The sequence below is a fragment of the Methylobacterium sp. A49B genome (assembly GCF_053346215.1).
This window is the reverse complement of record NZ_JBKFBO010000095.1, coordinates 57,097-113,964: the sequence shown is the minus strand read 5'-3', so window position 1 is coordinate 113,964 and position 56,868 is coordinate 57,097. Positions and strand designations below refer to the sequence as shown.

Below are 56,868 nucleotides of genomic sequence, written 5' to 3'. Positions count from 1 at the left end.
CCGATCAGGCCTCGAAAGTTATATGAAGCGCTTCTTCGGGATCCCGGCGCAAGCCGTAGATTTGGAATTCGCGGAGAAGAGGATGCTTTGGATCAAGGATCATGCTCGACTGGGCAAGTTGTTCCGCTATCTGAGGCCGCATCCGCAATCGGCACCGACCAACCGACAATTGGCGCGTCCGCAGGCAGGCTTCGACGCCTTGTATTCGGTGGCAGCATCAACGCTCCGTGAACGCGGCACGGTTTTCGAGCTTGGTCAGAGGGTAGACCGGATCTGCAAGATCAATAATGGCTTCCTCCTGAAACTCGGCGATCGCGAGGTGATCGCGCGGCGGATAATCTCGACAATACCGATCAATCTGGCACTCGCCGCCTGCGGAATGGAACCGGACCCCGGCCTGTCTTCGGTATCACTGATAAGCCTATACTTCAGCTTCTGCGGAGAACGTGGCTTTGATTGCTCCATACTCTATAATTTTTCGAATGACGGATCTTGGAAGAGGCTGACCGTCTATTCAGATTTCTACGGCAGGGTCAACGGCCGGGAGTATTTTGGTGTCGAAGTGATCGCATCGCACGCCGGCAACAGCATTTCCCTGGCCGAGCAAAACTTCCGCGATCACGTCTCGCACAACAAACTTTTCGCCGGCAATCTGCAGTTCGAGGGCGGGCAGTTTGTGCACTGTGCCTACCCGGTCTACACGGACAACGCGCAGGAGAAGGCCGAGGCGGCCGGCCGGCGACTGCGCAGCTTCGGCGTCGAGTCGTTCGGCCGGCAGGGCGGCTTCGACTATCAGCCGACGGCACGCGTTTCTACGCTGACTGCCGAGGCCAATCTGGAGCGGACGACGGCTCCACGAGCGTCGTGAAAATTTTGGCTCGCTCCATTCGCGGTCCCGCTCGATTCTGAACATGCCGATCAAGGACGTCCACGCTGCCTCATCGCACGATGGGATGGCCGCCGTCGGCACGACCATGACCCACAGATCGTCGCTTGGTATGGGCCTCCGCCCCTTCCCATCCGATGACATCACGTCTCACGCGCGCGTCTGTTCGACCGTGGCATGCCGGATCACCGCGCCGAGCGCCGAGCGTCCCTGAGATGTCGGCCCCCTGCCGCAGGGGCCGCTGTCCTCGTCCTCGAGTGCTGATCCCGCCACAGCGTAGATTGCGGCCCTTGTACAGAGAGGAATTGGCGGCTAGCACCCGCCCGGGTATCCACGGGCGACCGGCAGGTTTAACTTTATTTCGGCATTTCTCGGCAATTTCAGTGGACTCCGCCCCGAGGCAGATCTTTGCGAAACCGTTGCCTGATATGCATAACTTGACGTTAAGCGATAGCATTTCGCTGACGAACCGACTTGCGGCAGTCTGAGCGAACGTGTTGAGCGTCCAATGATGGTGAAAGTTTCCCACAGCACCTGGCCGGTTCAATCGTGGACGGCGGCCGGCCGTCATACGCCAGGACTCGATGGAGAGACGCCTTTCCGGCTTTGCCCCGAACGCGGCGCTTATACAAGATGAGCGTTTATTTCATGGAATTTGTTGTGTGCTGATAGTCCGCAAGACTCTTCTTTGGCGCCATTCCACTCAACCGAACGATACGCGCTGTTGGCAACTGCGCCGGGTACGCCGTTGTCGGAGCTTGCATTCCTCAACGCGGTCCATCGCAACGCGAGTGTTTCGTCGGACAAGCAACGAAGTCAGATTCCGGATGGACGCAATTTAGCATGAGCACGCTCGGATCATTCGGAATCAACGGACGATTTCTGACGCAGCCGATGACCGGCGTCCAGAGATACGCCATGAATGTGAGCCGTGCCATGAGTGCGGTCCTCGTCGCTCGAGGAGAAACGGTCCCCCTCCTCTCACCGCGGGACGCTCAGGATCCTGATCTCGACGGGTTGCCGCTCCTCAGGATCGGCGGTCGGGGCGGTCAACGCTGGGAACAATTCGCCCTGCCGCGCGCATGGCCCGATGCTCTGCTCAACTTCTGCAATACGGCACCGGTTCTGAAGAAAGATCAAGTCGTGTGCATCCACGACGCGAACGTCTTCGTGGCCCCGGAAAGCTACGGTTTCGCGTTCCGCACGTTCTACAAGACCCTTCAGCCGGTGCTCGCCAAGCGCGCGGCTCGGATCGTGACGGTGTCCAGATTTTCGGCGACACAGATCGCTCAGCATCTGGGATTGAAAGTATCGGACATCGTCGTGCTTCCCAACGGGCACGAACATGTCCGGCAGTGGGATCCCGGGCAGGCGACTCGCGCAAGATCGGCGCTGCGCCGCGATCCGGACGGCGTAGCGCGCCCGTTCGTCTTGGCGCTCGGTTCCCGAGCCCGCCACAAGAACTTACGACTGCTGCTCCAGCTTGCTCCTGAACTCGCCGCTCTCGGGATCGATCTCGTCGTCGCCGGTGGTCACGCCGGAATCTACGCCCAGGAGGATTTGCAGCACAGCGATAACGTGCAGAGCATCGGCTTCGTCACCGACCACGACCTCGCCTTCCTCATGGAGCACGCTCTGTGCCTCGCCTTCCCGTCGCTCACCGAAGGTTTCGGCCTACCGGCCCTTGAAGCGATGGCCCTCGGTTGCCCGGTCGTCTCGACCGATCGCGCCAGCTTGCCGGAGATTTGCGGAGACGCAGCGTTGTTCGCGCCGCCGGATCAACCCCACCGCTGGATGGCACATATTCGCGAACTGGCAACGAATCGCAGTCTGCGCGCCGAACTCATCGATCGCGGGCGTGCTCAAGCGTCACTCTTCACCTGGAATGACACTGCGCAAGGATATTTCGACTGCATGCGCAGCCCGAAGCGTCGACCCAGCGCGCCGACCCCGACCGCCAAGCCCCTGCCCAACGTCGCGGTGGTCATCGCGACCCTGGGCCGGCCCGGCATCGTCACGCAGACGCTTCAACGGATCCTTGATCGCCAAACGCACAAGCCCGCCGCGGTGATCGTTTCCTGTACCGCTGTTGCCGATGCGGGCGAGGCGGCCGCCAATCCTGACGTCACCATCGTGACCGGGCGTCCAGGTCTCGCCGCCCAGCGCAACGCTGCACTGGCCGCGCTGCCGGATTCCATCGACGTGGTCGCATTCTTCGACGACGACTTCGTGCCCGCAGCCGATTGGTTGTCGATCGCGACGCGGCAGTTTCGAGATGAGCCCGATCTCGTCGGCTTCACAGGCCAGGTCATCGCCGATGGGATCAAGGGCCCGGGGCTTCAGTTCGACGAAGTCGACCGCCTGCTCAACGCCTTGCAGGCGGTCGAGCCGACGGCCCTGATCGACGGTTACAGTCCCTATGGCTGCAACATGGCGTTTCGCCGCTCGGCGATCGGCACGCTGCGCTTTGACGAACGTCTGGTCCTGTACGGTTGGCTTGAGGATCGCGACTTCGGAGCCGCGCTCGCGGCCAAGGGAGGCAGGCTCGTGCAATGCATGGAAGCCCGCGGCGTCCATCTCGGTGTGAAAAGCGGCCGGGTTTCCGGTGATCGGCTCGGCTACTCGCAGGTCGTCAACCCTTTGTATATGCTGCGAAAGGGCACGATGACGTTCTCTCAGGTCACTGGCCAAATATTCCGCAACGTTGTCAGCAATTTAGCCCGATGGCCTGTCCCGGAATCATTCATCGATCGGCGCGGACGTCTGCGCGGCAATGTGAAGGGCGCCATGGACGCTTTACGGGGCCGCGTCGAGCCGGAGCGGGCGCTGCAGATCAGACACAAGGCTTGAGGTGAGCGTGAACACTCATAATCGGATCCCGCCTGATCGCCTTCAGCCCATCCGTCCCCTCCCGGGTGTTCCCTCCGCCGAACTGCCAGATGGCCCTCTGGCTGTCCTCTCCGCTGCCCTGAAAGCGGCGATACGCCAGAAATACGTGGTGCTCTCCTGGGTCGTGATCTGTGTCGGCTTGGCGGCGTTCTACGCGATAACGGCCAAACCCACCTACACGGCGACCGCGACCCTTCTGCTCGATCCTCGCCGGCCAGTCGGTTCGGCCAACTCCGACTCGTCAAGCGCGAACAGCCTTGACACCAGCAGAGCCGAGAGTGAGCTTCAAGTCCTGCGATCGGAGCGGCTGTTGGCGAATGTCTTCAACAGTCTTGATCTCGCGAACAATCCGGCATTTGCCTTCGAAGCGCCCGACAAGCGCGGATCCTCGGGCTTCAGCCTCAGAGGAATGCTCGGCCTGTCCAATGCGCCGCCCAGCCCTGACACGGTGCTTCAGATCAAGTTCGAGAATTTCGTACAACAATTCAGCGTTCGACGCGTCGGCCAGTCCTACGTCGTCGAGGTCTCCTACACGTCGGGAGATCCGACCCTGGCACGGCGTATCGCCAATGCGGCCGCATCCGCCTACCTATGGCAATCGATTGCGGCGAAGGCCGACGCGGCGAAGAACGGCGCCGAGTTTCTGCAGGGCCGAGTGAATGCGCTGAACTCTCAGGCGCGCTCGGCGGCCACGGCCGTGTCCAACGGCAGCCTGCCTGACGCGCCGACTCCCGATGCCGATGCCCGGATCATCGGCGCGGCACTCCAGCCGCTCAAACCGTCGGCCCCACGCAAGCCGCTCATTCTCGGTCTCGGCGCGACCGTGGGAATCGTCGGAGGCTTGCTCGTCGTCGCCATTCGCCAGGCGCTCGATCGCCGGATCCGCACGCCCCAGGACCTCGCTCAGCGCGTCGGCCTGTCCTGCCTCGCGACGCTCCCCTCCGTTCCTCGCCCGAACGCACGGGGGCGACGCGACGCGTTCGATCTTCGTCGGACAAGTGCCCAATGGCTCAACGACACGAAGACCGTGCTTGGGATTCGCAATCTCAGGACGTCGATCATGATGGAGTTGTCGACGCGTGGCCTCGACGAGGCGGGCATCGTGGCGTTCGTGAGCTGTGGCACGCGATCAGCCTCACCGCTGATCGGGCTGAGCCTGGTCAAGATCATCCGCGAGAGCGGCGAACTGGCAGTCCTGATAGACGCCGATATCTACGGAACCAAGCCCGAGTATCTCGGGCTGGATTCGGAGGTCGAAGATTATGACACTTTAGCCGGGCTTCTCCTCGAGCCCGAAAAAGTGTCGTCGGCGAAGCTGTTGGAATTCCAGGGCGCTTCGATACTTCCGGCACGGATGCCGTCCCGCGAGATCGGCACCGGCATCTATCTCGGCTCGCCGGCATTTCAAAAGGTCGTCAACCGGTGGCGAGCGACGAGCCATGTTGTCCTCGATCTACCATCGCTGTCTGACTCTGCAGACACTCTGGCGGCCGCGCGGCAAGCGGATGCGGTCGTTATAATCGTCGAGGCGACACGCACCACCGCCGACGAAGTCTTGGAGGCCGTGAAAACCTTGAGGAATGCGGGCGCGGCCGTCACCGGCGCCGTTCTTCACAACGTGTAGACCCTTGCGTGTAGACCCTTGCGCCGATTGGACGCCACGCCCTCATGAGGATCCGCATTGTCGGGAAATTGACAGAAGTCCATGCCGACGCGATGCGCCAGGGTTCACACTGAGCCGCATCTGTCGTGGAAACAGCGGCGGGCTTCGCAGACGCGGTGCCCCTCTTTTCCCGATCCGCCCGATCGTCATCAATGATCGTCGCGGCTGACGGGTGATGCGCGTCGCTGTACGTCATCGGCGCGTGCCGACCGCCGGAATCGCCTCAACGCAGAATCGCTGACGCCGCGAACCCGACATCGCGGCACGGCTTTTCCAGAACGTCATCCAAGCCGGGGCAGCCGATTCCGCCCGAAGGCTCAAGCCGCGCGAGCGGCATCCGGGGATCCAGGATGGTCTCTCGCGCCCCACGCGATCGGCCGAAGACGGGCCGCCTCAGGCCACCACCTCCACGTTTCGCTGCGTGATCCAGCGCGTCGCGTCGGCCCGCGGGGCGACCACGTCGGTGTCGGTCCGCAGCTGCGGGCTGAAGGCGGGATCCTCCGCCAGCACGTCGTGCCATCGGCGCAGGAAGCGCGCGGTCTGCGAGCCGGGGGCGAAGCTGGTCTGCCGCGACGCGCTCTCGTGGTGCGCCAGCTCGGCGAACGGCGTGTACACGATGCGGTAGCCGAGCTGGCGCATCTTCAGGCACAGGTCGACATCGTTGAAGTCCAGGGCGAAGCTCTCGTCGAAGCCGTTCACGGCTGCCAGCACCGCCTTGCGGGTAGCGAAGAGTGCGCCGGTCACCGCCGAGCAGTCGCGCTGCGTCAGTGCCCAGTCGCCGTAGGTCGGCTCGGCCGCATCGCGGTTGTACCAGGGATGGGCAAAGACATCGAAGATCCCGCCGGTCATGCCGGCATGCTGGATCTTGCCCGTCGGGAACAGCAGCCGGCCGCCGACACCGCCCACGCCGCGGTCGAGCGCGAAGGTGAGCAGCGCCTCGATCCAGCCGGGTCGGCGCACCACGAGGTCGTCGTTCATCAGGATGACGAGGTCGGTCTCGGCGGAGCGCCAGAGGGTGTTCATCTTGGCCGCGTAGTTGAACCGCTCACCCGGCGCCCGGGACGTCAGCAGGCGGGTCACGGTGAAGCGGTCGGAGCGGCCGCGGTAGATTGCATCGTCGGCCACGTCGTCGCCGATCAGCACGCGGATCCTGTCGGCCGGGTAGGTGCTGCGGCCGAGGCTGTCGAGGAGGTTGATCACGTGCGGCTTCGCGCCGTCGACGGCGCGGCCCTCATCATCCTTCGGGCGGCTCTGGTTGGTCGGAATGACAAGCGTGACGGGCGGGCGCGGGTCGAGGCTGCGGCGGATCTCGAGCGTGTCGGGCGTCAGGCCCGAGCCCGTGCGCAGGGGGACGCCCGTGGTTTCGAACCAGCGGTCGAGGACGGGGGCGCGGGCCGCCCGCTTGGCCTTCGGGCGCTCCAGGGGCGAGGCGATCAGGGTCTGCGGGATCCGGTCGATGCCGATGCCCGCGGAAAGCGCGCCGAGGAGGAACCGGAACCAGACCGCATTGCCGTGACGCATCCCGAAATCCGGGCTCAGGCCCGTGAGGGCGGAGACTCGGACGAGGAGCGGAAAGCCTATGTAGTCGTCGGCCATCAGCAGGCCGAGGTTGAAAGCCGGCTTGCAATGGACGCTCCGGACTTGGCCGGCGGCGTCCACCACGGCGTCGTCGCCGTAGAAGATGCCGATATCGGGCCGCTCGGCCATGGCGCGCGTCAGCTGCGCCACGAGGTCGGGACGCAGCTCCGAGGCCGCCGGGGCCACGAACAGAGCCCGGCAGGCCGGCAGCTGGCCGGCCGCGACCTGCCCGAGCCGGCGCTCATCCACGGGGCGGAACTGCAGGTCGAGGGGCAGCGGTAGGATCGCGTCCGGCCACGCGAGCGTCCCCCAGGAGGCCGACGGGACCGGAACCGGCTTCTTCTTCAACACGGGGGCGTCTCCGGGGCGTCAGGATCGTTCGGCGGCGAGGAGACGCGTCAGGCTCGCCTCCATGGCCGCTGCCACCGCGCCGATGGACAGGCGCTCGCGGATGCGCGCCCGGGCCGCGGCACCGATCCGGGCCGCATCGCCGCCCGTCACCGCCCGGGCCGCGTCCTTCAGGGCACGGGCCAGGTCGTCCTCGTCCACCTGCCCCCATTCGGCGCCGCGCAGGTACGGGCCGTAGGTCCGGTCGAGGGCGGTGACCTCGGCCTTCACGGGGAAGCCGCAGGTCGCGTCGAGGAAATCGCGGCAGCCGCCGTAATCGGTGGCGACCACGACCTTACCCATCTCCATCGCCTCGGCGATCGTCAGGCCGAAGCCTTCCGACGAGTGCGACGAGGCGTAGACCGCGCAGAGGTCGAAGAGGGCGCCGAGCTCGTTCTGCGAGAGCGGCTGGTCGATCACCACCACGTCGCCCGACGTGCCCACGAGGTCGAGGAGTTTCTTGCCCTCCTCGGGCAGGTCGAAGACGTGCTTGGTCTTGAGCACGAGCTGCCAGCCGGACTGCCCCAGGCCGGCGGTTCGGAACGCCCGGATCAGCGCGTGCGGGTTCTTGCGGGCGAGATAGCTCGAACCGTCGAAGGCGTAGAGGATCACCCGCCTGGACGGGTCGATCGCGAAGGCCTTGCGCAGGTTGGCCTTCGCGGCGGCGCTCACGGGTTCGCCCACCTCGTTCTCGACCACGTAGGGCACGACGTCGACCGGGATGTCGGTGATCTGCCGGAAGATCGCCGCACAGAACTCGGTGGGCGCCCAGATCGCGTCGAGGCCGTCGACGGTGGGGAGCCAGCCGCCGGGCACGTGGGACGTCTCCCAGACGAACAGCCCGATCTTCAACCGGGCCTGCGCGGCGATGGCCTGCTGATGCTCGCTCATCAGCGAGTGCCAGCTGTCGCCGTTGAAATGCACCAGGGCGACGTCCGCCGGGCCCGAGAAGGTCCGGGCCTGCCAGGACGGCGCCACCCGGGCGTGGACGTGGAACGGACGCTCCATCGGGTGGATGTTCAGCGCGACGGGTGCCCGGTGGAGGGCGCGGGCGTAGCTGCGGGCGGCGACGCCGAGGCCGTTGGCGTAGTTCATCGGCGAGACGTAGGCGACGCGCAGCGGCCGCTCCGGCGCCTGCGGAGCGCGCAGGTCCGCCCAGATCCTGTCGCCCGGATACGTGTAGGTCACGTCGAGGCGGGACATGTCGAAGCCGCGCTCGGCGATCGCCTCGCGCACCGCCTCCCCGCCGATCGCGGCATGCTCGCCGAGCAGGGAGCGCTTCACGAACGGGAAGCCCTGGCTGAGCATGTTCTCCCAGTCGAACAGGGTGCGGTTGTTGCGCGGGTCGTTGACCAGCGACATGTGCTTGTTCTGCGCCGAGAACAGGCTGCGCATCCCGAGGCCGGCCGCCCGCATCCGTCCCGAGAATGTCAGTTCGTACTCGGTGATCACCGCATTCTTGTCCGGCCAGTTCGCCACCGACTGGAGGAACCCGCTGAAGGCGTAGGACGACAGGCACCGCCGCTTCAGGGCCAGGAAGAAGCTCTGCAGATGGTGACTGTAGTAGAAGTTGTCGGCGAGCCCGATCACCGCCTCGGGAAACGCGTCGATCTTGGCGAGCAGGCCGGAAAAGTCGTCGCGGTCGAGGGGACCGACGAGGCTGTCGTTGGCGAGGTAGAGCGTCTCGGAATCGAGGAGGTCGGTGTCCTCCAGGAGGACATGCGCCCAGGCGGCGAAGTCGAAGCCGCTGTTCTCGCGCAGGTAGACGGACGCGCAGAGATCCAGGATCGCCTGCGGCACCGCGTTCTTGTGCTGGTCGGCCGCGATGATGAGGACGATGTCGGCCCCGTTCTCCGCAAACGCCCTCAGGTAGGGCTCGACATGGCCGCGGATCCGGCCCTCGGGACAGTGGGTGATGAACAGGGCCGTGCGGCCGTGCCGGCGGGCCGTCCGCTTCAGGCAGGAGAGGCGGGCGTCGGAGGCTTCCGGCACCGCGGCACCGGGGACGCGGCGGGTCAGGCGGCCCGCCTCCAGGCCGGCGGTGACGTAGTCGACCAGCGGGTTGAGGCCCAGCGCGGCGACCTTGGGGTAGCGGGCGAGATGCCAGGGCGCGTCGAAGCGCGGCGACGGGCTGGTGGCGCGCCCGCCATCCGCCAGGAAGTGCGCCAGCGGGTTCGGCGCGACCGCCGCGTCGTCGGCGAGATACGTCTTGGTGTACCAGCGGGTGTCGAACCACGGCCCCGGATCGAGGCCCTCTTCGGCGCCGTGCTCCAGGTAGTGAACGAGCGGGTTGAGGCTGTCGGCCCGGACCGCGGCGGATTGCGCGGCGTACCAGTCGGGGTCGAACAGCGGATGGGGTGCGTAGCGGCGGTAGCCGCCGGCCATCACGTAGTGCTCCAGCGGCTCGAGCCCGCTGGTCTCGGCCTCCGGGCAGCGGCTCCGGTAGAACGCGGCGTCGAACAGGCCCGACCGGCGGATGAGGTCGACGTGGCGCGACAGGCCGGCGAACTCCTCCGGGTTGCGCAGATAGCCCTGCTTCCGGCCGGTCTCGTAGAAGTGACTGAGGGCGTTGACGCCGGCCGCGCGGGCATCCGGGTAGCGGGACAGGTACCAGGCCGTGTCGAAGAGTGCCGACGGGTCGGTGTCGGCCTGGGCCAGGAAATGGAAGAACGCCCGGTCCCGGTGCTCCGCGCCGCCGAGATAGCGCGCCGCGTACCAGTCCGGATCGAACAGCGGGTTCGGGCGGACCCCCGCGGCGGCACCGCGGTCGACATAGTGGAGCAGCGGGTTGATGCCCTCGGCGCGCAGCCCGGGCACGGAATCGAGGTAGAGGTCGCCGTGGAACAGAGGATGCGGCCAGCGCCCCTCGCGACCGCCATGGACCGCGTAGTGGAGGGCCGGATCGAGGCCCTCCCCGACCACGTCGGGATAGCGCCGCGCGTACCAGGCCGGATCGAACAGGCCCGATTCCTTGACCGCCCGGATGAGATCGGCCTGCCGCGGCTCCGTGCGACGGCGGCGCTTGAGCCGCCGGGTCAGCGGGCGCGCGAGGGATTGCGCCGCCCCGGCGAGACCGGCTTTGTCCGACGATCCGGCGACGAACACATCTCGAAGGCGCATGGCTTGGTCCGGATACGCGGGAAGCCCGCAAAGCTGCCCACGCCGCGATCCGCGAGAGACATCAGGGGGTTCGGCCGGCCGACGGGTCGCGGGTGGAACCGTCCCGGCTTGGGCGCCTTCCTAATGGTCCGGGTCGCCGACGCCAAGAGCCGGGCCGCACCGGCGGAGGAATGAGGCGGCGCAGCGATGCTCGGCGGCGCCCGGTTGATCCGCCGTCGCGAAATCTGCGGACCGCCTGTCCGACGGCCGTCCCGTTCGTCTACGAGGCGCGGTGGCGAGCGCCCGGACGGCGGGCGGCCCGGTCCATCCCCGGGGAGCTCCAGGGTGCAGATCGGGCGCGACGCCCCGGTCCCGCCGGTACCACGGGCGCGGACCACGACACAGTTTCACCTGCCGTAAGCTATGGAGACGACCCTCATGAGTGAACGCATCATCCTCCGCGCCGGCGAGGCGCTCGTGGCGGGCGGCCCGCCCAACACGGCCTCCGAGCCCGAGGTCATCATCGGCGAGCTCGACGGGCCGGTCGGGACGGCGCTGGCGACGCTCACGGGCGACCAGGTGGTCGGCCACAGCCGCGTCTTCGCCCTGCTCAACACCGACATCATGGTCCGCCCGGTCACGCTGTGCGTGTCGAAGGTCAGCGTGACCGAGAGCAAGTACACGTCGATCCTGATGGGTACGGTGCAGTTCGCCATCGCCAACGGCGTGCTCGACGCCGTGCGGGCGGGCTACATCCCGAAGGAGAAGGCCAACGACCTCGGCATCATCTGCTCGGTCTGGCTGAGCCCCGGCGTGATCCAGGCCGAGACGGTCGACCACAAGGCGCTCTTCGAGATCCAGCGGAAGGGCATGACCGAGGCGATCCGCAAGGCCATGACCAACGAGCCCTCGATCGACTGGCTCCTGGAGAACCAGGACAAGATCGTACACAAGTATTACACGATGGGTCTCGAAGGTAAGATCTGATCCGGATTGCCCGGACCGACCCCTGATCCTGTCGCAAGGCGCGACGCGCGCTTGCGGCCCCGGTGCGCACCTCCGCGCCCATTTGGGAGCGGGGCGGGATTGGGGGTCGGACGGCTTTCAGTCGAAGCCCGTGAACGACGTGATGGCTCCGTCATCACGAGCGAAGCGAAGTGACCCAGGGAAGCGCGATATCAGCCTTCGTCGCACCGTCTGGATTGCTTCGCTCCGCTCGCAAGAACGTTGATCCGTTTTTGGGGATCCGAGCGGGCCGGCACACGGACCGTTCAGGACCGCAGATCGGCGTGCGGCGATCCCGACCTTGCCAGCCACGTGTCATAAGCCCCACACTCCGGGGATGACCGACGGGGTCTCCAACCCCGGGCAGGAGATGGACATCGGCATGACGCAGGGGATCAACCCGGCCACGACCCTCGATGACGGCATCGTGGCGACCGCGGAGAGCTGCCTCGCCGCCGTCGGCGGCGCGCGCGAGGCGATCCACGGGGTGATCTTCGGGCAGGAGAAGGTCGTCGATCTCGCCCTCGTGACCATCCTGTCGGGCGGCCACGGCCTGCTGGTCGGCCTTCCAGGCCTCGCCAAGACCAAGCTGGTGGAGACGCTGGGCACGGTGCTGGGCCTCGACGCGCGCCGCGTGCAGTTCACCCCGGACCTGATGCCCTCCGACATCCTCGGCACCGAGATCCTGGAGGAGGATGCCGAGCGCCGCCGGGCCTTCCGGTTCGTGCAGGGACCGGTCTTCACCCAGCTCCTGATGGCCGACGAGATCAACCGCGCGAGCCCGCGCACGCAGTCGGCCCTGCTCCAGGCGATGCAGGAGGGCCACGTCTCGGTGGCCGGCGCCCGCCACGACCTGCCGCGCCCGTTCCACGTGCTGGCGACCCAGAACCCGATCGAGCAGGAGGGCACCTATCCCCTGCCCGAGGCCCAGCTCGACCGCTTCCTCCTGGAAATCGACGTCGGCTATCCCGACCGCGCCGCCGAGCGCCGGATCCTGATCGAGACCACAGGCGTCGAGGAGGCGCGGCCGCGCGCGGTGATGACCACCGAGCAGCTGCTCACCGCCCAGCGCCTCGTGCGCCGGCTGCCGGTGGGCGAGGCCGTGGTCGAGGCGATCCTCGACCTCGTGCGCGCCGCCCGGCCCGACGGCGGCGACGCGATCGTGAAGGACAAGCTCCTCTGGGGTCCCGGCCCCCGCGCCAGCCAGGCGCTGACGCTCGCCGCCCGCGCCCGGGCGCTGATCGAGGGCCGGGTCGCGCCCTCCGTGGCCGACGTGAAGGCGCTGGCCGAGCCGGTACTCAAGCACCGCATGGCGCTGAGCTATACCGCCCGCGCCGACGGCGAGACCATCGAGGGCCTGATCGCCAAGCTCGCGGAGAAGATCTGACTTTGGTTGGAACCCACGCCCTCGACTCGGGCAGGCGCACCCCCGGCCGGCGCGAGAGCGAGGGCGCGACCGCCCTCTCCGACAAGATGCCCCGCCTCGTCCTGGAGGCGCGGCGCGTGTCGAGCCTGCTGGCCCACGGCCTCCACGGCCGGCGTCGGGCCGGGCCGGGCGAGAGTTTCTGGCAGTTCCGCCCCTTCGTCACCGGCGAGGCCGCGGCGCGCGTGGACTGGCGCCGCTCGGCCCGGGACGACCGGCTCTACGTGCGCGAGCGTGAATGGGAGGCGGCCCACAACATCTGGCTCTGGATCGACCGCTCGGCCTCCATGGGCTTCTCATCGGATCTGGCCTCGGCGCCCAAGATCGAGCGCGCGCTGATCCTCGGGCTCGCCCTGGCCGATGCCTTCGTGGAGGGCGGCGAGCGGGTCGGCCTGCTCGGCCTCACCCGCGCGACGGCCTCCCGCGGCATCGTCGAGCGGCTCGCGCAGGCCCTCGTCGCCGACAAGGCGGGCCTCGCGCAGGATCTGCCGCCGCGGGCGAGCCCGGCCCGGTTCGACGAGGTGGTGCTGATCGGCGATTTCCTCGCCGAGCCGGACCGGATCGCCGCCTCCGTGCAGAGCCTCGCCGGCCGCGGCAGCCGCGGCCACCTGCTGATGATCGTCGATCCGATCGAGGAGACCTTCCCGTTCACCGGGCAGGCCGTGCTGCACGATCTCGAAGGCAACCTCAGTCTCGACATCGGCGACGCCGATGCCTGGGGCGCCCGCTACCGCGCCCGGATCGCCGAGCACCGCGGCGCGCTGGCGTCCATCGCCCGCGGCCAGGGCTGGACGCTCACGATCCACCGCACGGACCGGCCGGCGAGCGAGGCGGCCCTGCGGCTCGCCACGCTGATCGCCGCCCGCGGCACGGAGTGAGGCCGCCATGCTGGGTCTGACCTTCGCCGCGCCGCTGGCGCTCGCCGCCCTGATCGGCCTGCCGGCCCTGTGGCTCCTGCTGCGGGTGACCCCGCCGCGCCCGCGGCGGATCAACTTCCCGCCGCTCAAACTCGTGGCCGACCTGATCCCGCAGCGGCAGACACCCGCGCGCACGCCGCCCTGGCTGCTGATCCTGCGGCTGCTGATCGCCGCCGCCCTGATCCTGGCCGTGGCGGGTCCCGTGTGGAACGCCGGGGGCGTCGGGGCCGGCGGCGGGCGCAGCGCTCTCCTCGTGCTGCTCGACAACGGCTTCCCGGCCGCCCACGACTGGCGCGACCGGGTGCGGGTCGCCACCGACGCCGTCGAGGGTGCGGCCCGCGACGGCCGGCCGGTAGCGGTGATCGGTCTTGCCGACACCCCCGCGGCCTTCGAGGCGAAGACGCCCGCCGCCGCCCTGGAGCGCCTGCGCGCCATCGCGCCGCGCCCGATCCTGCCGGCGCGCGACGCCCATCTCGGGTCGATCGAGACCTTCCTCGACAAGAACCGGGGTGCCGGCCTCGTCTGGATCAGCGACGGGGTCGCCGGCGCCAACGACGATCGCTTCGCGAAGGGCCTCGCCGACCTCGTCGGCGACAAGGGCGCCGCGCTCACGGTGCTGCGCGCCGAGAGCCCGCCCGCGCTGGCCCTCACCGCCACCGAGAATGCCGGCAAGCTCGTCACCCATGCCCTGCGGGCGGCTCCGAACGGGCGCAACGTCGGCGTCATCCGGGCGCTCGACCAGAAGGGCCTGCCGCTGGCCGAGCGCGACTTCGCCTTCGCGGCGGACGCCACGGAGGCGGACGCGACCTTCGAGATGCCCGTGGAATTGCGCAACAGCATCAGCCGCCTGGAGATCGCGGGCGAGCGCTCGGCCGGCGCCGTGGTGCTGCAGGACGAGCGCGGCAAGCGGCGCCGGGTCGGCCTCGTCTTCGGCGGCACCCTCGATCAGGCCCAGCCGCTGCTGGCGCCGACCTACTACCTGTCGCGGGCGCTCCAGCCCTTCGCGGACGTGCAGGAGGCAAGGGGCGCCAAGGGCACGGCGGAGTCGATCAACCAGCTCCTCGACAATCAGGTCTCGGTCCTCGTGCTCGCCGATGTCGGCGCGCTGGACGAGAAGACCACCGCCCGGATCGAGGCCTTCGTGAAGGAGGGCGGGATGCTGCTGCGCTTCGCCGGGCCCCGTCTCGCCGCCGGAAATGATCCGCTGGTGCCGGTCCGCCTGCGGCGGGGCGGCCGGACGCTCGGCGGCACGCTCTCCTGGGACAGCCCGAAGACGCTGGCGCCGTTCCCGCCCGAGAGCCCGTTCGCGGGGCTGAAGCCCCCGGCCGATATCGGCGTCCGCCGCCAGATCCTGGCCGAACCGGACGGCGACCTGCCGAACCGGACCTGGGCGTCGCTGCAGGACGGCACCCCAATCGTCACCGCGCAGAAGCGCGGCCAGGGCACGATCGTGCTGTTCCACGTCACTGCCGACACGACGTGGTCGAACCTGCCGCTCTCCGGGTTGTTCATCGACATGCTCCGGCGCGTCGTGGCGCTGGCCGGCGCCTCGGCCCCGGTGCAGGGCGAGACGCCGCGAGCCGCCGCCCCGGTGCTCGCCCCGCGGGTGACCCTGGACGGGTTCGGGGCGCTCGGCTCGCCCCCGGCCTCGGCCACCGCGGTGGCGGCCGACTACGCCGACCGGGCCAACTCGGACCATCCGCCGGGCTTCTACGGCCCGCCGGACGGAGGCATCAGCGTGAATGCCCTGAAATCGGACGACCGGTTGAAGCCCCTCGACGCCGCGGCGCTCGACGGCGCCCGGTTCGGCTCGCTCGCCGGCGCCGAGACCGTGGACCTGCGCCCGAGCCTGTTCACCCTGGCGCTGCTTCTGCTCGCCCTCGACACCCTGGCGGGCCTGTGGCTCGGCGGCTTCCTGCGCCGCGGCGGGCTCGTGGGCCGCCTGCGCGGGCGCCCGGCGGCCCTGGCACTCGCGGGCTTGATCCTGTTCGCCAGCCTGCCTGCGTCACCGCTTCGCGCCGAGGAGCCTCCAGCCAACCGGCCGAACGGCATCGAATCGGCGCTGGTCACGCGCCTCGCCTACGTGATCACGGGCGATGCCGCCATCGACGAGGCAAGCCGCACCGGCCTGACCGGCCTGACTCAGATGCTGTCGTCGCGCACCGCCCTGGAGCCCGGCGAGCCCGCCGGCATCGATCCGGCCAAGGACGAATTGGCCTTCTACCCGCTGATCTACTGGCCGATCGCACCCGCGCGGCCGCAGCCCTCCGAGACCGCGATCCGCAAGATCGACGCGTTCATGCGCAACGGCGGCACCGTCCTGTTCGATACCCGTGACGCCCTCACCGCTCGACCCGGCGGGCCGCCTTCGCCGGAGGCCGCCTACCTGCGCACGATGCTGGCGACCCTGGAGGTGCCGGAGCTGGAGCCGGTGCCCCTGGACCACGTGCTGACCAAGGCGTTCTACCTCGTGGACAGCTTCCCCGGCCGCTACGCCACCGGCCAGACCTGGGTCGAGGCGCTGCCGCCGGCCGCCGAGGGCGCCGAGCGCCGACCGGCCCGGGCCGGCGACGGCGTCAGCCCGATCATCATCACCGGCAACGACCTCGCCGCCGCCTGGGCGGTGGGCCGCCGTGGCGAGCCGCTCTACCCGGTGGTGGGCGGCGACCAGCGCCAGCGCGAGATGGCATTCCGCGGCGGCGTCAACATCGTGATGTACACGCTGACCGGCAACTACAAGGCGGATCAGGTGCACGTGCCCGCGCTGCTGGAGCGGCTGGGGCAGTGATTTTTTTGAACGCCACGACACGCGCCGCCGCTCCCCCTCCCCCCTCTGCGGGGGAGGGTACCCTGCGGAGCAGGGGGGGAGAGGGGTGCGACGGTGCCGGACTGAGCGAAGGCCTTCTTGACGGTCGCGTCATGTCCGGAAGCCAGGCTCCCCTCTCCCGACCCGGCCTGACGGCCGGCCCACCCTCCCCCGCAGAGGGGGGAGGGAGACGCCGCATCACGGATCCGGAGCGCTCCGCCCCATGCTGAGCCTCAGCTTCACCCCCCTCCTCCCCTGGCCGGCCATCGCCGTCCTCGGCGTGATCGTCGCGGTCCTGGCGGTGTTCGCCGTGCTGGCCCGGGGCCGGACCGCACTCCTGCGCGTCCTCGTCCTTGCGCTCGTTCTGGCGGCGCTGACCAACCCGGCCCTCGTGCGCGAGGATCGCGAGCCCGTGAAGGATGTGGCGGCCATCGTGGTCGACCGGTCCGGCTCCCAGCAGCTCGGCGACCGGCCTCAGATGACCGACGCGGTCCGCGCCGAGTTGCAGCGTCGCTTCGGGGCGCTGACCAACATCGAGCCGCGCTTCATCGACGTTCCCGACGCCAAGGACGGCGACGACGGCACCAAGCTTTTCACCGCGCTGGGCCAGGCGCTGGCCGACGTGCCGCCGGAGCGCCTCGCCGGCATCGTGATGCTCACCGATGGCGTGGTCCACGACATCCCGGCCTCGCTCGCCCAGCTCGGCATCAAGGCGCCGCTGCACGTCCTCGTCACCGGCCATCCGGACGAGCGCGACCGGCAGATCAAGCTGCTGGAGGCACCCCGCTTCGGCATCGTCGGCAAGGACCTGACGATCCGCGCCGAGGTGATGGAGCGCGGCGGCACCGGCCACGCGGTCGTCACGATCCGCCGCGACGGCGAGGAGATCGGCCGGCGGGACGTGGCCACCGACAAGCCGTTCTCGCTGACCACCCGGATCGAGCACGGCGGCCCGAACGTCGTCGAGATCGAGGTCGAGCCGCTGCCGGGCGAGCTCACCACGGTCAACAATCGCGCGGTCCTGCCGATCGAGGGCATCCGCGAGAAGCTGCGGGTCCTGCTGGTCTCGGGCGAGCCGCACCAGGGCGAGCGGACGTGGCGCAACCTGCTGAAGTCCGACGCCAACGTCGACCTCGTCCACTTCACCATCCTGCGCCCGCCGGAGAAGCAGGACGGCACGCCGATCTCCGAACTCTCCCTGATCGCGTTCCCGACGCGCGAGCTGTTCGTCCAGAAGATCAAGGACTTCGACCTGATCATCTTCGACCGCTACGCCAACCAGAGCGTGCTGCCGCAGGCCTATTTCGACAACATCGTCCGCTACGTCCGCGAGGGCGGCGCCCTGCTGATCGCGGCCGGCCCCGAATTCGCCGGCCCGGCGAGCCTCGCCCGCACCCGGCTCGCCGGCATCCTGCCGGGCGATCCCGACGGACGGGTGGTCGAGAAGCCCTACAAGGCGACGCCGACCCAGACCGGGCAGCGCCACCCGGTCACGCGCGCCCTGCCGGGATCGGACGCGAACCCGCCCGCCTGGGGCGACTGGCTGCGGATCGTCGAGGCGCGCACCCGCGCCGGGATCCAGCCGATCCTGTCGGGCGCCGAGGGGCTGCCGCTGCTGGCGCTCTCGCGCGAGGACAAGGGCCGCGTCGCCCTGCTCCTGTCGGACCACGCCTGGCTCTGGGCGCGGGGCTACCAGGAGGGCGGCCCCTATCTCGACCTGCTGCGCCGCCTCGGCCACTGGCTGATGAAGGAGCCGGCCCTGGAGGAAGAGGCCCTGCGCGCCCAGACCACCGGCCGCGGCCGGGAGGTCCGGGTCGAGCGCCAGACCATGGCGGATCAGGCCGATCCCGTCACCGTCACCGGTCCCACCGGCAAGGTGACGACGCTGACGCTGAAGCCCAGTGAGCCCGGCCTGTTCACCGCCACCTTCGACGCCGAGACGCTGGGGCTTCACACCCTGCGCTCGGGAAACCTCGTGGCCTTCGTCAGCGTCGGCCCGGCCAATCCCCGCGAACTCGCCGACGTGTTCAGCGATACCGGGCACCTGAAGGCGGTGGCCGAGGCCTCGGGCGGCTCGGTCCGGCGGGTCGCCGAGACCGGCGGCGCCGTTCAGGTACCGCGCCTCGCCACGGTGCGCAGCGGGCGCCTCGCGGGCGGCGACTGGATCGGCTTCCGGCCGAGCGACAGCGCCAACATCCGCGGCGTCGAGGTCTACCCGCTGGCGCTGGGCCTCGCGGCACTCGCCGCCCTCGCCGCCGCCGTGCTGGCCATGTGGCTGGTGGAGGGCCGCCGGGGCCGGGCTGCGTGAGGGGTTTTTTCGAACGGTGTCCCCCTCACCTCTCGGCGGGGGAGGGAAGACCTGCGCCTCGGCACGCCGTGCGCCTGCGCGCTCGACGGCTTGGGCTTCCCCGGCCTATGAGCCTCGATGCCCATCCGCGCCCGGCGCGGCCCAAACCAACGGAGACAGCCTGCCCGTGACAGCGCAGACCGTGACCGGACGCCTCCTCGCCGCGACGCTCCTCGTCGCCTGCCTCCAGCTCGCCCCGGCCCGCGCGCAGGAACCGTCCGCGATGCCGTCGACGCCGCCGACGCTGCCAGCCGCCAACGGCCAGTGGACGCACGCGATCACGCTGATGGGCCAGCCGAAATATGGTCCCGACTTCAAGCACTTCGACTACGCCGATCCGGCCGCGCCCAAGGGCGGTGTCGTGCGCCTGGGTGCGCAAGGCGGGTTCGACAACTTCAACATCGTCGTGGCCGGCCTGAAGGGTGATCTCGAAGGCGGCGTCCAGCAGATCTACGACTCGCTGATGACCGAGTCTTCGGACGAGCCGTTCACCTCCTACGGCCTGCTCGCAGAGGCGGTGCGGATCGCCCCCGACCTCGGCTCGGTCTCGTACCGGCTGCGCGAGAACGCTCGCTGGCATGACGGCAAGCCGATCACCCCAGAGGACGTGGTCTGGTCCTTCGACGTGCTGAAGGCCAACAGTCCGTTCTACGCCGCCTACTATCACACCGTCGCCAAGGCCGAGGCGACCGGGCCGCGCGAGGTGACCTTCACCTTCACGGAGACCGGCAACCGCGAGTTGCCGCAGGTGATCGGGCAGCTCCGCATCCTGCCGAAGCATTGGTGGACCGCCAAGGACGCCAACGGCAAGCAGCGCAGCGTCACCGAGACGACCCTGGAGCCGCCGCTGGGCTCCGGTCCCTATCGGCTGGCGAAGTTCGAGCCCGGCCGCACCGCGACCTACACCCGGGTGCCGGATTACTGGGGCAAGGACCTGCCGGTGAATGCCGGCCGCTACAACTTCGACACCGAGCGCTACGAGTATTTCCGCGACGGCACCGTCCTGGTCGAGGCGCTGAAGGGCGACCTCTACGACTTCCGCGTCGAGAACATCGCCCGCAACTGGGCCACGGCCTACGACGATTTCCCGGCCGTGAAGGAGGGGCGCCTCATCAAGGAGGCCTTCCCCGACCGCGGCATGGGCATCATGCAGGCCTTCGCGTTCAACACCCGCAAGGACAAGTTCAAGGATCCGCGGGTGCGCCGGGCCTTCAACCTCGCGATGAACTACGAGGAGATGAACAAGGCCCTGTTCTACGGCCTCTACAACCGGATCAACTCCTACTTCTTCGGCTCGGAGCTGGCGTCCTCGGGGCTGCCGGAGGGCGACGAGAAGGCGATCCTCGAGAGCGTCAAGGACAAGGTCCCGCCCTCCGTGTTCACCACGCCCTACGCGAACCCTGTCAACGACAACCCCGAGGCCGTGCGCAAGAACCTGCGCGAGGCGGTCGGCCTGCTGCGCGAGGCCGGCTACGAGCTGCGCGGCGGCAAGATGGTCAACAAGGCGACGGCTGAGCCGCTCATCGTCGAGTTCCTGGAGTTCCAGAACACCTTCGAGCGCGTGATCCTGCCGTTCTCCGCGCAGCTCAAGCTCATCGGCATCGACGCCACCCTGCGGGTGATCGACCAGGCGCAGTACCAGAACCGCATCCGCAACTTCGATTTCGACGTCACGACGACGTCGTGGGGCGAGTCCCTCTCGCCAGGCAACGAGCAGCGCGAGTACTGGGGGTCGGCGGCGGCCGACAAGCCCGGCTCGCGCAACCTCATCGGCATCAAGGATCCCGGCATCGACGCGCTGGTCGAAAAGGTGATTTTCGCCAAGGACCGCCCCGGCGTGATCGCCGCGACGCGGGCGCTCGACCGGGTGCTGCTGGCCCACGACTACGTCGTCCCGCAATGGTCCTCGAACCAGCAGCGGACCCTGCGCTGGAACCGGTTCGGCCACCCCTCCATCCTGCCGCTCTACGCCAGTTCCGGCTTCCCGACGACGTGGTGGTACGACGAGAAGTTCGCCGCCAAGACCGGGGCACCCCGTTGACGGGCCGCCTCTGGACGCCGACCCGACGGGGGGTTGTCCTCGGCGCCGCCGCCCTGGCGACGGTCCGGCCGGGATGGGCGGATGAGGGGGAGCGTCACGGGCTGTCGAGTTTCGGCGAGCTGAAATATCCGCCCGGCTTCGAGCGCTTCGACTACGTGAATCCGATGGCGCCCCGCGGCGGGCGCTTCTCGGCGCAGCTTTCCGGCACGATCGGCAATCAGGCGTTCAACACCTTCAACACGCTCAACATCTACGTGCTGCGCGGCGAGGGGGCCGCGGGCCTGAACCTGACCTTCGACAGCCTGATGGTCCGCGCCCTCGACGAGCCGGACGCGCTCTACGGGCTGGTGGCGCGGTCGGTCACGGTGAGCCCGGACGGTCTCACCTACACCTTCGCCCTGCGTCCGCAGGCGCGGTTCCACGACGGCTCGCGGCTCACCGCGCGGGACGCGGCCTTCAGCCTCAAGCTCCTGCGCGAGAAGGGACACCCGGAGATCGCCGAGGTGATCCGTGCCATGACCGACGCCCGCGCCGAGGGCGACGAGCGGCTGGTCGTCACCTTCGAAGCCGGCCGCGCCCGGGACCTGCCGCTGTTCGTGGCGCAACTGCCAATCTTCTCGGCGACCTATTACGGCGGCCGCGACTTCGAGGCCTCGACCCTGGAGGCGCCGCTGGGCTCCGGTCCCTACCGGGTCGGCACGGTCGATCCCGGCCGCTCCATCGGTCTGGAGCGCGTGCCGGATTACTGGGCGGCCGACCTGCCGGTGAACGTCGGCCAGAACAACTTCGACACGATCCGCTACGAGTACTTCCGCGACCGGACCGTGGCGTTCGAGGCGTTCAAGAGCGGCGCCTTCACGTTCAGAGAAGAGTTCACCGCCCGGGTCTGGGCCACCGGCTACGACTTCCCGGCCCTGGCCGAGGGGCGCGTCGTCCGCGAGATGGTGCCGGACGCACGTCCGAGCGGCACGCAGGGCTGGTGGATCAACACCCGCCGGGAGGCCTTCCGCGATCCCCGGGTGCGCGAGGCGATCGGCTTGTGCTTCGACTTCGAGTGGTCGAACCGGAACCTGATGTACGGCGCCTACACGCGCACGGCCTCGTTCTTCGAGAACTCGGACCTCAAGGCCACGGGGAAGCCCTCCGCCGAGGAACTCGCCCTGCTTGAGCCGCTGAAGGATTTGCCCCCGGAGGTGTTCGGCGAGGCGTGGTCGCCGCCGGTCTCGGACGGGTCCGGCCAGGATCGGGCCCTGCTCAAGCGCGCCGACGCGCTGCTGCGCGAGGCGGGCTGCACCCGCCAGGGCGGCAACCTCGTGCTGCCGGGCGGGCAGCCGCTGAGCCTGGAGTTCCTCGACGAGGATCCGGTGTTCCAGGCGGTGACCCAGCCCTTCATCCGCAACCTGGGCCTGCTCGGGATCAAGGCGAGCCTGCGCACGGTCGATCCGTCCCAGTACCAATCCCGGCTCAAGGAGTTCGACTTCGACGTCACGCCGCGCCGCTACAGCAGCGGACTGACGCCGGGCGCGGAGCTGCGCGAGACCTACGGCGCGCGGGCGGCCGCCACCGCGGGGTCCAACAACCTGTCGGGGATCGCGAGCCCGGCCATCGACGCCCTGCTCACCGCCATCGCCGACGCGAAGTCGCGCGCCGATCTCACCACCGCCTGCCGGGCCCTCGACCGGGTGCTGCGGGCCGGACGCTACTGGGTGCCGATGTGGTACGCCTCGACCCATCGTCTCGCCCTCTGGGACGTCTACGGCCGCCCGGCGAACCCGCCGAAATACGACCTCGCCGCGCCGGCCACGTGGTGGTTCGACGCCGACAAGGCCAAGCGGATCGGGCGGGACTGACGCGATGCTCGCCTACATCCTGCGCCGCATCGGCCTGATGATCCCGACCCTGTTCGGGATCATGCTGATCACCTTCACCATCGTGCAGTTCGCCCCCGGCGGCCCGGTGGAGCGGGTGCTGTCGCAGCTTCAGGGCCAGCGCGACGGAGCCATGTCCCGCGTCACCGGCGGTTCCGGCGATCTCGGCGGGGCTAGCCGGCCCTCGGGCGGAGGCGGCGAGGCGAGTTCGCGCTATCGCGGCGCGCAAGGGCTGAGCCCGGAATTCATCGCCAAGCTGGAGAAGCAGTTCGGCTTCGACAAGCCGGCGCCGGAACGCTTCGCCAAGATGCTCTGGGACTACGTCCGGTTCGATTTCGGCCGCAGCTACTTCCGCGACGTCACCGTGATCCAGCTCATCAAGGAACGCCTGCCGGTCTCGATCTCGCTCGGCCTGTGGATGACGCTCCTGTCCTACGCGATCTCGATCCCGCTCGGCATCCGCAAGGCCGTGAAGGACGGCGAGCGCTTCGACCGCTGGACCTCCTTCGTGGTGATCATCGGCTACGCGATCCCGGGCTTCATGTTCGGGCTGATGCTGATCATCCTGTTCGCGGGCGGCTCGTTCTACCAGTGGTTCCCGCTCCGGGGCCTGACCAGCGAAGGCTGGGACGGGTTTTCGACTTGGCACAAGGTCACCGACTACGCGTGGCACATGGTGCTGCCGTTGACCGCCCTGGTGATCGGCGCCTTCGCGACCTCGACCCTGCTGACCAAGAACTCGTTCCTCGACGAGATCCGCAAGCAGTACGTGCTGACCGCGCGGATGAAGGGCCTGTCCCAGCGGCGGGTGCTCTACGGCCACGTCTTCCGCAACGCCATGCTGATCGTGATCGCGGGCTTCCCCGGGGCCTTCATCTCGGCCTTCTTCACCGGCTCTCTGCTGATCGAGACGATCTTCTCCCTCGACGGGCTCGGCGAGTTGTCGTTCCGGGCGATCGTCGGACGGGACTACCCGGTGGTGTTCGCGACCCTCTACATCTTCTCCCTGCTCGGGCTCGCGGTGAACCTGCTGTCGGATCTGATCTACGTCTGGATCGACCCGCGGATCGATTTCTCGGCGCGGGCGACCTGAGGCGCGATCTCAGGACAAGGGTAAGCCCGGATCCGGCAGTGCGACGGTCGAGGTCGCCTCGAGGATCTGATCCGGCCCGCCCTTCGGCGGCCAGAGTCCGGAGGCGTAGGCGTTCCCGCGCAGCGTCGCGCGCTCCTCCAGGCTGGAGAAGGCCCAGATGTGCGTGATCCGGGGCGGGCCGTCGAGGGCGTAGAGGTTGGTCACGAGGTGCGACGTGTAGGGACTGGCCGGCCCGATCGCCGCCTCCCAGGCAGCCAGTGTCGGAGGCAAGCCGCCGGGCTTCAGGCGATAGGTGCGAAACTCGTAGACACCGCCGCGGGCTCCGGTGCGCAGCGGCGGCAGAAACGGGAACGGCGCGTAACTGTCCATCGTCAGGGCCGTGAGGAGATCGCCCGCGTTGAACGGCGCGGCGCTCATCAGGGCGCGCCGCCGCTCCGACGTCATGCCCTCGGGCGTCTCGAAGCCGCGCAGGAGGAGCACCCGCCCGAGGGTCCCGATCTCGGTCCGCCAGCAGCCGAGCAGGGTCCCGGTCTCGGCCTCGGCGGCCCAGGCCCGCGCCCGCTCGCAGACCTGACCGACGGCGAGGAGCGGAGAGGACAGTGTCGTGAACTCGTAGAGCATGGCCCATCCGGTATGCGGTTGAACGAAGCGGCCGTCACCGTCTTCACGAGTGGCGCGAAGTGACCCAGGGCAGCGCGCCATCGGCAAGCCTGGCATCCCTGAATGGCTTCGCTCCACGCGCACGGAATATAGGGCCGTGGCCCTCGACCGGCGGCGGCATGACGCCTCCGCCGATCGCGCCATCCCCTTGAAGCTAGATCACTCCGGCTCCCGGGCCAGGATCACGCAGGCGCCTGCCCCGCGACAGCCGGACCCAGCACCCGCGTCACCGTCAGGCGCAGCGCCTGGGCGCTCCGGTAGCCCACCGCCTCCGCCACCGCCCGGGGCGAGCGTCCCTCCGCCGCCAGCGCCAGGGCGCGGATCACCCGGGCCCGAGCCCGCCAGTCGCCGAAGCTCAAGCCCGTCTCCGTGCGGAAGCCCCGGGTCAACGTGCGCCGGCTCGCTCCGGCGCGGTCGGCCCAGACATCGAGATCGGCCTCCGAGGCCGGATCCTCGATCAGCCCGAAACAGACCCGGCGCAGGCGCGGGTCGCGGGGCAGCGGCAGGGCGAGGGGCGTCGCGGGAGCGCGGCCGATCTCGTCGAGCACGAGGGCGGCGAGGTGGCCGCCGCGGCCATCCTGGTCGTACAACACCGGCTCCTCCGCCAGCGCGATCAGAGCCGCGGCGAGGAGGGACGAGACTGCGATCACCCGGCAACTCTCCGGGAAGTCCGCGACGGCGATCGGGTCGAGATAGGCCGAGCACATCGCCACCGCGCCGTGGGTCGCCACCGCGTGGGGCAGACGCGGCGGGATCCAGAGGGCGTGACCCTCGGGCACGACCCAGGTCCCGTCCTCGGCCGACGCCATCATCAGGCCGGCCGTGGCATAGAGGAGTTGCGCCCGCGGGTGAAAATGCCGGTCCAGCACCATCCCGGCCGCGTAGGATTTGGGCATCACCGCGACGGCGCGCGGCACGTCCTGATAGTCGGCTGCGTTCGTGGATCGCGCAGGGCGCGACGCCTCGGGCAGCGAGAATGGCCCGTTCGCATACATACTCGGCCCGACACCTCCATCGGGTCAGGCTATCAGGGAGTCATCCCGGAGGATATGCCGCGATGGAACCGGACACGCTGTCCCGCCGCACCCTGCGCTTCGTGAACGTCGCGCACGCCCTCGATCACTTCGTCCTGCTGATCTACCCGACCGCGGTCATCGCCATCGCGAGCCAGACCGGCCTCGGCTACGGCGAGCTGATCGGGCTGGCCACCGGCGCCTTCGTGGCCTTCGGCCTGTGCTCCCTGCCGATGGGGTCGCTGGCCGACCGGTTCGGGCGCCGCAACATGCTGGCGATCTTCTTCTTCGGCTACGGCCTGTCGTGCCTCGGCGTGGCGAGCGCCTCGACGCCCCTCGCCTTCGCCGTGTGGCTCTGCGTGCTCGGCCTCGCCTCGGCGATCTACCACCCGGTCGGCTCGGCCATGCTGGTGACCCACGCCCGCCGGCTCGGGCGCGACCTCGGCATCAACGGCGTCTGGGGCAATTTCGGCGCGGCCTCGGCCTCCGGCATCACGGCGCTGCTCGCCGCCACTGTGAGCTGGCGCGCGGCCTTCGTGGTGCCGGGCCTCGTCTGCCTCGCCTGCGGGGCCGCCTTCGTGGCGATGGTGCCGGGGGACGGCGAGGCCGCGGGCCGGAAGGCCGGCGGCGCGGCGGTGATCCCGGTGACCCGGCCCTGGGCCCTCATGGCGATGTTCGCCCTGTCGATCTTCGCCGGCGGCCTGACCTTCAACCTCACGACGATCAGCCTGCCCAAGGTGATCGACGAGGGTGTCGGCCACGCGCTGCCCCTGGCGCTCACCGGCTCGCTGGCCACCGGGGTGTTCCTGTTCGGCGCGCTTATGCAGCTCGCCATGGGCCGGCTGATCGACCGCTACAGCCTGCCGTCCCTGTTCGTGGCCCTCTCGGTTCTGCAGCCGCTTGGACTCGGGATCGCGGCGCTCTCGACCGGCGTGCCGCTCCTCCTCGGCCTGGTGCTGGCCATGACGGCGATCTACGGGCAGGTGGTCATCAACGACGCGATGATCGCCCGCTACGTGCCCCCTGCCTACCGGGCCCGGGCCTACAGCGTGCGCTACTTCGTGGGCTTCACGGCGAGCGGCTTCGTGGTGCCGGCGATCGCGCTGCTGCACGACCGCGGCGGCTTCGGGCTGGTGCTGGGCGTCGCCTCCGCCTGCGGCGCGGTGATCTGGCTGTCGGCGTTCGGCTTCCTGAAGCTGACGCAGGGTGGCGCGCGGCCGGGCCTCGCGGCGGCGGAGTAGAAGGGCCGTTTGCGAGCCGGGGCCGACGCTGCTACGCGGCGGCCATCCGACCCGCGCGCTTCCCGTAGCTCCACCGTAATCCTGCCGTGACCCTGCCGTGACTCCCTTGTCCCTCGTCATCCGGCCGGAGCGGCCGGAGGATACCCTCGCCATCGAGCGGCTACAGGCCCGCGCCTTCGGACCCGGCCGGTTCGCCCGCACGGCCTATCGCCTGCGCGAGGGCGCGGCCGAGCGGCTCGACCTCGGCGTCACCGCCTCCGTGGGAAGCTTCCTCGTCGGCTCGGTGCGGATGGGGCCGGTGCGGACCGGATCGACGCCGTTCGTGATGCTCGGTCCGCTGGCAGTGGATCCGAGCTTCGAGGGCCGCGGCATCGGCGGTGCCCTGACCCGCGCGGCGATCGAGGCGGCCCGTCAGGCGGGCGAAGGGCTGGTCATCCTGGTGGGCGACGCGCCCTATTACGGCCGTTTCGGCTTCGTCCCCGTGGCAGCCGGGCGCCTGAGCCTCCCCGGACCAGTCGATCCGGCGCGCCTCCTGTGGCTGGAACTTGCGGCGGGCTTCCAGGATCGCGTCGCCGGTCTCGTCGAAGCCGTGCGATCCGGGCCACCATAGAAGATCGCCCCGCCCGATCGGCCGATCGGGCGGGGCGGAGAACGGCGTGTTAGCGGCGGGTGCCGGAACCGCTGGTGCCGGACGTCCCGGACGTCCCGGTGGCCGAGCCGCCTGTCCGCGACGTCGAGCCGGTCGATTCCGAGGTGCCGGACTTCATCTCGTGGCCGGGGGCGTAGCCGGACGCGCCGGGGCTGCCCGCCTTGCTCCCATGCTCCTGCATTTCATGACCCGGCGTGCGGGACGAGGCGCCCTGCTCGGCCGCGAAGGCGGTACCGCCGAGGGCGAGCGTAGCGAGGACGATGATCGGCAAGCGCTGCATGGCGTGTCTCCAGTGGGTTGGGGCCTCTCAATGCCGTCCCCGCCAAGACCGTTCCGAAATACCCGTCCCGACGCGGGTGCGCCGCGCGTCGCGCCTCACGCCCGCCGCAGCGCCAGACCAGCGATCAGCCCGGCCGCGAGAAGCGCCAGCGCGACCGGCGTCGCCGAGGTCGCGGGCCAGGCCGAGGCGGCGGCCGTGAACACCGCCCCGAAGGTCATCTGGGTGAAACCGTACAGGCTGGAGGCGGAGCCCGCTGCGTGCGGATCGACGTTCATCAGGCCGGCCACCGCGTTGGGGCTGAGCAGGCCGACGCCCACCGCGTAGGCGAAGAGCGGCACGATCAGGCTGACGACGCCGAGCATCCCGGTCCGGTCCACGGCCAGCAGCGCCAGCGCCGCCGCGATGCAGAGGAGGTTGCCGCTCCGGGCGGCCTTCCGGATCGGCACCCGCGCGGCGAGCCGGCTCGCCAGAACGGCGCCGCCGACCATGCCGAAGACCACGATGAGGCAATCGAACCCGACTTCCTGCGAGGAGCGTCCGAGCCGGTCGACGAGGAGGAACGGCGCCACCGCCAGGAAGGCGTAGAGGCTGGTGCCGCCGCAGGCCCCCGCCACGAGGTAGGCGCGGAACACCGGGATCCGCACCAGCCGGAGATAGCCGGCGAGCACCGCGACGAAGCCCGGCAGCGCCACCTTGTGGCGGTTGGTCTCCGGCAGGGTGAACACAACCAGCGATCCCAGCACGGCGACGAGGGCGGCCAGCACCACGAACACGGCGCGCCACCCGAAGGCTTCGTTCACCACACCGCCGATCGCGGGTGCCAGCGCCGGCGTGAGGGTCATGGCGGTGGTGAGAATCGCGAGCTTGCGCGCCGCGTCCTCGCGGGTCGAGACGTCACGCACCATCGCCCGGCCGATCACCAGCGAGCCGCAGGCGCCGAGTGACTGCAGGACGCGGGCGACGAGCAGGACGCCGATGTTCGGCGCGGGGATCGCGAGCAGCAGGCCGGCAAGGTAGAGGCCGAGGCCCCCGATCAGGATCGGCCGCCGCCCGTAGCGATCCGAGAGCGGGCCATAGAGGAGCTGACCGCCCGCGAGCCCGATCAGGTAGACCGTGATGGTGAGCTGCGCGCCGGCCGCGTTGGTTCCCAGATCCGCGGCCGCGGCAGCGAGCGCCGGCACGAAGATGTGCAGGGCGACCGTGCCCGTCATGGTCACGGCAACCAGCAGCGGCAGGGGCGCCCGGCGCTCCTCCGCTTCGGGGCTTCGCTCTGGCAAGGCCGTTCCTTCGCGGTTCATCGACCCGATCGGATCGCCGGGCCGCGGCCGCTCCTAGGCAAAGGCCAGGCCCGGAGCCATGCCCGAGGAACGTGCCAGACGCGAGGCAGGACGCTCCGCTACTGCTTCGGAAGCGGTTGCGGCGTCGGCAGCGGCGCGTTCAGATCCTTGGTCGGGCCGCCGACCTCGAGGTCCTTCGCCCGGTCCACCGCCTCCGGATTGGCCTGTGCGGGCGGCTCCTTGGCGGCCGGGGCCGACGGCGCGGTCGGCTCGGCGGGGATGAGGCTCGACGGCGTGCCCTGCTGGTCGCCATCATGGGCGTTGGCCGGCGGCGACGGCGCGTTCCGGTCGCTTGACTCGCCGGTCGTGCGCGGGCTGCCAGGAGATTTCTCCTCCACGGGCTTGGCGGTGCTGGTATCGGCTGGCTTCGCCGGGCTGTCCTTGCCCTCAGAGGGCTTCGAGGCCGCCGGCTTGTCGGCGGACGGCTTCTCGGGCGATGCCGCGGGCTTGTCCTCGGGCTTTGCCGCCGCGGGCGCGGCCGCAGGCGCCGCATCGCTCTTCTCGACGGCGGGCAGCGGCTTGGGATCGTCCGCATTCTTGCGCAGGTAGGCGATGACGTTGGCGCGCTCCTGCGGCGAGGCGATGCCGGCGAACGCCATCTTGGTGCCCTTCACGTACCCTTTCGGGTTGGTGAGGAACTCGTCGAGGTCGGCATACGTCCAGGCGCCGCCCTTCTCCTTCATGGCCGCCGAGTACTCGAAGCCCGCATGGCCGCCCTTCGGACGCTCCACGACGCCGTAGAGATCCGGCCCGACCTTGTTGGGGCCGCCCTTCTCGAAGGCGTGGCAGGCATGGCAGGCCTTGGTGCCGGCCTCGCCCTTCTCGGCGTTGGCGCTGGCGAGGCGGACCGCGATCGGCTCGACCTTGGCCTCCGGCGCCGCCGCGGCGGCCTCCGGCTCCGGCTCGGGCAGGTCGTAGCCGGCTTTGCCCGCGGGCTTCGGATGATAGATCAGCTCGGCTACGAAACCCGATCCGGCCGCGAACAGCAGGGCACCGAGGACGGCACCCAGGACCTTGTTCACCTCGAACGAGTTCATGCTCTTCTCGCGACTTGGCCGGGCCAGTCGCGCGCCTGAGACGGGCCAGCAGACTCGGACACCGGACATTGGAGGATTTCGAGGTTGCCTTAGCCGTTCCGGACCGTCCCTGACAATGCCGCACGCGCCGTCCGCGTCGCTCAGGCGCAGGATTGTTCCACCGAATTGTTTAGCTTGTCACCGATCAGCATCTTCGCTCCCCCCACATCTGCCGGTCCGGATCGGGGACGACAACCGGGGACAGGCCTGTTAAGCACCCGCCCGCCTCCTGGCGTGGACGCCAGGTTCGAGCGCCCAGGCCTGAACTCCCATGTCCGATCCCCTGGTCCTGATCCCGGCCCGCCTCGCCGCGACGCGCCTGCCGAACAAGCCGCTGGCCGACATCGCCGGCGAGGCCATGATCGTCCATGTCTGGCGCCGGGCCGTGGAGGCCGGCATCGGCCCCGTGGTGGTGGCCACCGACACCGCAGAGATCGCCCGGACCGTCGAGGCAGCGGGCGGGCTCGCCGTGATGACACGCACCGACCATCCCTCCGGCTCCGACCGGCTCGCCGAGGCGCTGGAGATCGTCGATCCGGAAGGCCGGCACGACGTGGTCGTCAACGTGCAGGGCGACCTGCCGACGATCGATCCGGCGATCATCGGCGCGTCCGTCCTGCCGCTCGCCGACCGCACGGTGGACATCGTCACCCTCTGCGCGCCGATCACCGACCCGCACGAGGCCGACAACCCCAACGTGGTCAAGCTCGTGGGCCACACGGTCGGCCCCGGACGGCTGCGCGCGCTCTATTTCACCCGCGGGCGCGCCCCCTGGGGCGAGGGCCCGCTCTGGCACCATATCGGCCTCTACGCCTACAAGCGCACCGCGCTGAGCCGATTCGTCGCCCTGCCGCCGGGGGAGCTGGAGGTCCGCGAGAAGCTGGAGCAGCTCCGCGCGCTGGAGGCCGGCATGCGCATCGACGCGGCCATCGTCGACGACCTGCCGCTGGGCGTCGACACGCCAGCCGACCTGGAGCGCGCCCGAGCCCTGCTCCGGGGCCGCCGGCTGAACTGAACCCGCCAACCGATCCTGACCGAGATGACAGACCGCACCATCGCCTACCAGGGTGAGCCCGGGGCCAACTCGCACATCATCTGCGCGGAGGCCTACCCGGACTGGACGCCGCTGCCCTGCAACACCTTCGAGGACGCCTTCGCGGCCGTCACGGAGGGCCGGGCCCAGCGGGCGATGATCCCGATCGAGAACTCGATCGCGGGCCGGGTCGCCGACATCCACCACCTGATCCCGCTCTCGCCGCTGCACATCGTGGCCGAGCACTTCCTGCCAATTCACTTCCAGCTGATGGTGCTGCCGGGGACGAAGGTCGAGGCGCTGAAGAGCGTCCACAGTCACGTCCACGCGCTCGGCCAGTGCCGTCGGATCATCCGCCGCCTGGGCCTGAAGGCCGTGGTGGCCGGCGACACCGCCGGCGCGGCCCGCGAGATCGCCGAGATCGGCGACTCGACCCGGGCGGCGCTCGCCCCCGCGCTCGCCGCCGAGGTCTACGGCCTCGACATCGTGGAGCGCGACGTCGAGGACGAGGTGCACAACACCACCCGCTTCGTGGTGTTCTCCCCCGAGGCCGAGCCGGTCGCGCCGGGGACGCAGGCCTGCGTGACGAGCTTCGTGTTCCGCGTGCGCAACATCCCCGCCGCCCTCTACAAGGCACTCGGCGGCTTCGCGACCAACGGCGTCAACATGTCGAAGCTCGAGAGCTACATGATGGACGGCGAGTTCACCGCCACGCAGTTCTACGCCGAGGTGGACGGCCACCCTGAGGATCCGGGCCTCGCCCGGGCGCTCGACGAGCTCGGCTTCTTCTCCCGGGAGCTGCGAGTGATCGGCACCTACCCGGCCCACCCGTTCCGGGAGGCCGCGCGGCCGGCGGCGGAGTAGACGCGTCCTCACTCCCGCCGCAGCAGCCGGTCCACCGCCAGATCCGACCAGAAACCCGGCCGGAAGTCGCGCTTGAGCGCCTCCGGGTCGTAGATCGTCTCGACCCAGGTGAGAAAATCGATCCCGTTCGCCTCGCCCTCCACGCGGTACCGGGCGAAGAACGCGTCGAGGATGCCGGTCTTGGCGAAGCGCAGGTGGCCGTACCGCACCGAGAGCTGCCGCGCGGCTTCGGCGACGGGGCGGCCCTCGTGCAGGATCAGGTAGAGCGCCGAGGCGAGGCCGGCCCGGTCGGCGCCCGATTTGCAATGCATCACCGCCGGATACGCGACGCTCGCGAAGAACGCCCTGGCGCCCAGGATGGTCTCCCGGTCCGGCGCCTCCCGGGAGCGCAGCACGAACTCGCGCAGGATCAGGCCGTGGCGCTCGCAGGCCTCCCGCTGGAGCGGCCAGGAGCCGTGCTCGCGCCCGCCCCGCAGGGAGATGATCGTCCGCACGCCCTCGGCGCGGAACCGGGCGAGCTGGTGCGGGCCGGGCTGGGCCGAGCGCCAGAGGCCGCCCGAGCCGACCCGATGGCGGTTCAGGTAGGCGAGGCGGAACACCCCGTGGTCCATCAGCAGCATGTTGGCCCAGGCCTTGAGCCGGTCGCCGGGGCCGGCGATCGGCCGCTCGAAGCGGGCGATCCGCGCCATGCGCCGCGCGTAGCGCGTCTCGGGCTTGAGGAAGCGGTTGAACAAGGCCGTGCTGCCCGTGGGACGAGCGTGGGCTCTATCAGCCGCCCGAGAGCCCGGCAAATCGCTGCGCCGCGCTGTGCCGAGGCATCCGCGCGGCAATCGGCGCCGTTCTTGCCTTCACTCCGCCCGGATCGGGATCGAACCTGGGCGGGCCGCGCGGGTTATCCGCCGGTCGGACGATGGGAGACCCGAAGCCCATGAGCACGCGCACCACGAGCATCCGCCGGGCCCGCGAGGCCGATATCGGCGGCTTGTCCAGGGTGTTCGATGCGTCGTGGCGCGAGGCCTATCGCGGGATCATCCCGGGCGTGGCCCTGGAGCGCCTGATCGCCAGCCGCGACCGGGCGTGGTGGCGCGGCGCCCTGCGCCGCGGGCGGCCCGTGGCGGTGGTGGAGACGGGGGATCTGCTGGTCGGCTACGCCTCCTACGGCCGGACCCGCAGCCGCACCCTCGGCACCGAGGGCGAGATCGACGAACTCTACCTCCTTCCGGAATACCAGGGCGTGGGCCTCGGCCGCCGCCTGTTCCGGGCCGTGCGCAACGACCTCTCGGATCACGGCCTGACCCAGCTCGGCGTCTGGAGCCTGGAGGACAACCACCGCGCCGGAGCCTTCTACGAAGGTCTCGGCGGCCGTCCCGGACCGCGGACCCTCGACCGCATGGCCGGCCTCGCCCTGCCCAAGGTGGGCTACCTCTTCGGCTGACGTTTTCCAGCGCTCGTTGCCGGCGCGCGACGTCGCCAGATTTGCTTTGCCGGGCGGCGCCTCTAAGAGGGCCTGGAAGCGGAGCTGACCGCGTTCCGGGACCAATACGCCATGAAGATCGACGCCATCCCGCTCGGCAAGAAGCCGCCGCACGACGTCAACGTGATCGTGGAGGTGCCGCTCGGCGGCGAACCGATCAAGTACGAGATGGACAAGGAGTCCGGCGCGCTCGTCGTCGACCGGTTTCTCTACACGCCGATGTTCTATCCGGGCAATTACGGCTTCATCCCCCACACCCTGTCGGGCGACGGCGATCCCTGCGACGTGCTGGTGGCCAACACTCGCGCTGTGGTGCCGGGCGCCATCATCAGCGCGCGCCCCGTGGGCGTGATGGTGATGCAGGACGAGGGCGGCGAGGACGAGAAGGTCATCGCGGTGCCCTCCCGCCACCTGACCAAGCGCTACGACCGGGTCGAGAACTACACCGACCTGCCCGAGATCACGATCCAGCAGATCCAGCACTTCTTCGAGCACTACAAGGATCTGGAGCCCGGCAAGTGGGTCAAGTTCGTCCGCTGGGGTGACAAGGAGGAGGCCCACCGGCTGATCGAAGAGGCGATCGAGCGCGGCAAGGCCAAGAAGTAACGGGTGCGGCCGCCCCGACAGGGGCGGCCTCCTCCTTCAGGCGTCGATGCGGCGCAGCCCGGCCCTGTAGCGCCGGGCGTTCTCGACGTAGCGCTGGGCGGCCTGCCGCAGGCCCTCGATATCGGCCTCCTCGAGGATGCGCACGGCCTTGGCGGGCGCCCCCACGATCAGGCTGTGGTCCGGGAAGGTCTTGCCCTCCGTCACCAGCGCGTTGGCGCCGACGAGGCAGCCCCGGCCGATCACCGCGCCGTTGAGCACCGTGGCGCCCATCCCGATCAGGCTGCCGTCGCCGATCGTGCAGCCGTGGACGATCGCCCCATGGCCGACGGTGACGTCCGCCCCGATGGTGAGCGGGAAGCCGGGATCGACGTGCATGATCACGCCCTCCTGTACGTTGGTCCGGTCACCGATGCGGATCGGCTCGTTGTCGCCGCGCAGGGCCGAGCCGAACCAGATGCCCACATCGAGGCCGAGGTGGATCCGGCCGATCACCTGCGCGTCGGGCGCGATCCAGACGCGGTCGGGATCGGCGAGCTGCGGGACGTGTTCGTCGAGGGCGTAGAGCGGCATCGCTGGCTTCCGTAGGCTTGAGCGCGCGGTCATCCGGTCGATCCGGAACCCCGCGGTGCAGGATCGGATCGTGTCGCCGGAATGGCACAGGCGTCGGCAGCCTGCCAATGCTACAGGGATTCGCGTGTCGACCTGAAGGCGGCACGGCCCGTTGCGGCTCCGGAAACCGGGATGAGGCGGATGAGACGGTTCTCGGTACCGGTCGGCCCCCTGACGTTTCTGGGCGTCCTCGGCCTTCTGCTCGCACCGGCGGCGGCGGCCGACCTGGGCAGCGCGCAGCCCCCCCGCGGCGGATTTCGCGCGACCTGCGAGGATCTCGGCACCTTCTGTTTCGCCGAGACCTGCGGGGGTGACCAGATCGACGCCGCCCAGAACTGCCGGGCTCGATGCCCGAGCGCCGCGATCCTCAGCGTCGTGCCGGCAGCCTGTCGCCGACCGGGGCCGGTCGTCCTGCGCAGCCGAGGTTAAGGCTCCCGGCCGTTCCGTATTGGTGAAAAATAGGTTTCGCCTGCGGCAACGAAACGCGGCAGGCGGCATTGAACTCTCTGGACGATGACACACCAGAGACGGGGGCGCGGACGAATGCTCGCGAATGGGCGCGAGGTGCGCGCAGCAACGACATTGACGAGTGACCTCCACCCGCCGCGGGCCGGTCCGGGTTCGGATCCCGTCCTGTACGGCGTGGCGGCGGGGCTGGAGAGCCTGTTCCCGCCCGTGTCCCTGCACGTCCGCGCCCTCCGCGACGCGGATGATGCGGACGATTCCCCGGATCGTCGCGAAGCCGCCGGCTCGGACTGAGACTGGAGTCCGACGTCTCGCGACGCAGGTCCCGGCGTCAGACGGCGAGGCGAACGATCAGGAGCAGCGTCGCTGCTGCCGGAACGGCGGCCGCGAGCCACAGGGCTCCGGGATGGAAGCCCTCCGGCCCGGAAAAGCGGAGGGCCCGCGCGACTCCGGGGCGCACCGTCTGCCTGTGCCCGCTTCCGATCCCGACTGGCATCCGCCGCCTCCTCGCCACGGGACGAGTGAGGCCTGCGGCCCGTCAAGGCTGTCTGAATCGCGGGCTGCCTTCGCGCGGCGTGGTGAACCGGTCCTTAAAGGGCGCGGTCGAACTTGAGTTCGCCGTTCGGGCTCTTCAGGACGAGCTGCGAGCCCACCATGTCCCACACGGCCGAGGTGCGCAGGGCGATGAAGAAGGCCTGCTCGGTCGCGGCCAGCCCCTTGTCGCAGCTCTTCTTGGTCAGGGCGAGCGGGCCCACCGCGATGTGCTGCTCCTTGAGCGGGAACGCAGTCGCCGCAAAGGTGTTGCAGCCGCCGTAGCCGCGGGCCCGGTACTGCTTGTCGATGATGAAGCTGGGGCGGTCGCCGCCGGCGAACGGCTTGCCGTTGAGGCTGACGGCTGTCCAGGTCGAATCCAGCGGGAAGATCTTCTCGCTGGCCTTGGCACCCGGCACGTACTGGGGCTTCTTCTCGTCCTCGCCGCCGGGACGGCGGTTGCCGCGGCCGAAGCCCGTCGGGGCTCCGCCCATCTGCGCTTGCGCCTGCGTTGCCGCGGAAAGGTCTGCGGCCAGCACGGCACAGGCCACGGTCGCGATCAGCACCCCTCTCATCGTTCCGTCCTCATCTCGCGCTCAGTGCTCACGTCGTCCCGGGTCGGGAAATGCAGCGCCCGCGGCGCGTGCCGGCCCTGCGCGGAGGCCGCCCCGAATCCATGCGCCTCAGCGGATGGAACAGGATTTCAGCACAATTATGGTCACGCCTCACCATGACGGGCGCGGAAACGATCCGGGACCCGAGCCGTTGTTGATGATCACAGCTCGGGAGGGTGATGTTGGCCGGGTCTGACGAAGGAGCGCAGAGCGGGGCGAGCGCACGGGCGATGAGCCCGGCACAGTCGCGGGCGGCCCGCGGTCTGCTCGGGTGGTCCGAGGCGGAACTTGCCGCCAAGGTCGGATGCGACGAGAAACTCGTGCGCGATTTCGAGGGTGGCTATGGCGACCCGCCGAGCGGTCAGATCGAGGCGATTCGGAGCGCGCTGAGCGTGGCCGGAGCCGTGTTCACCGACGCGCCGACGCCGGGCGTCCACCTGAGGGAACGGCGCGGCGCCGACGAGGGGACCCGCCTCGACGCGCTGACCACGGAGAACGACCGGTAACGGCCATGAACGGCTGACCGCGCCGCTCATGGCGCGTTCAGCCGTCCGCGCCGATAGCTCGGGGATCGACCCGCCGTCGTTCCAGGAGCGATCCGTGCCCGATCTTTTCAACCGCAGGTCCTGTTCCGGGACGCGCCCCGCGGGTGCCCCGGGCCCGGCAGCACGCTGATGCGCGCCGACGCCTTCCTGACAGCCGCCGACGCGCTGCCGCTCGCGAGTCTCGACGAACTCGCGGGCCCCGGCGGCCTCGTGGTCGTAGCGCCCCACCCCGACGACGAGAGCCTGGGCTGCGGCGGCCTGATCGCCGCCGCGTGCGCGGCCGGGCGGCCCGTGCGTCTCGTGGTCGTCAGCGACGGCTGCGGGTCGCACACCCAGTCCCGGCTCTATCCGCCGGACACGCTGCGCACCTTGCGCGAGGCGGAGACCCTGCGGGCGGTGGCGGTTCTCGGCCTAGCGGCGGAGGACGTCACCTTCCTGCGCCTGCCCGACGCGCATGTGCCGAGCGACGGCCCGGCCGCCGAAGCGGCGGCCGCGGCGGTGGCGCGTGCGGCTTCCGCCTGCGGCGCCGGCGCGGTGTTCGTGACGTGGCGGCATGACCCTCATTGCGATCACAGGGCCGCCGCCCTCATCGTCGCGCTGGCGCGTCCGCGTCTGCCCGGGGTGCGAATCTACGAGTATCCGGTCTGGGGCTGGACGTTGCCGCCCGAGACCGAGGTCGGGCCGGCCCCGACCGGCCTGCGCCTCGACGTGTCCGCCCACCGGGAGGCCAAAGCTCATGCGGTCGCCGCGCACGAGTCCCAGACCACCGACCTGATCTCGGACGATCCCCAGGGTTTCCGGCTGGAGCCCGCGATGATCGACCGGCTCTGCGGTCCCTACGAGCGCTTCGTGGCGGTGCCGGCATGAGCCGACGCACCGAGACCCTGCCGGACGATTATTTCGCCGGCATCTACGCGAGCGACCCCGATCCCTGGCGGTTCACGAGCTCGCCCTACGAGCGCGACAAGTACGCGGCGACCCTGGCCGCCCTGCCGCAGGCGCGGTATCGGTCCGCCTTCGAGCCGGCCTGCTCCATCGGCGTCTTCACCCGCGCCCTGTCCGAGCGGTGCGAGCGCCTGCTCGCCACCGATCTGGTCCCGGCAGCCGTGCAGGCCGCGCAGGCCCGTTGCGCCGACCGGCCCCACGTCGAGATCCGCCAGGGCGCGGTGCCGGCCGATTGGCCGCCGGGCCGGTTCGATCTGATCGTGCTGTCCGAGTTCCTGTACTTCCTGGCACCCCGTGACCTGACCGAGCTGGTCCGCCTGGTCGGCGAGGCCGTCGAGCCCGACGGCGACATAGTGCTGGTGCACTGGCTCGGGGAGACCGACTATCCGCAATCGGGCGACGGCGCCGCCGAGGGTTTCATCGGGTTGGCCGCGCCGTTTGCCCGGGTCGTGCACCAGTCGCGGACGCCCGAGTACCGGATCGACGTCCTGCGCGCCGGGACGGCGTCGTGAGCACGGCGGTCATCACCCTCAACAAGGGCCGCCGCGCGCACCTGATCCGCCTGCTCGAAGGGCTGGGTCGCGGCGCGCTGCCGGATGCCTGCATCGTCGTGGAGATGGGCGGAGACGACGCGCCCCTGCCCGCCCTGCCCTTCCCGTTGGAGCGGGTGCCGTTTCCGCATGACGGCCTGCCGCTGGCGGCGGCGCGCAACGCCGGCCGCCGGGCAGCCGGGGCCGACACGCTGATCTTCCTCGACGTGGACTGCATCCCCGCGGCGGGCCTCGTCTCCGGCCTCTCGCGGGCGGTGGCCGAGCAGGACGGCCTGATCTGCTGCGAGATCGGCTACCTGCCCTCCGGAGCGGTCACGGACGGCTGGCGCGAGGCCGATCTGGACCGACTGGGACACCCGCACCCTGTGAGAAGCTTCCCGCAGCCGGGAGTGGTGATTCCGGCACCGCAGCCGGGCCTGTTCTGGTCGCTCGCCTTCGCGGTGCGCGCCGCGACCTACGACCGGCTCGGCGGGTTCGACGAAGGCTTCTCGGGCTACGGGGCGGAGGACACCGACCTCGCCTTCCGGGCGGACAAGGCCGGCGTGCCGATCCTGTTCCTCGGCGGTCCGAAGGCCTACCACCAGCACCATCCGGGTTTCGACCCGCCGCTCCAGCACTTCCGCGACATCGTCACCAACGCGTCGCGCTTCTACGACCGGCACGGGATCTGGCCGATGGACGGCTGGCTCGACGGCTTCGCCCGGCTCGGGCTGATCGCTGCCGACCGGCGGGAGGGGATCGTGGTTCAGCGCGATCCGACGCCGGCGGAGATGGCCGCCGCGCGGCTGCCGGACGCGCGGCCGTTCTGAGGTTGCAGCCCCCCTGGCCGGCGCCGTCTTCGCGAGTGGAGCGAAGCAAGCCAGGGCAGCGCCCGATATCCGTACGTGGCGGTTTCCTGGCTTGCTTCGCTGCGCTTGCAAAGACGAGAAGCTCGAAGGCGAAGGGCAGAGCCCGGCTCTGCCCTTCGCCTGATAGGCCTCAGCCCTTCATGGCATCCGCCTTCTCGATCAGCGCCTCGGCCATGCGGATGGAGGCGATGTCGATCAGGCGGCCGTCGAGCGAGACGGCCCCGCGGCCGGCCTTGGCGGCCTCTTCCATGGCCTCCAGGATGCGGCGCGCCTTGGTCACCTCGGCCTCGGACGGGGTGAACACCTGGTTGGCCAGGTCGATCTGGCTCGGGTGGATCGCCCACTTGCCCTCGAAGCCGAGGGCCGCGCAGCGCCGGGCCGCCGAGGTGTAGCCGTCCGGATCCGAGAAATCACCGAACGGGCCGTCGATCGGGCGCAGGCCGTAGGCGCGGCAGGCGATCAGCATGCGGTTCTGGGCGAAGAGCCACGGGTCCTGCCAGTGGGTCTGGCGGTTGCCGCCCTCGTCCTTGTCGGTGAGCACCGAGAAGTCCGGGTTCACGCCGCCGATCACCGTGGAGCGGGCGCGGGTCGAGGCGGCGTAGTCGGCCACGCCGAACGACATCGCCTCCAGGCGCTTCGAGGACTGGGCGATCGCCTCGACGTTGGCCATGCCGAGCGCGGTCTCGATCAGCACCTCGAAGCCGAGCTTCTTCTCGCGCTTCTTCGCCTGCTCGATCTGGGTGACCACCACGTCGATCGCGTAGACGTCCTGCGGCACGCCGACCTTGGGGATCAGTACCATGTCGAGCCGCGGGCAGGCTTCGACGATGTCGACCACGTCGCGGTACATGTAGTGGGTGTCGAGACCGTTGATGCGGATCATCATGGTCTTGTTGCCCCAATCCAGGTCGTTGAGCGCCTGGATGATGTTGGTGCGGGCCTTCTCCTTGTCGTCGGGGGCGACGGCGTCTTCCAGATCGAGGAAGATCACGTCGGCGGCCGAGGAGGCCGATTTCTCCATGAAGGTCGGGTTCGAGCCCGGCACGGCCAGCTCGGAACGGTGCAGGCGGGCCTTGGCCTGCGGGATCAGGGTGAAGCTCATCGTGGGTTCTCTCTCCTGGTGACGGTTCTGGTGCCGTTGCGGGATGCGATCCCGTTCATCGGCGGCAAATGGCGCGCGTAGGACGGCCTGACAGGGCGCGGAGGCGCGTTTCACTCTGCACCATAGGCTCCCGCGCTCCCCCTCCCCCGCAGAGGGGGGAGGGAGGGCGCGTGAAACTACTGGACCGCCTCACCCCGTCGCCCCGAAGCCGACCGCGATGCAGTTGATCGACAACAGCAAGGCCGACTTCACCGCCTCGCGCCGGTCCTCGTCGGTCTCGGCGCGGTAGCGGGCGAGCAGTTCCACCTGCTCGCGGCCGACCTGGTTGATGGTCGGCAGCCGACCCTTGAGCCGGTCGCGGAACAGCGGAAAGCGCTCGGCCAGGTCCGTGCCGCCGCTCACCCGCAGCACCATCTCGCGGGTCAGCGCGTACTCGGCCTCGATCATCCCGAAGATCCGGTCGCGGATGGCGGCATCCGGGACGAGGCCCGCATAGGCGCGGGCGATGTCGAGATCGACCATCATCAGCGTCTTCTCGACCTCGTCGAGGACGAGGCGCAGCACGCGGGATTCCTGGAACAGGCGCTTGAGGGTCGCCTCGCCCTCGCGGCCGCGCACGTCGAGGAAGCTCGCGAGCCCCGAGCCGACGCCGTACCAGCCGGTGATCACGTGCCGGTTCTGCGACCACGCGAACACCCAGGGGATGGCCCGCAGGTCCGACAGCGAGCGGGCGCCGAACCTGCGGGCCGGACGCGAACCGATATTGAGGAGTGCGATCTCGTCGAGCGGGCTCGCGGCCTGGAAGTAGTCGACGAGACCGTCGGTCTGGAGGAGCTGGACGTAGGCCGCCCGCGAGGCGCCGGCGAGCGCCTCCAGGGCGTCGTCGTGGCCCGGCCCCGCCCGCTCGCCGTCCCCTGCGAGCGCGTGCTCGAACACCGAGGCTGCCAGCAGCTCCATCTGGTAGGCGGCGGTTCCGCGGTTGGCGTACTTGAACGAGACGACCTCGCCCTGCTCGGTGGTGCGGAACCGGCCGCGGATCGAGCCCGGCGGCTGGGCCATGATGCCCTTTTGGGTCGGGACGCCGCCGCGGCTCACCGAGCCGCCGCGGCCGTGGAAGAAGGCGATCCCGACGCCGAGTTCCTCACCCAGCCGCGTCAGCTTGCTCTGGGCCTTGAACAGCTCCCAGTTGGCCGCGACGAAGCCGCCATCCTTGTTGGAGTCGGAGTAGCCGATCATCACCTCCTGCACCCCACCCTGCCAGCGGGTCGAGCGGCGCACCACCGGCGTGCCGAGGAGCGCCCGCATGATCGCCGGGGCGGCGCGCAGGTCGTCGATGGTCTCGAACAGGGGCACGATCGGGAGCGGGCAGATCTCGGTGCCGGCGGAATCGAGGAACACACCCGCCTCCTTGGCGAGCAGGTAGGCGCCGAGCACGTCCTCCACCGAGCGGGTCATCGACAGCACGAAGGCGCCGAAGGCCTCGCGGTCGAGGGCGTCGCGCATCTCGGCGACGAGGGCGAAGGTGGCGAGCGTCTCCCGGGCAGCGTCGGGCAAATCCTCGAAGGAGCGCTCGGGATCGCGCGGCCGGGCGAGTTCCGCGTCGAGCCACTGGCGCCACGCCGCCGAGCCGAGCGCCGGCGGTTCGCCGTCGCCGTTGCGCTGGCGCCAGAGGGCGTGGAGCGTGTCGGTGGTGCGGGTGGTGTTCTCGCGCAGGTCGAGCCGCACGGTGGTGAAGCGGAAGATCTCCACCATCCGCCGCACCGGGCGGACGAGGTCGCGGGCGAGCGCGCCGCACTTGGCCTCCGTCAGGCCGCGCTCGAGAATGCGCAGGTCCTCGATCAGGCCGTCCGCGCTGGCGTAGTCGGGGCCGGAGGGATGCTCGCCCTCGTTGCGGGCGATCGTCGCCTCGAGCTTGCGCAGCACGCAGGAGAGATACTGACGGTACGGCTCGCCCGGGTTGCGCCGGGTGATCGCCCGGGACTGTCCGCTTTCCGAGAGCTGCCGGTTGAGTTCGAGGCGGAAGCCCTGAGGCAGCGGCAGGGAACGCTCGGTGAGCGACAGGGTCCGTCCCAGCTCGCGCACGCCGTCCCGGTAGCGGGTCAGCGAGGCCAGCGCGTTGCGGTGCAGGGTCTGCCGGGTGACGGCGGCGGTGACGTAGGGGTTGCCGTCCCGGTCGCCGCCGATCCACGAGCCGAACTGGAAGAACGGCGGCACCCGGAAGTCCGTGCCCGGATAGGCCTCGGCGAGGGATTCCTCCAGGGTCTCCATCGTCTCGGGCAGCATCTCGAACAGGGTCTCGTCGAAGAAGTGCAGGCCCCAGGCCACCTCCCGCTCGACGGTCGCCTTCTCCAGGTGCAGCTCGCCGGTCATCCAGACCAGCTCGATCTGGTCGCGCAGCTCGTTCATGAGGCCGTTGCGCTCACGGTCGGTCCAGCGCGGCATCTCCAGCTCGCGGAGCACGAGGTAGATGCGGCGGAATTTTTCCAGCACCGTGACCCGCTTGCCCTCGGTGGGGTGGGCGGTCAGCGTCGGGCGGATGCGCAGGTCGCTGAGCAGCGCCTGGATCTTCTCCGGCGGCACCCCCTGCTTGCGCGCGTCGGAAAAAACCTTGGCGAAGGAACCGCCGAGGGCGGCACGGCCCTCCGTCCGCTCCACGTGGCGGCGGCGGCGCATCGCGGCGTTCTGCTCGGCGATGGAGATCAGCTGGAACCAGATGCCCTGCACCTGCAGCGCGCGCGCCAGCATCTGCGGCGAGAAGCGCGAGATGTCGGCCGTGCCGTGCAGGACCGCTTCGAGGTCGGGGTCGTGCCGGCGCGCGACGTCGAGCAGCGCCTGGAACAGGATGTCCAGCGCCTGCTCCGACGACGTGCCGACGATCACCGGCGGCGCGAAGGCCGTGGCATCGACGAGACCTGGGGTTGCGTGAAGGGTACGGGTCATGGGGCCACCTCGTGGCGCAAAGCTGCGCTCCCCTCCCCCTTGCGGGGAGGGGTTGGGGGTGGGGGTGGTTCAGAAGGCGCCGGATCGCTCGATCCTGCACCACCCCCCACCCTCGGTCCCTCCCCACAAGGGGGAGGGAAGGATCTAAGCCGCCCGGGCGAGCACGTCGGCCACGGTCTGCCCGAACGATCCGGGATCGGGCGCCACCGTCAGCCCGTAGGAGCGCATGATCTCGGCCTTCTCGGCGGCGCTGTCGCCCGCCGCCGAGATGATCGCCCCGGCATGGCCCATCCGGCGGCCCTTCGGCGCCGTGAGCCCGGCCACGAAGCCGATCACCGGCTTCGACATGTTCTCGCGGATCCAGGCCGAGGCCTCCGCCTCCTGCGGGCCGCCGATCTCGCCGATCATCAGCACCGCGTCGGTGTCCGGATCGGTCTCGAACAGGGCGAGGTGGTCGAGGAACGACGAGCCGTTGATCGGGTCGCCGCCGATGCCCACCGAGGTCGAGATCCCCAGTCCCAGCTCCTTGAGCTGCGAGGCGGCCTCGTAGCCGAGCGTACCGGAGCGGGAGATCACTCCGACATTGCCCGGGAGGTAGATGTGGCCGGGCATGATGCCGAGCATCGCCTTGCCGGGCGAGATGATGCCGGCGCAGTTCGGGCCGACCACCATGGTCCGCTTCTCTTTCGGGTAGCGGTAGAGGTAGCGCTTCACCCGCATCATGTCCTGGGCCGGGATGCCGTCGGTGATCGAGCAGACCAGCCGCAGCCCGGCATCGGCCGCCTCCATGATGGCGTCCGCCGCGAAGGGGGGCGCCACGAAGGTGATCGACGTGGTGGCGCCGGTCGCCGCCACGGCCTCCTTGACGGTGTTGAACACGGGCAGGCCGAGGTGGGTGCGCCCGCCCTTGCCCGGGGTGACGCCGCCGACGACGTTCGTGCCGTAGTCCAGCATCTCCTTGGCGTGGAAGGTGCCCTTGTCACCCGTGATGCCCTGGACGATGATCGGGGTGGTCTCGTCGATGAGGATGCTCATGGCGCGGTCTCCCCTCAGTGCTTGGTCTTGGCGGCCGCGCAGGCGTCGACCGCCTTCTTGGCCGCCTCCGCCAGGGTGTCGGCGGTGATCAGGTCGAGGCCGCTCTCGGCCAGGATCTTCTTGCCGGCCTCCACGTTCGTGCCGGCGAGGCGCACCACCAGCGGCACGTCGATCTTCACCTCGCGGGCCGCCTGGATGACGCCCTCCGCGACCCAGTCGCAGCGGTTGATGCCCGCGAAGATGTTGACCAGGATCGCCTTGACGTTGCGGTCGGAGAGCACGAGCCGGAAGGCCGTCGCCACGCGCTCGGGCGAGGCGCCGCCGCCGACGTCGAGGAAGTTCGCCGGCTCGCCGCCCGCGTGCTTGATCATGTCCATGGTCGCCATGGCGAGGCCGGCGCCGTTGACGATGCAGCCGATCTCGCCCTCGAGGCCGATATAGCTGAGGTTGTGCTCGGCGGCCTGGGCCTCGCGGGGGTCGCCCTGCGAGGGGTCGTGCATGTCGGCGATGCCCGGCCGGCGGAACATGGCGTTGTCGTCGAAGGACATCTTGGCGTCGAGCGCCAGCACCCGGTCGTCCTTGGTCACGACGAGCGGGTTGATCTCCAGCATGGTGCCGTCGCAGTCGCGGAACGCCCGGTAGGCGTTCATGATCGTCTTCACCGCGGCCGAGACCTGCTTGATGTTGAGCCCGAGCTGGAAGGCGATCTCCCGCGCCTGGAACTGCTGCAGGCCGACCGCCGGCTCGACCACCACCTGTATGAGCGAGTCGGGCTCCTTGGCGGCGATCTCCTCGATGTCCATGCCGCCGCGCTGGCTGGCGATGACCCGCACGCGCTCGGCCTTCCGGTCCAGCACGTAGCCGAGATACAGCTCGCGCTCGAAGGGGTCGGCGGTCTCGACATAGACCCGCTGCACGGGCTTGCCCTCGGGGCCGGTCTGGTGCGTGACGAGGCGCTTGCCCAGCAGGTCCTTGGCGGCGTCGCGGACCTCGTTGTAGGTCCGGCACAGCTTGATGCCGCCGGCCTTGCCGCGGGCGCCCGCGTGGATCTGGGCCTTCACGGCCCAGAACGAGCCGCCGAGTTCCGTGGCGGCGTAGACCGCCTGGTCGGGGCTGAAGGCGATAGCCCCTTTCGGGACGGCCACGCCGAAGCTCGCAAGCAGCTCCTTGGCCTGATACTCGTGGACGTCCATTCGGCGCCTCCTCCGCGGTTCGTTGCCGCCGTTGACGCCCTCTACTTTAGTTGAGTCGGAAGATTACGCCCGTCAAATTTTTTAGGGCGCTGATTGACCGAGACTTTTTCGCGGTCGCAACACGGATCGTATTCGATGTTGCGCCGCAGCATACAGAAAACAATTGAGGCCGGGGCGTGATGCACCCGGCCTCAATTGTTGATCCGATACGATATTTGTTCGAGCGCTTCGTTTGAGTCGCCCGCACCGTCATCACGCGCGCAGCGAAGTGGCCCAGGGCAGCGCGACCTCTAGGATCGTAGTGCCGACCGGATTGCTTCGCTCCGCTCGCAAAGACGGCAGCGTCGACGTGATCGACCGGACACGCTGTTCAGCTTGGCGCTGACCCAACAGGCAGGCGCCCGTCTTCCCCTGAGCGGGAGAAAGGACGTCGCCGGTTCAGTTCACCTTGCCCTTCACGACCTCATAGACCTTCTCGGTCAGCGGTCCGGCATCCGCGAGCAGGCCCTCCAGCTCCTTCAGCCGCTCCTCGGCGAACTCCCGGTCCTCCAGACCCTTGGCGTTCACGTAGACGTTGAGCGCCGCGCTGCGGAGCCCGGCATAGGCCGAGAGCACCGCCACGCCGGCATCCGACACGACGTTGAGATTGCCCTTGTCGGCGGTGATCGCCGCGAGGTCGATCACGTTTCGGCAGGCCCGGCAGCAGGCGAGCGGCACGTCGCAGGCGGTCTTGAGGGCGGCCTGGATCTTCTCGGCGCGGGCCGCCTTCTCGTCGTCCGTCGCCTTGGGCAGGCCGTAGGCCCCCATGACGGCGTCGAAGGCTTGGACGTCCTCGCCGATCATGCCGGTGAGGACGACCCGCAGGCCTTCGGATTTGGCCAGCACGTCCTTCAGCTCGGCCTCGACCTCGACGTACTTCTTCTTGCCGATGGTCAGGTTGCAGACCATCGACACCAGGGCCGCGCCCATGGCGCCGGAGATCGCCGCCGCGCCGCCGCCGCCAGGGGTCGGGGCGGCGCTCGCCAGCTCCGTCAGGAAGGTCTGGATGGACGCGTTCTCGGGCGGTTGCGTGTCGGACATGGGCGCCTCTCCGGTCAGGCCATTTTCTTCGCGAGGGCGTAGATCTCCTCGGCGTCGAGCACCTGCTCGGTGCTCTCGAAGAGCTGGCCCACGCAGGCGCGGTGCAGCTTGAGCTTCAGGCCGCCGATGCCGAGCGCGCCAAAGGCCTGCTTGCCGTTGCGGTCCTTGCCCTTGTCCATCACCTCGATGCCGCCGATGCCCGTCGGGGGCTGGGCGTTGTAGTCGGCGACGAACTCGATAGACGATTCCTGAGCCCAGGCGGCCTCCGGCAGCAGCTCGACGCCGATGGCGCCGGCCGTGAACACGAGGTTCGTGCCCTTCACCAGGGCGACGCGCGACGCCTCGTCGGGGGTCGCGGCGGCCTTCACGTTGACCTTGAAGCGCTTGTTGATCTGGTCCGCGGCGGCCTGCGTCTTGTCCAGCGCGCGGCCCGCGATCGTGACCTCGGCCCCCTCGCCGGCGAGCAGCGCCGCCGAGCGCATGCCCACCGGGCCGGTCCCGGCGAGCACGACCGCCTTCTTGCCCTGGAGCGAGCCGGCGGCCTTGGCCACCAGCGCGACGCCCGCGGCGGCCGTGGTGTTGGAGCCGTTGGAATCGAGCATGACCGAGACGCGGAACGGGCCGAAGAAGCGCTTCTTGACCGCGGCGAACAGCTCTTCGCCCGCCGCCATGCTGCCGCCGCCGACGAAAATCGCCGTCGACTTCTTCTCGGAGCCGCCGCGGGTGTAGATCGTGCCGTCGACCAGCGCGCCGACATTGTCGGGATTCACGCCGCCGTAGCCGGTGATGTGGTCGGCGCCGCCGTCGTAGCCGACCACCGTGTCGAACACGTTCGGCACGGCATCGGTGTCGAACAGGAACAGCAGCTTCTTGGTCATTTTTTAACCTCGGCCCGGGCTGGGCATCATCACGTCAGGGACATCCACCCCGTCATTCCGGGTCCGCGGAGCGGAGCCCGGAATCCAGACGCTCGGGTGGTTCTCGTTCTGCACCGTCAGCGGCTCTGGGTTCCGGGCTCGCCTGCGGCGCCCCGGAACGACGGTGTGCGTTCTACGGCTCAGCTCTCGACCACGTTCTGCGGCTTGCCCGCCACGAAGGCCTCGACATTGTCGACGAGCTGATCGGCCAGGATCTGCATCGCCTCCTTGCTGGCCCAGGCCACGTGGGGCGTGACGATCAGGTTCGGCAGGTCGGCGTCGCACAGGATGTTGCCGTCCTTGGGCGGCTCCTGCGCTACCACGTCGAACCCGGCACCCGCGATGGTGCCGTCCTTCAGCGCCTCGAGCAAAGCCGCCTCGTCCACGAGCCCGCCCCGGGCCGTGTTGATGAGGATGGCGCTCTTCTTCATCTTCTTGAGCTCGGCGGCGCCGATCATCCCCTTGGTGTCGGGGGTCAGCGGCACGTGCAGCGTGATCACGTCGGACTGGGCGAGGATCGTCTCGAAATCGACGAGCCCGTCCTGCGGGAACACGTCGTAGGCCAGCACCTTCATGCCGAGCGCCTCGGCGCGCTTGGCAATCGACTTACCCAGCGCCCCGTAGCCGACGATGCCGAGCGTCGAGCCGGCGATGTCGTAGATCGGGTAGTCGAAGTAGCAGAACTGCTTGGACTTCGCCCAGTCGCCGCGCCGCACCGAGTTGGCGTAGGGCACGATCGCCCGGCGCAGGGCGAACATCAGCCCGACCACGTGCTCCGGAACCGTGTTGAACGCGTAGTTGCGGATGTTGACGACCGTGACCCCCTGGGCCTTGGCCTGGGCCTTGTCGACCACGTCGGTGCCGGTGGCGGCGACCGCGATCAGCTTGAGATCGGGGAGCTGCTTCAGCGTCTCGGCCCGCATCGGGACCTTGTTGATCAGCGCGATCTCCGCGCCCTGGAGGCGGGAGACGATCTCTTCCGGCGTCCAGGTCGACTCGTGCTCGACGTATTCGTGCGGGAAGTTGAACGGTCGGACCCTGGCATCGAGGGATTCACGATCCAGGAACACGATCTTCTTGGTCATAGGACCCCTCTCGGACGACGGGCTGTTTCCTCGATAGCCTTGGTCTTACTTGCGCGCCGGGGCGGGCCCGGCAACCCGGACCCGCCCCGATCGCGTGCGCGGCTCACGCCTTATGCAGCGGATTCTCGCGCAGGTAGCTGGAGGCGGCGGCGACGCCCGAGCCCGGCGTGACCTTGATGCCGCAATCGAGCATGGCCATCTCGGCGCCCGCGATGGCGCCCAGCAGCGACAGCTCGTTCAGGTCGCCGAGGTGGCCGATGCGGAACACCTTGCCGGCGACTTTCGACAGGCCTGCGCCCAGCGAGAGGTTGTAGCGCTCGAAGGCGTGGATGATCACCTTGGCGGCGTCGGCACCCTCCGGCACCACGATCGCCGTGACCGTGTCGGAGTTCCACTTCGGCTCCTTGGCGCAGGGCTTGAGGCCCCAGGCCGCCACGGCCTGGCGGGTCGCCTCGGCGAGCACGTGGTGGCGGTGATAGACGTTCTCCAGCCCCTCCTCCTTGACGATCTCCAGGGCCTCGCGGAGGCCGTAGAGCAGCGGCAGGACGGGGGTGTAGGGGAAGTAGCCGGTGGCGTTGGCGGCCAGCTGGTCCTTCCAGGCGAAGTAGGCGTGGCCGAGCCGGTCGTTCCGGCCGGTGCCGCCTTCGGCGATCTTGAGCGCCTTGGGGCTGATGCAGATCAGGCCGAGGCCGGCCGGCAGCATGAAGCCCTTCTGCGAACCCGCGATGGCGCAGTCGACGCCCCACTCGTCCATCTTGAACGGCAGCGAGCCGATCGACGAGATGCCGTCCACGAACAGCAGCGCCGGGTGGCCGGCCGCGTCGATCGCCTTGCGCACCGCGCCGATGTCGCTGGTGACGCCCGTGGCGGTCTCGTTGTGGACGACCATCACGGCCTTGATGGCGTGGTCCTTGTCGGCCCGCAGGGCCTCCTCGATCTTCTGCGGATCGGCGCCCGCGCCCCACTCCTCGTCCTGGACGATCACGTCGAGGCCGAGGCGCTGGGCCATGTCGACCCAGAGGTGGCTGAACTGGCCGTAGCGGGCGGTGAGCACCTTGTCGCCGCGGCACAGGGTGTTGGACAGGGCCGATTCCCAGATGCCGGTGCCCGAGGACGGGAACAGGATGACGGTCCCGTTGGTCGAGCCGAACACCATCTTGGAGTCCTGCAGGAGCGGCTTCACCAGCTCGGGGAAGCTCGGCGAGCGGTGATCCTCCGACGGCACGTGCATCGCGCGCAGGACGCGCTCCGGGATGTTGGTGGGGCCCGGGATGAAGAGGTGGTTGCGACCGGGGCGCCGGGTTGCGGCCATGATGTTTCCTCCGAATAGTCCGTTGCGCGCGGGCTCGCACCCGCGCCGGTTGTCCAAGCATCCTCGGGAGTCGGTCCGGCGGCGGTCGCGGCGCGTTCCCCCGCGCCTTCGAACGTCTGCCCATGCCGTGAAATGGGGGGCGCTGCGGAGCGGCAGGCGGCCTCACGCCGCTCGCGTCGCGGCACGCCCCCGCGCGCCGGTCGCCTCCGAATTGCCGTCCCGTAACAACGGCCCCCAGGGCCGTCCTCGCCGCCTTCCTGTCTAAGCCCGGCTCAGCTCCCTGATGCCAGTTCCTGGTATTATGTGGCGGTAACGCTCGAAAGGAAAACCGGAAAAACTTCCGGAACTTGGCAAAAAAATTTTTTGTGCGCCGCAGCGAAGCGGACCTCCGGTTGAGAAGCTTTGCCGCACTGCACGTGGCTGCCGGCATGAGGGCCGTCGCGCGGCGCAGCATCGATACGCGTCATCAAACTGAGATGGGATCGCGCTCTGGATCCCGGCACCAGTCAGCCGCCGGGAGGGTGCCGTGGCCGAGGTTGAGGAGATGCCGGTCCGCGTGCGGACGCTGTTCCTGTCCGACCTGCATCTCGGCACGCGCGGCTGTCAGGCCGGCCTGCTGCTGTCGTTCCTGAAGGATTACGACGCCGACACGATCTACCTCGTGGGCGACATCGTCGACGGCTGGCAGCTGCGCTCCGGCTGGTACTGGCCGCAGGAGCACAACGACGTCGTCCAGAAGATGCTGCGCAAGGTCCGCAAGGGCGCGCGCATCGTCTACCTGCCGGGCAACCACGACGAGTTCCTGCGCGACTACGTCGGCACGAACTTCGGCGGCATCGAGCTCGCCGAGACCGCGATCCACGAGGCGGCGGACGGCAAGCGCTATCTCGTGATCCACGGCGACCAGTTCGACATGGTGGTCCGCCACTCGCCCTGGCTCGCCCATCTCGGCGACGGGGCCTACACGCTGGCGCTGAGCCTGAACACGCTCATCAACAAGGTGCGCCGCCGCCTAGGCCTGTCCTACTGGTCGCTCTCCGCCTGGGCGAAGCTGCGGGTGAAGAACGCCGTCAGCTTCATCGGCCGGTTCGAGACGATCCTGGCCGAGGAGGCCCGCCGCCAGGGGGCCGACGGGGTCATCTGCGGCCACATCCACCACGCGGCCGACCGGCCGATCGGCGAGCTGCGCTACCTCAACACGGGCGACTGGGTGGAGTCCTGCACCGGGCTGGTGGAGCACTACGACGGCCGCATCGAGGTGCTGCACTATCCGAGCCTCCTGCGCGCCCGCGCCGCCGAGACCGTGCCGCAGGCGCTGCCGGACCGGCGCGCGGTGGCGTGAGGACCGCTTCCGTGAAGCTTCTCATCGCCAGCGACGCGTGGCACCCGCAGGTCAACGGCGTGGTGCGCTCCCTGGAGCAGATGGTCCGCCGGGCCCCGGAGCACGGCTTCGAGACGGCGCTGCTCACGGTGGCGGATTTCCGGTCGCTGCCCCTGCCCGGCTATCCCGAGATCCGCCTGGCCTATGCCGGACGGGAGCGCGTGGCGGCGCGCTGGAAGGCCGAGCGGCCGAGCCACGTCCACATCGCCACCGAGGGGCCGGTGGGTCTCGCCGCCCGGCGGCATTGCCTCGCCCACGACCTGCCCTTCACGACCAGCTATCACACCCGCTTCCCCGAATACCTCGCCGCGCGGGCGCCGGTGCCGGAGGCGTGGTCCTACGCCTACCTGCGCCGCTTCCACGGGGCCGCGCGGGGCACGATGGTCAGCACCGCCACGCTCCAGGGCGAGCTGGCGGCGAGGGGCTTCGGCCAGCTGATGCGCTGGACGCGCGGCGTCGACACCGAGCGGTTCCGCCCCGCCGAGCCCGGCGCGCCGGCACCGGCCGACCTCGCCGGGCTGCCGCGGCCGCTGTTCCTGTATGTCGGGCGCTTGGCGGTGGAGAAGAACGTCGCCGCCTTCCTGGGCCTCGACCTGCCGGGCACGAAGGTCGTGGTCGGCGACGGGCCGGATCGCGCGCGCCTGCAGGCGCTGGCCCCCGGGGCGCGCTTCCTCGGCACCCGCACCGGGGCCGCCCTCGCGGCGGTCTACGCTGCCTGCGACGTCTTCGTCTTCCCGAGCCTCACCGACACGTTCGGGATCGTGCTCCTGGAGGCGCTGGCCAGCGGCCTGCCGGTGGCGGCCTTCCCGGTGCCCGGCCCCGACGACGTGGTCGGGGGCAAGCCGGTGGGATCCCTCGATCGCGACCTGCGGGCCGCCGCCCTCGCCGCCCTCGACCTGTCGCGGGCCGCGTGCCGCGCCGAGGCCCTGCGCTGCGGCTGGGACGTGAGCGCCCGCCAGTTCTTCGGCAACATCATCGAGGCGCATGGCGGCGAACGGGGCAGCCGCGACGCTGCCTGACCGGTGACGGCGCCCGCGCGGGATGGCAGGAGGGCGCCATGCCGCCCGCTCCCAAGCCGTCCGCTCCCAGGCCGCTCAATCCCAGGCCGCCGAGTTTCAAGCCGAGTGCTCGGAAGCCGCCCGCCACCGACACTCCGTTCGATCCGGCCCAGGCGGCCAGATATCCCGCCGTCATCGGCTGCGACGAGGTCGGGCGCGGCGCACTCTGCGGCCCGGTGATCGTGGCCGCGGTCTGGTTCGACCCCGCGGCGCTCCCGCCGACCCTGCTCGGCGCCCTCGACGACAGCAAGCGCCTGCTCGAGCCGGTCCGTGCCCGGCTGGCGCCGCTGATCCGCACCCATGCGCACGTAGCGGTGGCGGCGGGCTCGCGGGCGCTGATCGATCGGATCAACATCCGCGCCGCGACGCTGGACGCCATGGCGCGCGCGGTGGGCCGCCTCGGGATCGCGGCGCCGGTCCTGGTTGACGGTCGGGATGCCCTGCCCGGGCTTCCCGGCGGGGCGGTGGTCGGCGGGGACCGGCTCGTGCCGCAGATCGCCGCCGCCTCGATCGTCGCCAAGGTCTTCCGCGACGCCCTGATGCGGCGCCTCGCCGAGCGCCACCCCGGTTACGGCTGGGAGCGGAATGTCGGCTACGGCACGCAGCTCCACCGGGCCGGCCTGACGAAGCTCGGCCGCAGCCCGCATCACCGGCTGAGCTTCACCCGGGGCTTCGAACGCTGAGCGGCCTCGCTTCGGCAGGCCACGGCACCACAGCAGCGGGAGGTGACGTCGGCTGTCCCGTTCTCGACCGCATCCCGAGGCGATGCGTTGGATGGACCACGCCCCTTCTCCGGCCTGTCAGAGCAGCGTCAGTTGCTCCCCCGGCCTGCGGAAGGCGTCCCGGTTCAGCGTCATCCGCCCGAACGCGAAGCCGAGCCGGGTGCCGGCAAGCCGCACGCGCTGCCCGATCATCGACGCGTAGGCACCCTCGCCGCGGAAGCGGTGACCGAAGCGGGGATCGTTTTCGCGGCCGCCCCGGGACTGCCGCAGCAAACCGAAGGCGCGTTCCTTGCGCTCGGGATAATGCTCGGAGAACCAGTCTGCGACGAGGTCGGCCACCTCCCCCGGGAGCCGCAGGAGCGCGTAGCCGATCCGGCTCGCGCCGCTCTCCCGGGCGCGGTCCAGGATCGCCTCGACCTCATGGTCGGTCAGGCCCGGGATGATCGGCGAGACGTTGACCATCACGGGCACGCCCGCCTCGGCCAGCCGGCGCATCGCGGCGAGCCGCTTCTCCGGCCGGGGCGCCCGGGGATCGAGGCGCCGCGCGAGGTCCGGATCCAGGGTCGGCAGCGAGACCGCCACGAGGACGAGATCGCGCGCGGCCATCTCGGCCAGGATGTCGAGGTCGCGCAGGACGAGGTCCGATTTCGTGGTGATGCCGACGGGGTGCCGCGCCTCGCGGAGCACGTCGAGGATGCCGCGGGTGATGCGGTGCTCGCGCTCGGCCGGCTGGTAAGGATCGGTGGCGGTGCCGAGGGCGATCGTCTCCGGTTGGTAGCCCGGCGCCGCGAGCTCGCGGGCGAGGAGCCGGGGCGCGTCCGGCTTGCTGAAGATCCGCGATTCGAAGTCGAGCCCCGGCGACAGGCCGAGCCACGCGTGGGTCGGCCGCGCGTAGCAGTAGATGCAGCCGTGCTCGCAGCCGCGATACGGGTTGATCGACCGGTCGAACGGGATGTCGGGCGACGTGTTGCGGGCGATGATCCGGGCGGATCGTTCCGGCGTCACCTGCGTGCGCAGGGGCGTCGGATCATCCGGCGCCCAGTCGGCATCGTGGAACGCCTCTCGCCGGGCCGCCTCGAACCGGCCGGTGGGATTGGCGGTCGAGCCGCGACCGCGCCGAGCCTGTTCCGACGGCGTGCTCGCACCGAGCCGCCGCGTCGCGCTCGTGCCGACCGCGTCCCCTTTCAGCGTCATGACCCGTCGCCCCCGTGTTTCACGTGGAACATAGAGCGAACATGGCGGCGGGTAACGCCTCTTTTTAAGGCAATCCCGGCATCGCCGCGTCTCTCGGACGCGGCCGGTCCTTCGAAAGACGGTTCAATGGTTTACGGCGGCGCAAAATCGTCTATGCGCCCGCTCATGCTCTCCGCGGTGACCTATCTGGCCGACCCGGCTGATCCGGACGCGATCGACCGCTTGGCCGACACGCTCAGCGTGCTCGTCTCCGGCGTGGCCGGCGGCTTGGTCGGCGACGCCGTGATCGTGACGGGTCGCGAGAGCGAGGCCGTCGCGGCCGTCGCGGAAGCGACCGGGGCGACGTTGGTCGTCCACCGGAGCGGCAACCCCTACGCGGATGGCGCGGGCGCGGCCCGGCGGGACTGGGTCCTGTGCCTGGAGGCCGGCGACGTCCCGGGCGAAGGATGGATCCGCACCCTGGACCGCTTCGTCGGGACCGCCCGGCCGGAGACCGGGCTCGGGCGCCTGCACCGTCCGGCGGCCGGCTGGAGCGGGCGTCTGGTCAACCGGATCGAGAGGCTGATGGGGGCCCGGCAGGCCCGGGCCGGGGACGTGGTGCGGCGGGAGGTGCTGCGCGGCGGATCGGCCTTCGGCTCCCGGATCAAGGTGAAGGCGCTGCTGGCGCGGATCGACCGGGCCTGACCGGCAGAAACTTGTGCCCTTCCACGTTGTTGTCGGTCCCGCCTCCTCTACAACTCCGGGGGCGCGGGAGAAGATTTGCCGTCTCTCCACTGTCGCGAGGACGTTGAAATCGCTCCCCTCGGGAAGGATCGCACAATGGATTCGTCGGGCCTGATGGGGCGCAAATCGGTCGACGACATCCTCGAGAGCGGCGAGGGCGAGCAGCAGCTCTCGAAATCGCTGGGTGCCCTCTCGATCACCGCCATGGGCATCGGCGCGATCATCGGTGCCGGCATCTTCGTCCTCACCGGCACGGCGGCGGCGCAATATGCCGGGCCGGGGATCATGCTGTCCTTCGTGCTCGGCGGCATCGCCTGCGCCTTCGTGGGCCTCTGCTACTCCGAGATGGCGGCGCTGATCCCGGTGGCGGGGTCGAGCTACACCTACACCTACGCGACGCTGGGCGAGTTCTTCGCGTGGCTGATCGGCTGGGACCTCATCCTCGAATACGCCATGGGAGCCGCCACGGTGGCGGTGGGCTGGTCGGGGTACGTGACCAGCATCCTGAAGGATGTCGGGATCGTGATCCCGGCCCAGTTCGCCCACGCGCCGGGCACCCCCATCGACGGCGGCGGCACCGCCCTGTTCAACCTGCCGGCGGTGGTGATCGTGGCGCTGATCACGATCCTGCTGATGCGCGGCACCAAGGAATCGGCCCGCTTCAACAACATCATGGTGGCGGTGAAGCTCACCGTGGTGGTGGCGTTCATCGCGCTGGGCTGGGGCCATGTCGACACGGCGAACTGGAAGCCGCTGATCCCCGACAACGACGGCACCTTCGGGCATTTCGGCTACAGCGGCATCCTGCGCGGCGCGGGTGTGGTGTTCTTCGCCTTCATCGGCTTCGATGCGGTCTCCACCGCCGCCCAGGAGGCGCGCCGGCCGCAGAAGGACATGCCGATCGGCATCCTGGGCTCACTGGCGGTCTGCACGATCCTCTACGTGCTGGTGGCGGCGGTGCTGACCGGCCTCGTCCCCTACAAGGAGCTCAACGTCCCCGACCCGATCGCCAAGGGCGTCGACGTCATCGGCATCGGCTGGTTCTCCCTGCTGATCAAGCTCGGGGCGCTGACCGGCCTGACCACCGTGATCCTGGTCCTGCTCTACGGCCAGAGCCGGATCTTCTTCACCATGGCGCAGGACGGCCTGCTGCCGAAGATGTTCTCCCACGTGCACCCGACCTACCAGACGCCCTACCGCAGCCAGGCGCTGATCGGGGGCGCGGTCGCCCTGGTGGCGGCGCTGGTGCCGATCAACATCCTGGGCGAGATGGTCAGCATCGGGACGCTGGCGGCCTTCATCCTGGTCTGCGGATCGGTGATCTACCTGCGGCGCACCGACCGCCACATGAAGCGCCCGTTCAAGGCGCCCGCCGTGCCGGTGGTGCCGATCCTCGGCATCCTGTTCTGCCTGCTGCTGATGATCGGCCTGCCGCTCGACACGTGGCTGCGGCTGGTGATCTGGATGGCGATCGGATTGCTCGTGTATTTCTTCTACGGGCGGAAGCACTCGGTCCTGCGCCGGAAAGAGGGGACTGCGGCGTAGGGCCGCTCGGGAGCCGGTAGCGCGCGGGCTCCCGCCCCCCCCTCCGCGGGAGGGAGTGCGTCGCGCCCCTTCAAACCGAAATGCTCGCCCCCCGTCGCAGGTGCTCGTCGAGTCGCGGCATGATCTCCACGAAGTTGCAGGGCCGGTGCCGGTAGTCGAGCTGCTGGGCCAGGATCCCGTCCCAGGCGTCCCGGCAGGCGCCGGGCGAACCCGGCAGCACGAACACGTAGGTCGCCCG

At 69.8% G+C, this 56,868-nt stretch carries 49 protein-coding genes (2 of these 49 cut by a window edge); 28 read left to right on the top strand and 21 right to left on the bottom strand.

What is annotated here, in order from left to right:
• The 3 genes from ACLBX9_RS14180 to ACLBX9_RS14170 form a co-directional block, all read left to right on the top strand.
• On the top strand, positions 1-868 hold the 3' portion of the coding sequence (locus tag ACLBX9_RS14180) for an NAD(P)-binding protein (RefSeq protein WP_447719366.1). 482 nt of this gene lie to the left of the window's left edge; only the last 868 of its 1,350 coding nucleotides appear in the window; its start codon lies beyond the left edge, outside the window; its stop codon occupies positions 866-868.
• An 861-nt stretch (positions 869-1,729) separates the two neighbouring features.
• Entirely contained in the window at positions 1,730-3,736 is a 2,007-nt protein-coding gene (locus tag ACLBX9_RS14175; protein WP_447719365.1) for a glycosyltransferase, read from the top strand.
• A 1-nt stretch (position 3,737) separates the two neighbouring features.
• Positions 3,738-5,399 carry a Wzz/FepE/Etk N-terminal domain-containing protein gene (locus tag ACLBX9_RS14170; RefSeq protein ID WP_447719364.1) on the top strand — a complete coding sequence of 554 codons (1,662 nt, stop codon included), beginning with the start codon at positions 3,738-3,740 and terminating at the stop codon, positions 5,397-5,399.
• Positions 5,400-5,831: 432 nt separating this feature from the next.
• On the opposite strand, the gene ACLBX9_RS14165 is transcribed toward ACLBX9_RS14170, so the two are convergent.
• Together ACLBX9_RS14165 and ACLBX9_RS14160 are read right to left on the bottom strand one after the other, a co-directional pair.
• Complete coding sequence (locus tag ACLBX9_RS14165) at positions 5,832-7,367, bottom strand: glycosyltransferase family 2 protein (protein ID WP_447719363.1); 1,536 nt, start codon at positions 7,365-7,367, stop codon at positions 5,832-5,834.
• Between the two features lie 18 nt (positions 7,368-7,385).
• On the bottom strand, positions 7,386-10,523 hold the full coding sequence (locus ACLBX9_RS14160) for a rhamnan synthesis F family protein (protein WP_447719362.1): 3,138 nt from the start codon (positions 10,521-10,523) through the stop codon (positions 7,386-7,388).
• A 417-nt stretch (positions 10,524-10,940) separates the two neighbouring features.
• On the opposite strand from ACLBX9_RS14160, the gene ACLBX9_RS14155 reads away from it, so the two are divergent.
• The 8 genes from ACLBX9_RS14155 to ACLBX9_RS14120 all read left to right on the top strand — a co-directional run bounded on the left by ACLBX9_RS14155 (position 10,941) and on the right by ACLBX9_RS14120 (position 24,002).
• Positions 10,941-11,489 (top strand): formaldehyde-activating enzyme, encoded by a 549-nt coding sequence (locus tag ACLBX9_RS14155; protein WP_091718756.1) that lies wholly within the window; start codon positions 10,941-10,943, stop codon positions 11,487-11,489.
• A gap of 400 nt (positions 11,490-11,889) precedes the next feature.
• The gene (locus ACLBX9_RS14150) at positions 11,890-12,894 is read left to right on the top strand and encodes an AAA family ATPase (RefSeq protein WP_447719370.1); all 1,005 of its coding nucleotides are present in this window, start codon (positions 11,890-11,892) and stop codon (positions 12,892-12,894) included.
• 2 nt (positions 12,895-12,896) lie between these two features.
• Positions 12,897-13,808, top strand: coding sequence for a DUF58 domain-containing protein (locus tag ACLBX9_RS14145; protein WP_158169075.1), 912 nt, complete (start codon positions 12,897-12,899; stop codon positions 13,806-13,808).
• Positions 13,809-13,815: 7 nt separating this feature from the next.
• A complete protein-coding gene (locus tag ACLBX9_RS14140; protein ID WP_447719361.1) occupies positions 13,816-16,635 on the top strand; it encodes a DUF4159 domain-containing protein in 2,820 nt (939 codons plus the stop codon).
• A gap of 241 nt (positions 16,636-16,876) precedes the next feature.
• The gene (locus tag ACLBX9_RS14135) at positions 16,877-18,961 is read left to right on the top strand and encodes a hypothetical protein (protein WP_010687136.1); all 2,085 of its coding nucleotides are present in this window, start codon (positions 16,877-16,879) and stop codon (positions 18,959-18,961) included.
• Between the two features lie 166 nt (positions 18,962-19,127).
• Positions 19,128-21,041 (top strand): extracellular solute-binding protein, encoded by a 1,914-nt coding sequence (locus ACLBX9_RS14130; RefSeq protein WP_447719360.1) that lies wholly within the window; start codon positions 19,128-19,130, stop codon positions 21,039-21,041.
• Entirely contained in the window at positions 21,038-22,891 is a 1,854-nt protein-coding gene (locus tag ACLBX9_RS14125) for an extracellular solute-binding protein (protein WP_447719359.1), read from the top strand. The genes ACLBX9_RS14130 and ACLBX9_RS14125 overlap by 4 nt, the downstream gene beginning before the upstream one ends.
• 4 nt (positions 22,892-22,895) lie before the next feature.
• A complete protein-coding gene (locus ACLBX9_RS14120) occupies positions 22,896-24,002 on the top strand; it encodes a microcin C ABC transporter permease YejB (protein WP_447719358.1) in 1,107 nt (368 codons plus the stop codon).
• 9 nt (positions 24,003-24,011) lie between these two features.
• On the opposite strand, the gene ACLBX9_RS14115 is transcribed toward ACLBX9_RS14120, so the two are convergent.
• On the bottom strand, positions 24,012-24,623 hold the full coding sequence (locus tag ACLBX9_RS14115) for an NIPSNAP family protein (protein ID WP_447719357.1): 612 nt from the start codon (positions 24,621-24,623) through the stop codon (positions 24,012-24,014).
• A gap of 221 nt (positions 24,624-24,844) precedes the next feature.
• Positions 24,845-25,657, bottom strand: a complete 813-nt coding sequence (locus tag ACLBX9_RS14110) for an AraC family transcriptional regulator (protein ID WP_447719356.1) — start codon at positions 25,655-25,657, stop codon at positions 24,845-24,847.
• Positions 25,658-25,719: 62 nt separating this feature from the next.
• Between ACLBX9_RS14110 and ACLBX9_RS14105 the strand changes: the two genes are divergently transcribed.
• Together ACLBX9_RS14105 and ACLBX9_RS14100 are read left to right on the top strand one after the other, a co-directional pair.
• The gene (locus ACLBX9_RS14105) at positions 25,720-26,916 is read left to right on the top strand and encodes an MFS transporter (protein WP_447719355.1); all 1,197 of its coding nucleotides are present in this window, start codon (positions 25,720-25,722) and stop codon (positions 26,914-26,916) included.
• Between the two features lie 97 nt (positions 26,917-27,013).
• Entirely contained in the window at positions 27,014-27,526 is a 513-nt protein-coding gene (locus ACLBX9_RS14100; protein WP_447719354.1) for a GNAT family N-acetyltransferase, read from the top strand.
• A gap of 49 nt (positions 27,527-27,575) precedes the next feature.
• On the opposite strand, the gene ACLBX9_RS14095 is transcribed toward ACLBX9_RS14100, so the two are convergent.
• The 3 genes from ACLBX9_RS14095 to ACLBX9_RS14085 all read right to left on the bottom strand — a co-directional run bounded on the left by ACLBX9_RS14095 (position 27,576) and on the right by ACLBX9_RS14085 (position 30,219).
• On the bottom strand, positions 27,576-27,845 hold the full coding sequence (locus ACLBX9_RS14095) for a hypothetical protein (RefSeq protein ID WP_010687128.1): 270 nt from the start codon (positions 27,843-27,845) through the stop codon (positions 27,576-27,578).
• A 95-nt stretch (positions 27,846-27,940) separates the two neighbouring features.
• Positions 27,941-29,143 carry a multidrug effflux MFS transporter gene (locus ACLBX9_RS14090; RefSeq protein WP_447719353.1) on the bottom strand — a complete coding sequence of 401 codons (1,203 nt, stop codon included), beginning with the start codon at positions 29,141-29,143 and terminating at the stop codon, positions 27,941-27,943.
• Between the two features lie 98 nt (positions 29,144-29,241).
• Positions 29,242-30,219: a c-type cytochrome gene (locus tag ACLBX9_RS14085; protein WP_010687126.1), complete on the bottom strand. Its 978-nt coding sequence runs from the start codon at positions 30,217-30,219 to the stop codon at positions 29,242-29,244.
• Positions 30,220-30,529: 310 nt separating this feature from the next.
• Here ACLBX9_RS14085 and ACLBX9_RS14080 point away from each other — a divergent pair, with 310 nt between their 5' ends.
• Together ACLBX9_RS14080 and ACLBX9_RS14075 are read left to right on the top strand one after the other, a co-directional pair.
• Positions 30,530-31,273 (top strand): 3-deoxy-manno-octulosonate cytidylyltransferase, encoded by a 744-nt coding sequence (locus tag ACLBX9_RS14080; protein ID WP_447719352.1) that lies wholly within the window; start codon positions 30,530-30,532, stop codon positions 31,271-31,273.
• Between the two features lie 24 nt (positions 31,274-31,297).
• Entirely contained in the window at positions 31,298-32,155 is an 858-nt protein-coding gene (locus tag ACLBX9_RS14075) for a prephenate dehydratase (RefSeq protein ID WP_447719351.1), read from the top strand.
• An 8-nt stretch (positions 32,156-32,163) separates the two neighbouring features.
• On the opposite strand, the gene ACLBX9_RS14070 is transcribed toward ACLBX9_RS14075, so the two are convergent.
• On the bottom strand, positions 32,164-32,889 hold the full coding sequence (locus ACLBX9_RS14070) for a tyrosine-protein phosphatase (protein WP_447719350.1): 726 nt from the start codon (positions 32,887-32,889) through the stop codon (positions 32,164-32,166).
• A gap of 194 nt (positions 32,890-33,083) precedes the next feature.
• Between ACLBX9_RS14070 and ACLBX9_RS14065 the strand changes: the two genes are divergently transcribed.
• Together ACLBX9_RS14065 and ppa are read left to right on the top strand one after the other, a co-directional pair.
• A complete protein-coding gene (locus ACLBX9_RS14065; protein ID WP_447719349.1) occupies positions 33,084-33,590 on the top strand; it encodes an N-acetyltransferase family protein in 507 nt (168 codons plus the stop codon).
• A 111-nt stretch (positions 33,591-33,701) separates the two neighbouring features.
• Positions 33,702-34,235 carry an inorganic diphosphatase gene (ppa, locus tag ACLBX9_RS14060; protein ID WP_010687121.1) on the top strand — a complete coding sequence of 178 codons (534 nt, stop codon included), beginning with the start codon at positions 33,702-33,704 and terminating at the stop codon, positions 34,233-34,235.
• Positions 34,236-34,271: 36 nt separating this feature from the next.
• On the opposite strand, the gene ACLBX9_RS14055 is transcribed toward ppa, so the two are convergent.
• A complete protein-coding gene (locus ACLBX9_RS14055) occupies positions 34,272-34,805 on the bottom strand; it encodes a gamma carbonic anhydrase family protein (protein WP_010687120.1) in 534 nt (177 codons plus the stop codon).
• 180 nt (positions 34,806-34,985) lie between these two features.
• On the opposite strand from ACLBX9_RS14055, the gene ACLBX9_RS14050 reads away from it, so the two are divergent.
• Both ACLBX9_RS14050 and ACLBX9_RS14045 read left to right on the top strand, forming a co-directional pair.
• Positions 34,986-35,273, top strand: a complete 288-nt coding sequence (locus ACLBX9_RS14050) for a hypothetical protein (protein ID WP_447719348.1) — start codon at positions 34,986-34,988, stop codon at positions 35,271-35,273.
• 153 nt (positions 35,274-35,426) lie between these two features.
• Positions 35,427-35,603 carry a hypothetical protein gene (locus ACLBX9_RS14045; RefSeq protein ID WP_447719347.1) on the top strand — a complete coding sequence of 59 codons (177 nt, stop codon included), beginning with the start codon at positions 35,427-35,429 and terminating at the stop codon, positions 35,601-35,603.
• A 37-nt stretch (positions 35,604-35,640) separates the two neighbouring features.
• Here ACLBX9_RS14045 and ACLBX9_RS14040 read toward each other — a convergent pair whose 3' ends face one another.
• Together ACLBX9_RS14040 and ACLBX9_RS14035 are read right to left on the bottom strand one after the other, a co-directional pair.
• A complete protein-coding gene (locus tag ACLBX9_RS14040) occupies positions 35,641-35,805 on the bottom strand; it encodes a hypothetical protein (RefSeq protein WP_447719346.1) in 165 nt (54 codons plus the stop codon).
• 94 nt (positions 35,806-35,899) lie between these two features.
• Complete coding sequence (locus tag ACLBX9_RS14035) at positions 35,900-36,415, bottom strand: META domain-containing protein (RefSeq protein WP_010687117.1); 516 nt, start codon at positions 36,413-36,415, stop codon at positions 35,900-35,902.
• Positions 36,416-36,684: 269 nt separating this feature from the next.
• Between ACLBX9_RS14035 and ACLBX9_RS14030 the strand changes: the two genes are divergently transcribed.
• From ACLBX9_RS14030 to ACLBX9_RS14015, 4 genes are all read left to right on the top strand, one after another.
• On the top strand, positions 36,685-36,960 hold the full coding sequence (locus tag ACLBX9_RS14030; RefSeq protein WP_010687116.1) for a helix-turn-helix domain-containing protein: 276 nt from the start codon (positions 36,685-36,687) through the stop codon (positions 36,958-36,960).
• Positions 36,961-37,128: 168 nt separating this feature from the next.
• Entirely contained in the window at positions 37,129-37,866 is a 738-nt protein-coding gene (locus ACLBX9_RS14025) for a PIG-L deacetylase family protein (RefSeq protein WP_447719345.1), read from the top strand.
• On the top strand, positions 37,863-38,456 hold the full coding sequence (locus ACLBX9_RS14020; protein WP_447719344.1) for an SAM-dependent methyltransferase: 594 nt from the start codon (positions 37,863-37,865) through the stop codon (positions 38,454-38,456). The genes ACLBX9_RS14025 and ACLBX9_RS14020 overlap by 4 nt, the downstream gene beginning before the upstream one ends.
• The gene (locus ACLBX9_RS14015) at positions 38,453-39,304 is read left to right on the top strand and encodes a glycosyltransferase family 2 protein (protein WP_447719343.1); all 852 of its coding nucleotides are present in this window, start codon (positions 38,453-38,455) and stop codon (positions 39,302-39,304) included. The genes ACLBX9_RS14020 and ACLBX9_RS14015 overlap by 4 nt, the downstream gene beginning before the upstream one ends.
• Positions 39,305-39,473: 169 nt before the next feature.
• On the opposite strand, the gene ACLBX9_RS14010 is transcribed toward ACLBX9_RS14015, so the two are convergent.
• The 8 genes from ACLBX9_RS14010 to ACLBX9_RS13975 form a co-directional block, all read right to left on the bottom strand.
• Positions 39,474-40,445, bottom strand: a complete 972-nt coding sequence (locus tag ACLBX9_RS14010; RefSeq protein WP_447719342.1) for an HpcH/HpaI aldolase/citrate lyase family protein — start codon at positions 40,443-40,445, stop codon at positions 39,474-39,476.
• A gap of 189 nt (positions 40,446-40,634) precedes the next feature.
• Positions 40,635-43,385, bottom strand: a complete 2,751-nt coding sequence (locus ACLBX9_RS14005; RefSeq protein ID WP_010687111.1) for a phosphoenolpyruvate carboxylase — start codon at positions 43,383-43,385, stop codon at positions 40,635-40,637.
• A 144-nt stretch (positions 43,386-43,529) separates the two neighbouring features.
• Positions 43,530-44,420 carry a succinate--CoA ligase subunit alpha gene (gene sucD, locus ACLBX9_RS14000; RefSeq protein ID WP_010687110.1) on the bottom strand — a complete coding sequence of 297 codons (891 nt, stop codon included), beginning with the start codon at positions 44,418-44,420 and terminating at the stop codon, positions 43,530-43,532.
• 14 nt (positions 44,421-44,434) lie between these two features.
• Complete coding sequence (locus ACLBX9_RS13995) at positions 44,435-45,613, bottom strand: malate--CoA ligase subunit beta (protein ID WP_010687109.1); 1,179 nt, start codon at positions 45,611-45,613, stop codon at positions 44,435-44,437.
• A 438-nt stretch (positions 45,614-46,051) separates the two neighbouring features.
• Complete coding sequence (fchA, locus tag ACLBX9_RS13990) at positions 46,052-46,693, bottom strand: methenyltetrahydrofolate cyclohydrolase (protein ID WP_010687108.1); 642 nt, start codon at positions 46,691-46,693, stop codon at positions 46,052-46,054.
• A 14-nt stretch (positions 46,694-46,707) separates the two neighbouring features.
• The gene (locus ACLBX9_RS13985; RefSeq protein ID WP_447719341.1) at positions 46,708-47,571 is read right to left on the bottom strand and encodes an NADP-dependent methylenetetrahydromethanopterin/methylenetetrahydrofolate dehydrogenase; all 864 of its coding nucleotides are present in this window, start codon (positions 47,569-47,571) and stop codon (positions 46,708-46,710) included.
• Between the two features lie 179 nt (positions 47,572-47,750).
• Positions 47,751-48,695: a D-2-hydroxyacid dehydrogenase gene (locus ACLBX9_RS13980; protein WP_010687106.1), complete on the bottom strand. Its 945-nt coding sequence runs from the start codon at positions 48,693-48,695 to the stop codon at positions 47,751-47,753.
• A gap of 103 nt (positions 48,696-48,798) precedes the next feature.
• Positions 48,799-50,007 (bottom strand): aminotransferase class V-fold PLP-dependent enzyme, encoded by a 1,209-nt coding sequence (locus ACLBX9_RS13975; protein WP_010687105.1) that lies wholly within the window; start codon positions 50,005-50,007, stop codon positions 48,799-48,801.
• Positions 50,008-50,533: 526 nt separating this feature from the next.
• On the opposite strand from ACLBX9_RS13975, the gene ACLBX9_RS13970 reads away from it, so the two are divergent.
• Genes ACLBX9_RS13970 through ACLBX9_RS13960 form a run of 3 tightly spaced genes read left to right on the top strand, consistent with a single transcriptional unit; the run spans position 50,534 to position 53,129 of the window.
• The gene (locus ACLBX9_RS13970; protein ID WP_039894776.1) at positions 50,534-51,349 is read left to right on the top strand and encodes a UDP-2,3-diacylglucosamine diphosphatase; all 816 of its coding nucleotides are present in this window, start codon (positions 50,534-50,536) and stop codon (positions 51,347-51,349) included.
• 11 nt (positions 51,350-51,360) lie between these two features.
• A complete protein-coding gene (locus tag ACLBX9_RS13965) occupies positions 51,361-52,407 on the top strand; it encodes a glycosyltransferase family 4 protein (protein ID WP_010687103.1) in 1,047 nt (348 codons plus the stop codon).
• A 38-nt stretch (positions 52,408-52,445) separates the two neighbouring features.
• Positions 52,446-53,129 (top strand): ribonuclease HII, encoded by a 684-nt coding sequence (locus ACLBX9_RS13960; protein WP_010687102.1) that lies wholly within the window; start codon positions 52,446-52,448, stop codon positions 53,127-53,129.
• Positions 53,130-53,246: 117 nt separating this feature from the next.
• Here ACLBX9_RS13960 and ACLBX9_RS13955 read toward each other — a convergent pair whose 3' ends face one another.
• Positions 53,247-54,362, bottom strand: a complete 1,116-nt coding sequence (locus ACLBX9_RS13955; RefSeq protein WP_447719340.1) for a PA0069 family radical SAM protein — start codon at positions 54,360-54,362, stop codon at positions 53,247-53,249.
• A gap of 153 nt (positions 54,363-54,515) precedes the next feature.
• On the opposite strand from ACLBX9_RS13955, the gene ACLBX9_RS13950 reads away from it, so the two are divergent.
• Together ACLBX9_RS13950 and ACLBX9_RS13945 are read left to right on the top strand one after the other, a co-directional pair.
• Positions 54,516-55,046 carry a hypothetical protein gene (locus tag ACLBX9_RS13950; RefSeq protein ID WP_447719339.1) on the top strand — a complete coding sequence of 177 codons (531 nt, stop codon included), beginning with the start codon at positions 54,516-54,518 and terminating at the stop codon, positions 55,044-55,046.
• A gap of 135 nt (positions 55,047-55,181) precedes the next feature.
• Positions 55,182-56,630: an amino acid permease gene (locus tag ACLBX9_RS13945; protein WP_447719338.1), complete on the top strand. Its 1,449-nt coding sequence runs from the start codon at positions 55,182-55,184 to the stop codon at positions 56,628-56,630.
• A gap of 70 nt (positions 56,631-56,700) precedes the next feature.
• Here the strand turns inward: ACLBX9_RS13945 and moaB are convergent, their stop codons facing one another.
• On the bottom strand, positions 56,701-56,868 hold the end of the coding sequence (gene moaB, locus ACLBX9_RS13940) for a molybdenum cofactor biosynthesis protein B (RefSeq protein WP_447719337.1). It continues 390 nt past the right edge of the window; 168 of the gene's 558 nt are visible here — the last part of the coding sequence; its start codon lies off the right edge, out of view; the stop codon is at positions 56,701-56,703.

Excerpts from the sequence above, each read along its gene's own strand:
- ACLBX9_RS14095 (WP_010687128.1), bottom strand. The coding sequence starts at position 27,845 with ATGCAGCGCTTGCCGATCATCGTCCTCGCTACGCTCGCCCTCGGCGGT.
- ACLBX9_RS14050 (WP_447719348.1), top strand. The coding sequence starts at position 34,986 with ATGAGACGGTTCTCGGTACCGGTCGGCCCCCTGACGTTTCTGGGCGTC.
- ACLBX9_RS14140 (WP_447719361.1), top strand. The coding sequence starts at position 13,816 with ATGCTGGGTCTGACCTTCGCCGCGCCGCTGGCGCTCGCCGCCCTGATC.
- ACLBX9_RS14065 (WP_447719349.1), top strand. The coding sequence starts at position 33,084 with ATGAGCACGCGCACCACGAGCATCCGCCGGGCCCGCGAGGCCGATATC.
- ACLBX9_RS14150 (WP_447719370.1), top strand. The coding sequence starts at position 11,890 with ATGACGCAGGGGATCAACCCGGCCACGACCCTCGATGACGGCATCGTG.
- ACLBX9_RS13960 (WP_010687102.1), top strand. The coding sequence starts at position 52,446 with ATGCCGCCCGCTCCCAAGCCGTCCGCTCCCAGGCCGCTCAATCCCAGG.
- ACLBX9_RS14105 (WP_447719355.1), top strand. The coding sequence starts at position 25,720 with ATGGAACCGGACACGCTGTCCCGCCGCACCCTGCGCTTCGTGAACGTC.
- ACLBX9_RS14025 (WP_447719345.1), top strand. The coding sequence starts at position 37,129 with ATGCGCGCCGACGCCTTCCTGACAGCCGCCGACGCGCTGCCGCTCGCG.
- ACLBX9_RS14020 (WP_447719344.1), top strand. The coding sequence starts at position 37,863 with ATGAGCCGACGCACCGAGACCCTGCCGGACGATTATTTCGCCGGCATC.
- ACLBX9_RS14075 (WP_447719351.1), top strand. The coding sequence starts at position 31,298 with ATGACAGACCGCACCATCGCCTACCAGGGTGAGCCCGGGGCCAACTCG.
- ACLBX9_RS14115 (WP_447719357.1), bottom strand. The coding sequence starts at position 24,623 with ATGCTCTACGAGTTCACGACACTGTCCTCTCCGCTCCTCGCCGTCGGT.
- ACLBX9_RS14175 (WP_447719365.1), top strand. The coding sequence starts at position 1,730 with ATGAGCACGCTCGGATCATTCGGAATCAACGGACGATTTCTGACGCAG.
- ppa (WP_010687121.1), top strand. The coding sequence starts at position 33,702 with ATGAAGATCGACGCCATCCCGCTCGGCAAGAAGCCGCCGCACGACGTC.
- ACLBX9_RS14010 (WP_447719342.1), bottom strand. The coding sequence starts at position 40,445 with ATGAGCTTCACCCTGATCCCGCAGGCCAAGGCCCGCCTGCACCGTTCC.
- ACLBX9_RS14160 (WP_447719362.1), bottom strand. The coding sequence starts at position 10,523 with ATGCGCCTTCGAGATGTGTTCGTCGCCGGATCGTCGGACAAAGCCGGT.
- ACLBX9_RS13995 (WP_010687109.1), bottom strand. The coding sequence starts at position 45,613 with ATGGACGTCCACGAGTATCAGGCCAAGGAGCTGCTTGCGAGCTTCGGC.
- ACLBX9_RS14055 (WP_010687120.1), bottom strand. The coding sequence starts at position 34,805 with ATGCCGCTCTACGCCCTCGACGAACACGTCCCGCAGCTCGCCGATCCC.
- ACLBX9_RS14110 (WP_447719356.1), bottom strand. The coding sequence starts at position 25,657 with ATGTATGCGAACGGGCCATTCTCGCTGCCCGAGGCGTCGCGCCCTGCG.
- ACLBX9_RS13985 (WP_447719341.1), bottom strand. The coding sequence starts at position 47,571 with ATGACCAAGAAGCTGCTGTTCCTGTTCGACACCGATGCCGTGCCGAAC.
- ACLBX9_RS14040 (WP_447719346.1), bottom strand. The coding sequence starts at position 35,805 with ATGCCAGTCGGGATCGGAAGCGGGCACAGGCAGACGGTGCGCCCCGGA.
- fchA (WP_010687108.1), bottom strand. The coding sequence starts at position 46,693 with ATGTCCGACACGCAACCGCCCGAGAACGCGTCCATCCAGACCTTCCTG.
- ACLBX9_RS13945 (WP_447719338.1), top strand. The coding sequence starts at position 55,182 with ATGGATTCGTCGGGCCTGATGGGGCGCAAATCGGTCGACGACATCCTC.
- ACLBX9_RS14120 (WP_447719358.1), top strand. The coding sequence starts at position 22,896 with ATGCTCGCCTACATCCTGCGCCGCATCGGCCTGATGATCCCGACCCTG.
- ACLBX9_RS14090 (WP_447719353.1), bottom strand. The coding sequence starts at position 29,143 with ATGAACCGCGAAGGAACGGCCTTGCCAGAGCGAAGCCCCGAAGCGGAG.
- ACLBX9_RS14135 (WP_010687136.1), top strand. The coding sequence starts at position 16,877 with ATGCTGAGCCTCAGCTTCACCCCCCTCCTCCCCTGGCCGGCCATCGCC.
- ACLBX9_RS14080 (WP_447719352.1), top strand. The coding sequence starts at position 30,530 with ATGTCCGATCCCCTGGTCCTGATCCCGGCCCGCCTCGCCGCGACGCGC.
- ACLBX9_RS13980 (WP_010687106.1), bottom strand. The coding sequence starts at position 48,695 with ATGACCAAGAAGATCGTGTTCCTGGATCGTGAATCCCTCGATGCCAGG.
- ACLBX9_RS14005 (WP_010687111.1), bottom strand. The coding sequence starts at position 43,385 with ATGACCCGTACCCTTCACGCAACCCCAGGTCTCGTCGATGCCACGGCC.
- ACLBX9_RS14030 (WP_010687116.1), top strand. The coding sequence starts at position 36,685 with ATGAGCCCGGCACAGTCGCGGGCGGCCCGCGGTCTGCTCGGGTGGTCC.
- ACLBX9_RS14085 (WP_010687126.1), bottom strand. The coding sequence starts at position 30,219 with ATGAACTCGTTCGAGGTGAACAAGGTCCTGGGTGCCGTCCTCGGTGCC.
- sucD (WP_010687110.1), bottom strand. The coding sequence starts at position 44,420 with ATGAGCATCCTCATCGACGAGACCACCCCGATCATCGTCCAGGGCATC.
- ACLBX9_RS13950 (WP_447719339.1), top strand. The coding sequence starts at position 54,516 with ATGCGCCCGCTCATGCTCTCCGCGGTGACCTATCTGGCCGACCCGGCT.
- ACLBX9_RS13975 (WP_010687105.1), bottom strand. The coding sequence starts at position 50,007 with ATGGCCGCAACCCGGCGCCCCGGTCGCAACCACCTCTTCATCCCGGGC.
- ACLBX9_RS14155 (WP_091718756.1), top strand. The coding sequence starts at position 10,941 with ATGAGTGAACGCATCATCCTCCGCGCCGGCGAGGCGCTCGTGGCGGGC.
- ACLBX9_RS14035 (WP_010687117.1), bottom strand. The coding sequence starts at position 36,415 with ATGAGAGGGGTGCTGATCGCGACCGTGGCCTGTGCCGTGCTGGCCGCA.
- ACLBX9_RS13955 (WP_447719340.1), bottom strand. The coding sequence starts at position 54,362 with ATGACGCTGAAAGGGGACGCGGTCGGCACGAGCGCGACGCGGCGGCTC.